Raw genomic sequence first — 55,980 nt, 5'->3', positions numbered from 1 at the left:
CGAAATCCGGCAGGCCACTCTCGGACAGCGTCGGCAGATCGGGCGCGAAGCCGACGCGCTCGCGTGCGGCGACGCCGAGCACCCTGAGCTGGCCGCCTTCGGCCAAGGGCAGCACGGCCGGCCCGCCCGTCAGCGTGAACTGGATGTTGCCGGCGACGAGATCGTTCACCGACGGCGCCGTGCCGCGATAGGGCACATGCGTCGCCTCGATGCCGGCGCGATGGCAGAAATAGGCGGTGGCGATATGAGCGGCGCTGCCCTGCCCGCCGGACGAGTAGTTCAGCTTGCCCGGGTTCGCTTTGGCGAAGGCGATGAACTCGCCAAGGGTTTTCGCCGGCAGCGTCGGATTGATCGCCAGGATATTCGGCAGCATGGCGACGAGCGCCACCGGCTGGAAATCCTTGATCGGATCATACGGCACGTTCGGGTAGAGCGATGGCGCGAAGGCCAGCGTGCCGATATGGCCCATCATCAGCGTGTGCCCGTCGGGCTCGGACTTGGCGACCTGCCCTGAGGCGGTCACGCCGCCGGCTCCGGGCCGGTTCTCGATCACGAAACCCTTGCCGGGAATGCTGCGCTCGAGCTTGTTGGCGATCAATCGCGCCAGGACGTCGGTGCTGCCGCCAGGCGTGAACGGCACCACGATCCGGATCAGCTGGCTCGGCCACTCCGGCTGGGCGCGCGCCGGCGCCAATCCTGCAAAGCCCACAAGCCCGAGCCCGGCGAGGATGGAGCGACGATCCAGCATCACCGTGCGCCCTCCTTGCGACGAGCCCCACGCAACTGGGCATCAGCGATCGCCTGGGCCAGGCCGGGATGGAGATTGGCGACGGTGAGCATCTCGGCCGCCTCGCGCATCTCGGCCGAGCGGCGCATGCCATGGGTCGCGACGCGCTCGCGCATGTCTGCGGCGAGCGCATGGAAATCGATCGACGGGAAGGTCGCATGAAGGCTGGCGAAGACCGGGTCCTTGACGTCCCAGGCCTCGCAGGCGGCAGCGCAGTCGACCATCAGCGCCTCCAGCCCCTTGATCACGATCGAGCGGCAGAGCTTCATCGCCGAGGCCCGGCCATAGACCTCGGAGACCGGCGTCAGGTTCATGCCGAGGCCGTTCAGCGCCTCGGATGCGGCCTGCGCCTTCGAGCCTCCTGAGAGGATCGCGACCTTGAGACCGGGCTTCAGCACTGGCGCCATCACCGCGGCTTCGAGATAGTCGGCACCGCTGGCAATGACGGCCTCAGCAGCCCGCTGCTTGGTCGAAGGCGCAGCCGAGTTGACGTCGACGAAAATCTGCCCCGGTTTCAGCCAGACTGCCGCCTCGCTCGCCACCGCCTCGGCGCGGTCGGCGGTAACGGCCGAGAAGACGAAAGCCGCGCCCGCGCAGGCTTCCTGCGCCGAGGAAACACGGGCGACGCCGAGTTCCTCCGCAGCGGCTTCCAGACGGCAGCCGGCCTCGCTGCCGAAGAGCAGATCATAAGCGCGGATGGCAATGCCTTCATTGGCCAGCAGCCCGCGCGAAAAGGTCTGGCCGACCTCACCGAAACCGATGAAGGCGATCGCTGCCGTGTTGGCGCCTGCCATGGCCGGCCTCTCCTCACGCGTTTCATCCCGCCATGAGGTTCGGCTCAAATCATTCTGCCATCAAATGATAAGAATGCAGCGATTGATTACTTTTCTTCATCTCGCCGTGGCGCGATGCTGCGCTTCAGCGCCTGGCTCAGCAACGCCATCAGGTCGCGCGTCACGGGGCGCATCGGTACCGATTTGCGCGTGATGATGCCGAGCGTCCGCGTCACGGCCGGCGAGCGCAGCGGCACCGCCACCAGCTCCCCGGCATCGACGACATCAAGCGAAAGCTGCGGCACCACCGCGTAGCCGATACGCGAACGCACCAGGCTGACCGCAGTGACGACGCGTTGGACCTCGTAGCGCCAGGTCAGGCTCTCGCGCCGCGCGCCGAGCGCATCGTCGATCAGGATGCGGTTGCCGGTCTCGGCGCTGATCCGCACCAGCGGCTCATCCTGCAATTGCGCCCAGGTCAGCGAGCTCGCTTGCGCCAGCGGCATCGAGCGATGGCTGACCAGCACGAAGGGCTCCTTGACGACCGGTTTCAGTTCGAGGTCCCAGCGATTGGCGGCGACGATGGTGACGCCGAACTCGGCCTCGCCCGATTGGACCTTGTCGGCGATCTCGGAAGCCGAGTTGTCGTGGATGCGGACGCCGACGCCGGGATGGCGTGCGGCGAAGGCGGCGATCACCGCCGGCATGCAATGCGCCGCGACCGTCGGCAGGCAGCCGAGCGAAACCTGTTCGTCACCCTCGCGCAGCTCGACGCGAACCTCGTTGATGGCGAAGCCCAAGTCCTCGAAGATGCGTCGCGCCCGCGGCAGCAATGTCGTGCCGGCCGCAGTCAGCGAGACCTGGCGTGTCGTACGCAGGAAGAGCGGCGTTCCCAGCGATTCCTCCAGCTTACGGATGCGGTGGCTGAGCGCCGTCTGCGACAGGTTGAGATGCGAGGCAGCCGCCCGGAAGCTGCCGCGCTCGGCGATGCTGACGAAGGCCTGCAATCCGAGAACGTCCACCCTCATCGAAGCCCCGCTCCCTTTCCCGCGATGAGATCGGCGAATCGGACCAGCTCGGCCAAAGTCGCAGCGCCCATCTTCCGCATCGCCTGCCCGCGATGCACCTTCACGGTCACCTCGCTCAGGCCAAGATCGGCGGCGATCTGCTTGTTGAGGCGCCCTTGCGCGACGAAGGCGAGCACCTCCCTCTCCCGCACCGTCAGCGTCGCGAAACGCTCTTTCAGCTCGGCGAGCGCCGCCTCGTCCCGGCGCCTCGCCTCATCCTTCCCGATCGCCACCCGCACCGCGTCGAGCAGATCCTGCTCGCGAAACGGCTTCAGCAGGAACTCGACCGCACCGGCCTTGATCGCTCGCACCGCCATCGGCACGTCGCCATGGCCGGTGAGGAAAACGATCGGAATCGGATCGTTCAGCGTGGCGAGCTCGGCCTGAAAATCCATGCCGCTCGGGCCTGGCATCCTGACGTCGAGGACGAGGCAGGAGGGCGTGTCGGGACGCCGGACCAGCGCGAACTCCCGCACCGACGCGAAGCACGAAACGGCATAGCCGACCGAACGGAACAGGCTGTCGAGCCCCTCGCGGACGGAGACATCGTCGTCGACGACGAAGACGGTCGCTTGCTGCCTATCCATGCTGACGGTCCGATATGGCGCCGGTCACCGGCAAGGTGAAGCCGAAGACCATGCCGCGCGGATGATTGACGGCGGCATAGATCGTCCCGCCATGCGCCTCGACGATCGAGCGGCTGATCGCCAGCCCCATGCCCATCCCGCCCGGCTTTGTCGAGTGGAAGGCCTCGAACACCTGCTCGACCGCGGCCGGCGACAGGCTGACACCGGTGTCGCGGACGCTCACCGTAATCGCATTGCCATCGCTGGCGGCGCCGACCAGCAGGTCGCGCGGCCCTGTCTCCAGCCCGCCCATCGCCTCGGCCGCATTGATCACCAGGTTGAGCACGACCTGCTGGAGCTGGACCTTGTCGCCGAACACCGCGGGCAGCTCGCTGGCAAAATCGGTATCGAGCGCCACGCGATGCTTACGCAGCTCGCCACGGGTCAGGGCCAGAACCTCCTCGATCAGCGCGACCATATCGAGCCTGTCGCGCGAGGGCGGAGCCTTGGCGACGAGGTTGCGCACGCGCCCGATTACCTCGCCGGCGCGGTCGGCATCCGCCACGACGCGCTGCAGCGCCCGCGAGGCTTCGCCGGGATCGGGCGGCGTCGCCGCGAGCCAGCGCAGCGCAGCATGGCCGCTGGCGACGATCCCGGCGAGCGGCTGGCTAACCTCATGCGCGATCGAGGCGGTCAATTCGCCCATGGTGGTGACACGGGACATATGCGCCAGCTCGGCCTGGGTCTGGCGGACCCGCGTCTCGGCCGCCTCGATCCGCAAGGCGAGATAGGTCGTTGCGCCGATGGCGATCAGGCTGAGCGCTCCGTTCGCCAGCCCGGCTTCCTGGATTCCGCGCGGCGTAAGCAGATAGCTCAGCACCGTCAGCACGGCGCTGGCAGCGCCGAACGAGATGACCACGGCCGGCCGGTCGAACCTGACCGAGATCAGGATCACCGCGACATAGAGGACGGCGACCGCGATCTCCAGGCTGGTGAAGGTGTCGCCTATGAAGATCGCGGCCATCGACGCGATCAGGCCGAGCCAGAGCCATGGTCTTTCGATGCGCATGCGCTCGCGATCGCGCATCATGCCCCGCCCTTCGTCGGCTCATCCGGTCGCCGGCCCCGACAAGACAGACCGGCGGCCGCTCTGTCCAGCCCGTGTATCAGCTCGGATTGTCCAGCGTGAACAGGTCGGCATCCTCGTCATAGGCGAAATACTCGCCATAGCGGGCCCAGTTCGTCACCGCCTTCAGCGTCGTCGCGGCATAGTCCTCCGACATGTGGTCCTCGAGCTCGTCTCGAAAGCGGGGAGCGGGCGCCTTGTGGCTGGAGCGCTCGTCCAGTACTCGCCGGATATGCGCAGCCAGCGGCACATAGGCCGCGAGCTGCTGGGCGAAGAGGCGCTTGCGTCCGTCGACATCGGCGTCGGCGAAACGCAACCCAGCGGCGGTCAGCCTGATGTCGCCGCCTTCGAGATCGGCGAAGCGCAGCAGTTGCAGCGTCTCCGCCACCGGGAAGAGGTCGTCGATCTCCAGATGCAGTTCGGCAGCCAGCGGCGGCAGGTCGGCCTCGCCTCTGTAGGGCCCCCCCGCGATCGTCTCGATCAGCCCCGCCATCAGATTGGTCGAGACCCGCGGCAGCGCCATGGCGATGCCGGTGCCGGGGAAGAAGCCGTCGCGCGTCGGCGTGCCGGCCTTCGCGGTCATCCGCGCATAAATGTCCTCGACCAGCGTGCGAAAGGCGGGATCGAGGCGGTTGCGCGGCTGCGGCAGCTCGACCTTCAGCTCGGCGATGACGCGGCCGGGATTGGAGCCGAAGATCAGGATGCGGTCGCACATCAGCACGGCCTCCTCGATATTATGCGTCACCATCAGGATCGCCTCGATCGGCATCCTGCCCTCGCACCAGAGGTCGAGCAGATCGGTGCGCAGCGTCTCGGCGGTTAGGACATCGAGCGCCGAGAACGGCTCGTCCATCAGCAGCACTTTGGGATGCACCACGAGGGCACGCGCCAATCCGACGCGCTGGCGCATGCCGCCCGAAAGCTCCTTGGGATAGGCGCTCTCGAAGCCGTCGAGGCCGATCAGATCAATGGCGGCGAGCGCTCGCTTGCGCCGCTCGGCCGGTGCGACGCCCTGCGCTTCCAGGCCGAGCTCGACATTCTCCAGCACGCTCAGCCAGGGGAACAGCGCAAAGCTCTGGAACACCACGGCGACGCCCGAGCTCGGCCCGGTCACGACCCGTCCCTCGAAGGTGACGGTGCCGCCGCTCGGCTGGATCAGTCCGGCGATCGCCCGCAGCAGCGTCGACTTGCCCGAGCCGGAGCGGCCGAGCAGGCCGACGATCTCGCCGGGCCTGAGCTCGACATCGACCTTGTCGAGCACGACGAGCGAGCCCGCGGCGCCCTTGTCATAGCTCTGGCAGACCTCTTTGGCACTGACGAGCGGAGCGGCCTTCTCGGCCTTGAAATCGCGGGTCGCGACGATCTCGTTCATGGCGGAATCCTCCTGCGAAAGGGGTCAGTCGAGGCGCATCCGGCGTTCCGCCATCACATAGAGCGGGCGCCAGAGCAGGCGGTTGAAGAGGGTGACGAAGAGCGACATGACCGCGATGCCGAGCACGACGCGCGGGAAGTCGCCGGCCTCGGTCGCATTGGCGATGTAAGCGCCGAGGCCATAGGCCTCGAGCTTGGTGTCACCCCAGCTCGCGACTTCGGCGACGATGCTGGCGTTCCAGGAGCCGCCGGACGCGGTCAGCGCGCCGGTGACGTAATAGGGGAAGATCCCCGGCAGCATGACGCGCCGCCACCACGTCCACGAGCGCAACTGGTAGACGCTCGCCGCCTCGCGCAGATCGGTCGGGAACGCGCTCGCCCCGGCGATGACGTTGAACAGGATGTACCATTGCGTCCCGAGCACCATCAGCGGCGAGAGCCAGATGTCGGGGCTGGCGCCTGTCGCGACGATGGCGATGACGGCGAAGGGGAACAGCACGTTCGCCGGGAATGCCGCGAGGAACTGCGCCACCGGCTGGACACGTTCGGCGACGGCCGGGCGCAAGCCGATCCAGACGCCGACCGGGATCCAGATCACGCTGGCGACGACGATCAGCAGGGTGACGCGCAGCAAGGTGACGAGGCCGCGCGCCAGCGGGTCCCAGACATCGGTCCAGGACAGGCTCTGCCCGAGATAGGCGATGGCGGTCCACGTCGCCCAGGCGCCGATGGCGAGGACCAGAGCGAGCCAGGCCCGGTCGAGGACCTTGCCGGAAGCCGCGCTGACCTCACGGCGGGCCGGCTGGGCACTGCGGAAGCGCACCAGCAGCAGCCGGCCGCCCAGCCATGCCAGCGGAGCCGTCAGGCGCTTGAGCAAGCGGGTGCGCCGGGCGAGCGCATGCACCCAGGAGCGCGGCTTCTGCTGGCCGGCGGTCTGCTCGAAGCGGAACTTGTCGGCCCATGCGACGATCGGCCGGAAGAGCAGCTGATCGTAGAGGCCGATGACGATCGCCATCGCCAGCACCGCCCAGGCCACGGCGGTGAAATTCTGCTCCTTGATGGCAAGCGCTAGCCAGGAGCCGAGGCCCGGCAGCTGCACGGTGGTGTCGCCGACGGTGATCGCCTCGGAGGCGACGACGAAGAACCAGCCGCCCGACATCGACATCATCGTGTTCCAGACCAGGCCCGGCATGGCGAAGGGCGCTTCCAGCCGCCAGAAGCGCTGCCATGACGACAAGCCGAAGCTGCGGCTGACCTCGTCGAGATCACCCGGGACCGTGCGCAGCGACTGGTAGAAGGAGAAGGCCATGTTCCAGGCCTGGCTGGTGAAGATCGCGAAGATCGAGGCGCATTCGGCGCCGAGCTGGCTGCCCGGGAACAGCCCCATGAAGAAGGTGACGGTGAAGGTCAGGAAGCCGAGCACCGGCACCGATTGCAGGATGTCGAGCACCGGGATGATCACCATCTCGGCGCGCCGGCTCTTGGCCGCCAGCGTCGCGATCGTGAAGGTGAAGACGAGCGAGGCGATGATCGCCGCGAACATCCGCATGGTCGTGCGCAGCGCGTAGTCCGGCAGCAGCGCCGGATCGAGCACGACCGGCTCGGTGGCGAGGCCGGAGAGCGGCGCGCGCATGGCCGTGGCGCCGTGCAGCGCGAGGACCGCGAGCGCGGCCAGCAGCGCGAACGCCACCAGGTCATAGAGATTGGGAAGGACGCGGCCGCGCGTCAGGGCGGCGAGCGCGCTGCGCCCGGTCTCGCGGTTTGTCAGGAACGCCATGATGGACCTCGGCGGAATGGAGGCGGCCGCCAGCGGCGGCCGGAACTTGCGGACTGGGCGGTCTGGTCAGGCGGCGCGCCTGCGCCACGAGCCCCGACTGCCATCCTCGTCGCGGCGTTCGCCGCCCTCGCCGCGCCAGCGGCATTCCAGGCGGCCATCCGTCGTGCTGATGTGCCATTCCGCAACCAAAGTCCGCCGCCTCGGTATGGCTGTGGGCATGAGCGCGCCGCCGCTCCGGCGCAGGCTCGGCCAAGTCGACGATTGTGCCGGCATGAGTGTGTAGTGACGAAATGCGACGACGTTGTTCATGGCCCACCTCCTCGATCCCGGTGGGGCCGTCCGAGGAGCGAGCGGGCGCGCATGACGACACGCGCCGCAGCGATGGCTGCGTGCGATCGGTCGGCATGGCCACGTCCCTGCGACGGAAAGCCGGTAGTTGCGAAAGCGCTTCGCGGTCAGCGCCGCGAAGACATCCGCTCTCTGCGCCTCAAGGCGGTAGCGTTCAATCGGACGATGGGATCGCGACCGATACCTTGGTATAGCCCCGCCGACACCACATCCGGCGGCTCTGGATCAATCGGCACGACCGCGCGCCTCGACCGGCCATTGCGCCACGAGGTCGACGCCACGCACGACATGCAGGATGTCGTGCAGGTTGATCGTCGGGTCGCAATGCGGGACCGTGCATTCGACGACCGTGCCGATCGGCAAGGTGGCGTGCCCTTCCGACGGCAGGATGCGGCCGAACTCGTCGCCGCACCATTCGATCCGCCCGACCGGTTCACCGCCGAGGAAGACGCGCGGCGGCGGACCGTCGAGCGCAAAACTCTTGCTGCCGCCATCGGTGATGGCGAAGCCGAGCGAGCTGTGGCCGATCACGGTGACGGCGATGCGCAGCGCCGGCTTGAACTCCGGCCCGCCGCGTCCATGCATATCGACGCTGCCATAGGCCTCGTCCATGAAGACATAGGAACCGGCCTGGATTTCGGTCAGCAACTGGTCCTCGCCGTCGAGGAGATGGCTGCCGGTACCGCCGCCCGAGACGATCTCCGGCGCGAAGCCGGCCTCGCGCAGCGCCTCGATCATCGAGGCGAGCAGGCGCCCCATCTCCTGGTTGGCGGCGCGGCGCGCGGCGAAATCGTCGATATGCTGGACGCGGCCTTGATAGGCCTGGACGCCGCGATAGCGCAGCCCAACCAAGCCCGAGACCAGCCGCGCCAGTTCGACAGCCTCGGCCGGCGTCGCGACGCCGCTGCGCTTCAACCCGACGTCGAGATCGACCAGCACGTCGAAGACCGTGCCGTGCCGCCGCGCCGCCTCGGCGTAGGCGGTCGCGAGATCGGCCCGGTCGACCACGACGCCGATGCGCCCGCCCGCTGCCGCCGCGCGCGCCAGAGCGTCGACCTTGGCGGGACTGGCGATCGGCGCGCTGAGCAGGAGGTCGCGGATGCCGCCCTCGAACAGCGCCAGCAGTTCGCCAGGCTTGGCGCAGCAATTGCCAAGCGCTCCGGCTGCCATCTGCCGGCGCGTGATCTCGGCGCATTTATGCGATTTCGCATGCGGCCTGAGGTTCAACCCGGCCTTGCGGCATGTCTGCGCCATCAGCGCGATATTGTGCTCGAACTGGTCGAGGTCGAGCACGGCGGCCGGCGTCTCCAACCGCGCCCGGCTGCCCGGCTCGCCGACGAGTTTCCGGTTGAGCGCAGCAGCGCCGAACAGAGGCATGCTCATGTCCTTGTCTCCGCAAGCGCGGCGCGTCGGCGGTCCGTCGCATCGCGATCGATACTCACGCCATCGGCGGCGAAGACCACACCATAGTCTCGTGCGGCGCCCGCCACCGTGACCTTGCCCTCGCGCAGATCATCCTCGATGCGGATCGGATCGCGCTGCAGCGCATCGCCATAGCCGCCGCCGCCGGCCCCGATCAGGCGGAAGACGTCGCCGGCGCGGGCGGAGAAGCTCTCCATCGGCATGGTCGGCAGGCCCTGCTCCGTGCCGTCGGCGCGGATCAGGATATGGGCCGAGGGCGCGCCGGGGCTGCCGCCCTCGAAGCCGAAGGGCGGGTGGTCGCGGCGATCGCCGCGCAGCACGAAGCGGATCGGCGCCAGGAAGCGGAACTCGCGGATAAATGAAAGCCCGCCGCGGAACTCCCCCGGCCCGCCCGTATCGGGCACCAGCCCGTAGCGCAGCACCTCGACCGGCATGTCGGCCTCGATCATCTCGACCGGCTGGTTGGATAGATTGGCAGCGGGATTGGAGATGCCCTCGATGCCGTCCTTGCCGGCACGCGCCCCCCAAGTGCCTACCACCATTTCGTTGAGCACGAAGGGCCGCCCCTCATGCGTGCCGCCAGCCGCGAGCAGATAGGGCCCGCCCTCGGAACCGCCCATGGCCCGTTCGGGCACGATCTGCGCCAGCGCCTGCATGATCGCATCGAAGACGCGATAGCCGACGACGCCGCGCGCTCCACAGGCCGCCGGATAGCGTGGATTGACCAGGCAGCCTTCCGGCGCCCGAACCGTGATCGGCCGCAGATACCCCTCGCAATTCGGGATGTCCTGCTGCGACAGGCAGCGTATGGCGCAGAAGGACGCCGATTCCGGCAGCGAGATCGGGCAGTTGATCGATGCCGCGACCTGGTCGGCAGTGCCGGCGAAATCGATGTCGATGGTGTCGTCGGCGACGGTGACCGTCGCGATGATCGGCAGCGGCTCCGGGTTCTCGCCGACGCCGTCGATATAGTCGGTGGCGCGATAGACACCATTGGGCAGAGCGCGGATGACGTCGCGCATCATCGCCTCGGCATGGTCGTGCAGCGCGTCGATATAGGTGTCGAGCACCTTAGCCCCATAGCGGCCGATCAGCGTCTTCAGCCCCTCTTCCGCGACATTGCACGCCGCGATCTGGGCACGGATGTCACCGAGCACCTCGACCGGCGAGCGGGTATTGGCCTCGATGATGCGGAACACCGCCTCGACCGCCTCACCGGCCTCGTAGAGCTTGAGCAGCGGCAGGCGCAGGCCTTCCTGCTGGATCTCGGTCGCGTAGATCGCGACGCTGCCGGGCACGATACCGCCGAGATCGGTGTGATGCGCCACCGTCGCGGCAAAGCCCGAGAGGCGGCCGGCAACGAAGATCGGCTTCAGGATGTAGATGTCGGGCAGGTGTTGGCCGCCTGAGCCATAGGGGTCATTGGCGATCAGCACGTCGCCCGGCTTCAGCGTGTCGCCATAGCGCTCGCGGACGAAGCCCATGATGCGCGGGAAGGAGCAGAGCTGGATCGGCAAGGTCAGCCCCTGCGCGATCACCCTGCCCTTCGCGTCGCAGAGCGCGGTCGAGTAGTCCATGATGTCGCGCACGACCGGCGAATAGGCCGAGCGCATCACGATCAGCGCCATCTCGTCGGCGGTCGAGGCGAGCGCGTTGCGGATCACTTCAAGGGTGATCGGGTCGATCTCGCGCATGCTCATGCGGCCTCCAGGGCGATGTCGATATTGCCGGCCTCGTCGAGCCGCGCGCTCTGGCCGGGGCCAACCACGCAGGTGCAGTCGTATTCCTCGATGACGAAGGGCCCGCGCCGCGCCGTGCCGTCGAGATCGGCTCGGCCGATCACGGCGATTGAGGCAGCGGACCCGCTGGCGTTGAAGGAGACGGCCCGATCGGCCCGGCGCATCGGCGCTTCGGCCGCAAATTGCTGGCGCGGCGCGATCAGCGGCAGACGCACCGTCAGGCGGGCATTGACGAGGTGGACCGCATCCTTCTGCGAGCGATGACCATAGGTGCGCTCATGCTCGCGATGGAACAGCTCGTTGAGCTCAGCGATGTCGAAGCGCCTCGCCGGAACGGTCAGTTCGTAGGCCTGGCCGACATAGCGCAGGTCGGCGGCGTAGCGGAATTCGGCCTGCGTAAGGTCATAGCCTTCGAGCGCAAGGATGCGGCGGGCATCGGCGCCGAGCTCGGCGAAGAGCCGCTCCAGCCCGGCATCGTCGAGCTCGCCGGCCCGCCGTCGCGAAGGCCGCACGAACTCCTGCTCGACATCGGAGCGCAGCAAACCGAGGGCGCTGAAGACGCCCGCGGCGCGCGGGACGATGACGCGGCGGATGCCGAGCGCGCCAGCGACCTCGGCCGCGACCACCGGCCCGTTGCCGCCGAAGGCGACCAAGGTCGCCTGGCGCGGATCGCGGCCGCGATAGGTCGAGACCGCCTTGACCGCCCGCGTCATCGTCGTCACCGCGAGCGTCAGCACACCGCGCGCCGTCTGCTGGAGGTCGAGGCCGAGCGGGCGCGCGACCTGATCGTTCAGCGCGGCGCGGCCGGCATCGGCTTGCAGAGGGAAACTGCCACCCGCTAGCGCGATGTCGTTGATGTAGCCGAGCGTCAGGAAGGCGTCGGTCAGCGTCGCCTGCCGGCCGCCCAGCCCGTAGCAGACCGGGCCCGGCCAGGCCCCCGCGCTCTGCGGCCCGACCGAGACCTGGTTCATCCGGTCAATCGCGACGATGCTGCCACCGCCGGCGCCGATCTCGGAAACGTCGATGAAGGGCATCTTGATCGGGTAGCCACCGCCCTTGACCAGCTTGCTCGACAGATTGATGCCGGCGCCGACCTCGTATTCGGTGGTTCGGGCCGGCTCGCCATGCTCGATCAGCGCCGCCTTGGCGGTGGTGCCGCCCATGTCGAAGGAGATGATGCTGGGTTCGTCGCTCCCCGATACCAATCGCGCGCAGGCGATGACGCCGGCGGCCGGACCGGATTCGACCAGCGACGCCGCCCGCTTCACCGCCGAGCCCAGCCGCATGATTCCTCCGCCGGAATGCATCATTTCGACCTGGCAGGTGACGCCGATCGAGGCCAGCCGCGCCGTCAGGGCGCTGGCGTAGTTGCGCACGACCGGGCCGATATAGGCGTTCACCACCACGGTCGAGGTGCGCTCGTATTCGCGGATCTCCGGCAGGATCTCCGAGCCGCGGCAGATATAGACGCCGTCGCCGAGCTCGGTGCGCAGGATGTCTTCAGCCTCGATCTCGTGCTGCGGATTGGCGTAGGCGTGCAAAAAGCTGATCGCGACAGCCTCGACGCCCTCCCCGCGAAAGCGCCGCGCAGCCGCGACGACATCCTCTTTCGAGAGCGGGATCCGCACCGAGCCATCCGCAGCGAGCCGCTCGCGCACCTCAAGCCGCAAATGCCTGGCCGCGAGCGGCTTCGGCTTGTCGTATTGCAGGTCGTAGAGCACCGGGATGCGCAGGCGGCGCATCTCCAGCACGTCGCGGAAACCGGCAGTGGTCAGGAGGCCGGTGCGGGCGCCCTTGTATTCGAGGATGGCGTTCGTCGCGACCGTCGTCGCATGGACGACGCCGGTGATCCGGTCAGGCGTGGTCTGGTAATCCTCGACCAGTGCCTTCAGCGCCTGCGCGATGCCGCGGCTGTAGTCGTCCGGGGTCGAGGGTACCTTGCGGGTCTCGATCAGCCCGTCGTCGCGCGCGACGACGACGTCGGTGAAGGTGCCGCCGATGTCGATGCCGATCCGGTAGCTATGCTGCGCCATGGATGTCTTCCCGGGTTTCTGGAGCGACCACGTCGGCACGGACGGGCAACGGCGTACGCCGGCCGGCGAGGCCCTTCGGCACCGCGGCGATGAGGGCTTGGGTGTAGGGGTGCTGCGGCCGCTCGAGCACGTCGAGGCAGGGCCCCTGCTCGACGATCGCGCCCCTGCGCATCACGACGATCCGGCTGCACAGCGTGCGCACCAGCGCGAGGTCGTGACTGATGAAGAGCAGCGTCAGGCCGAGCTCGCGGGTCAGGCGCGAGAGCAGATTGATCACCTGCGCCTGCAGGGAGACGTCGAGCGCCGAGACCGGTTCGTCGGCGATCAGAACCTCCGGCTTCATCGCCAGCGCCCGCGCCAGGCCGATGCGCTGGCGTTGGCCGCCGGAGAGCTCATGCGGCAGGCGCGGCCCGATCTCGGGGCCGAGGCCGACCAGCGTCAGCAAATCGGCGATCTCGCTCTCGCGCTGCGTCTTCCGCACGCCGCGCAGCGCCAGCGTCTCACTGATGCAGCGATCGACGCTCTTGCGCGGATTCAGCGCGCTGCTCGAATCCTGGAAGACCATCTGTATGCGCCGGCGCCACGGCCCGGCATGGTCGCGCATCAAGTCCGCCATCGACTGGCCGTCGAGCAGAACCTCGCCCGAGGTCGGCCGCGCCAGTCCGACGGCGAGACCGGCCAGCGTCGACTTGCCTGAGCCGCTCTCGCCGACGATGCCGACGACGTCACCACGCATCACGTCGAGGCTGACATCGTCGAGCGCCACGAGCCGGCTGTCGCGCCCGAGCAAGCGGTCGAGCAAGCCGCCCTGCGGGAAGGATTTCGAGACGCCGCGCAGCGACAGGATCGGGCCGGTCATCGCGGCCTCCAGCAGGCGGTGCGATGTCCAGCCTCATCGATGAGCAACGGCATCTGGCTGGCGCAGCGTTCGGCGGCGTCCGGGCAGCGCGGCGAGAACGGACAGCCCGCCGGCAGCCGGCCGAGCCGCGGCGGCGCGCCCTCGATCGCGGTGAGCGGACCAACCGGGCCGGAAAGGCTTGGCACGCAGGCCTTGAGAAGGCTGGTATAGGGATGGCGCGGCGCAAGCTCGATCGCCTCGACCGGCCCGTCCTCGACGACTTTGCCGCCATACATAACGACGACGCGGTCGACGATCTCGGCGACGAGCTGGAGATTGTGCGAAATGAAGACGACGGCGAGGCCGAGCTCGCGGCGCAGTTCCGCGATCAGGTCGACGATCTGAGCCTGCACGGTGACGTCGAGCGCCGTGGTCGGCTCGTCCGCGATCAAGAGGCGTGGCCGGCAGGCGATCGCCATCGCGATCAGTGCGCGCTGGCGCATGCCGCCGGAGAATTCGTGCGGATAGGAGGAAAGGCGCTGGCCGGCATCGCGAATGCCGACGCGCTCGAGCGACTCCGCCGCGATACACCTGGCTTCCGTGGCCGAGACGTCGCGATGCGCCCGCACTACGTCCGTGATCTGCCGGCCGATAGTCAGCGCCGGATTGAGCGAGCTCTGCGGATCCTGGAAGACCATGGCGATGTCGCGCCCGCGCAGCACCTGCATGCGCCTTTCGTCAGCCGCGAGCAGGTCCTCGCCGTCGAAGATCACCCGCCCGCCGGTGACGCGCGCCGGCGCGCCGAGCAGGCGCATCACCGCCAGCATGCTGAGGCTCTTGCCCGAGCCGGATTCGCCGACGATGCCGACGGCCTCGCCCGGCGCGACGCAGAAGTCGACGCCGCGCACCGCCTCGACCATGCCGCCATCGGCCGAGCGGAAGCCAACGCGCAGGCCCTCGACGCTGAGCAAAGCCGGGCTCATGCGACCAGCGTCCTGGCTTCGCTGCGCGGATCGAACAATTCGCGCACCGCATCGCCGAGCAGGTTGAAGCCGATCACCGTCAGCGAGATGGCAAGGCCGGGGAAGACCGGCAGCCACCATTCGCCGGAATAGATCGCGCTGCGGGCGTCCGAAAGCATCGTGCCCCAGCTCGGCTGCGGCGGCTGCACACCGAGCCCGACGAAGCTGATCGAGGCCTCGATGACGATGCCGATCGCGACCAGCAGCGTGCCCTGCACGATGATCGGCGACAGGCAGTTCGGCAGCACGTCGCCAATGACGATCTGCCAGTGGGAGGCACCCTGCAGGAAGCGGGCGCGGACATAGTCGGCCCCGGCGATACGCTTGGCCACCGCATAGGTGACACGGGCGAAGACCGGCGAGAACAGGCAGCCGACGAGGACGACGATCTTGACCTCGTTCGGCAGCAGCAGCGGCCCGACCGGCAACGGCCCGACGCCGAGGATGCCGACGATGGCGATGGCCCAGACCAGCAGCGGGATCGAGGCGACGCCGTCGACGATGCGCATCACGACCTGCTCGCCGAGCCCGCCTTTGTAGGCGGCGAAGATCCCGGCCGAGACGCCGATCGCTGCGCCTATCAGCACCGCGCCGATCCCGACCGAGAGCGAAGCGCGCGCGCCGAACAGGATGCGACTGAGGACATCGCGCCCGCCCTGGTCGGTGCCGAGCCAGTGCTTCATGTCCGGCGCGACGAGCCTGTCCTCGATATTGAGCGCGAGCGGATCATAGGGCGCGATCAGCGGCGCGAAGATCGCGGCGAGCACGATCAGCCCGACGATGCCGGCCCCGAGCCAGCCGCTCCAGTCGAGACCGCGGAGAGCTTTGCGCAGATCGCTCATGCTGCCGCCCTCTGGCGCGGGTCGAGCACGCGATTGATCAGGTCGGCGCCGAGATTGGCGAAGACGAAGATCGCGGTGAACAGGAAGACGATGCCCTGCAGCAGCAGGAAGTCGCGTTGCGAGATCGCGTTCAGCAAAGCGCGCGACAGGCCGGGGATGTTGAAGACCTGCTCGATGATCAGCGCCCAGCCGAACATGTAGCCGAAGGAGAGCGCGGCGAGGTTGACGACCGGCGGTAGCGCGTTGACCAGCGCGTAAAACACGACCTGGCGCGAGGAGAGCCCCATGGCCCGGGCGGTGCGGACATAATCGCCGCGCAAGGTCTCCTGCAGGCTCGCCTGCGTCATCCGCGCCAGCACGGCGATGTAGTAGACCGCCAGCGAGAGCGAAGGCATCAGGATGCTCTGCAAATGCAGCGAAAGACCGGCCGACAGCGGAAAGTAGCCGCCCGGCGGCAGCAGGCGCAGATCGACGGCAAGGAAGCGGATCAGCACGATGCCGAGCCAGAAGGCCGGAATCGACAGGCCGAGCACCGAGGCGAAGCGGCTCACCCGGTCGAAGACGCCGCCCGGCTTGAGCGCCGCGAGCACGCCGATGCCGATGCCGAAGACGAGCGCGATCAGGAAGGCGAAGAGTACGATCGCCAGCGTCACCGGCAGCGCATTGACGATCTCGCTGGCGACGTCGCGGCCGGTGACGAAGGACTTGCCGAAATCCCCCCGCATGACGTCGCCAAGCCAGGCGGCGTATTGCGAGAGGAAGGGCCGGTCGAGGCCATGCGCCTGCTCGAACTGCGCGATCTGCTCGGCCGTAGCATCGGCGCCGAGCACGATCCGGGCCGGGGAGCCCGGTCCGGAGCGCGTCAGCGCGAACAGCGCGAGGCCGACGAAAAGCAGCGTGCCGATCGAGGAGACGATGCGGCCTGCGACGAGGCTGAGCATGGCGGGCTCGCTCTAATCCGTGGTCGCGTTAGACCTTGACCTCGCCGGGCGCGATGGTCAGGCCCTGGTTGACCTTCACATCCTGCAGCGCCTGCCGCCAGAGATTGGAGGCGTGGACATAGCCGAGCACGCCGATCGGCGCGTCGCGGGCAGCGAGCGTCTGCAGCTTGCCGTAGAGCTCCTTGAGCTTGGCTTCCTCCGTCTCCGCGAACGCCGCCGCCAGCGTCTGGTTGAACTCGGGATTGTTGTAGCCCGTGCTCTTCGACAGCACCTGCTCCGGCGTCAGGCAGACCTGCATGATGTAGCTCGGCTCGCCCGGCGACATGAAGACCTGCAGCGCCGCCTGGTGCTCGCCGCGGATCGCCTGCTGGATCAGCACCGAGAACTCGTAGACCTTGAGATTGACCTTGATGCCGATCTTGGCGAGCTGCGCTTGCACGAAGATCGCCGCATCCTTGGTGTCGAGCAGATAGGGCTCGGCCTGGATGCTGAGGTCGAATTCGGCGCCACCAGCGTATTTCGACTTGGCGAGCAGGGCTTTCGCCTTGTCGAGGTCGAAGCCGAGTTCCTTGTCGGCCTCGGCGTTGAACCACCAGCCGCGCGCTGGCGCCGGCACCGACGACGGATCGAGCAGCCCGTAATAGACCTTCTCGCCGATCGTCTTGCGGTCGATCGCGGCGGAGACGGCCTTGCGGAAGTTCACATCGTCGAAGGGCGCTTTCAGGTTGTTGGTGTACATCAGCAGCGCGCCGCCCAAGGTCGGGCGCGAGGCTCCGGTGATGCCCGGCATCGTCTTCAGCCGGTTGAACTCGCGCGGCGGCGGCGCGCTGATCAGGTCGACCTGGCCTGTGAGGAGATAGGCGACACGGGTTGCATCCTCCGGGATCATCTTGACGACGAGCCGATCCCAATGCGGCAGGCCCTTGCGCCAGTAGGTCGGGTTCTTCTTGAAGCTGATATAGTCGTTCGGCTTCCACTCCTCGAAGACGCCGAAGCCGGTACCAACCCCGGCAGGTTTCGACTTGAAATAGTCGTCACCATGCTCCTTGCGCGAGCCCGCGGGGTAGATGCCCATGTACTTGGTCAGGAAATACAGCCAGGGGCCATAGGGCTCCGACAGCTCGAACTGCACCTTCAGCTGATCCAGCACCGTCACCTTGGTGATCCGGGTGAAGAGCGAGCGGCGCGCCGCCTTGTTGGCGGGGTCGAGCAGATAGTCGAAGGAGTATTTCACGTCCTCCGCGGTCATCTTCTTGCCGTTGTGGAAGGTGACGTCGTCGCGCAGCTCGAAAGTGTAGGTCTTCTTGTCGGCTGAGATCACCGGCAGGGCCTTGGCGAGCTGCGGCTTCAGCACGCCGTCGACATCGTATTCGACCAGGTTCTCGAACACGGTCTGGCCGAGCACCATGGCGTCGTGATTGAGCTGGTTTATCGGATCGATGGTGATCGGATTGCTCGGCAGGACGATGGTCAGCGTCTTGCCATTGTTCGGTTGGGCCTGAAGCAGGCTCGCGGGCAAGAGGCCGCCAAGAGCGCCGCCTGCTGCAGCTGCGAGAAACGCACGGCGATTTGTCGGCACGGTCAGCATCGGAGTCCCCCTGTTTTATTGGCAATGCCTTGGCGACGCCGGAGACCGGCGCCGCGCCGAACGGGGGAAAGCTAGAGCGCCGAAGCGACGAATAAAAATAAGAAGTGCTTGCCGCTTGATTGCCTACGGCTATCGTCTTGCATCATGCGCTATACCTTCGGTCAGGCTGAAGCGTTCTATTGGGTCGCCCGGCTCGGCGGTTTCCGCGCCGCCGCGCTGCATCTCAACCTGTCGCAGCCGACCATCAGCCTGCGCATCAAGGAGCTCGAGCGCATCCTCGGCGGCGAGCTCTTCGACCGCTCGCTCTATCGCCCGGTACCAACGACGCTGGGCAATGCGATCTATGCCGATGTCGAGCGCATGCTGGCCCATGCCGAGCAGGTGCAGCGCCACAGCAAGGACGGCTTGCGCGGCAGGAGCCTTTTGCGCATCGGCGCCGCCGATTCCTTCGCCGCCGCCATCCTGCCGGAGCTGCTCGCCCAATTGGCGCGCCGCCATGCCGAATTGCAGGTCGACGTCACCGTCGACTTCAGCACCAAACTTGAACAACTCTTGCTCGACCGCTCGATCGACATCGCCTTCCTGTCGCAGCCGCGCGCCCATGACGGGGTCACCATCGTCCCGCTCTGGCTGATCGATCTCGTCTGGGTGGTGGGCGAAGGCCTGCCCTTTGCCGGCAATGTCGCGACGCCGGAGAAGCTGGTCGACCTGCCGATCTTCACCAACAGCTCGCCGTCCGGCCTGTTCACCACGATCCAGATGTGGTTCGGCGCGCATGGGCTGAAGCCGCGGCGCCTCAACACCTGCAATCCGCTGACCGTGATCGCGCGCCTCGCCAGCGCCGGCACCGGCGCGGCGATGATCCCGCGCGAGATGATCCATCTCTCCGGCGAGAAGCTGGCGCTGCGTGTGCTGGAGGCCGATCCGCCGATCCCGTCGCACAATCTTTGCGCGATGTGGTGGAACAACGAATCCGCCGATGAGTGCGGCTATCTCGCCAACCTCGCGCGCGAAATCGCAACGGGTTGACGCAGCGCCATGCCCCTTATCCAGGCGAAATGCCGGAATTACGGCCGAAACAGGGCATAGCCGCCGGGCCGGGCATGCATTACGCTCCCCTTCGGGCCACCTCATAATAGGCCAGCTAAAACAGGGGAATATGATGGACGAGCGTACGCTGAGCGGCTTGATCGAGAACGTGAAGGATGGCGCGATCTCCCGCCGCTCTTTCATTCGCAGACTGGCTGCCGTCGGCATCACCGCGCCGATCGCTTCGCAGATCCTGGCCTGGAACGACGTCGCGATGGCGCAGGCCTCGCTGCAGTACAAGCCGACCAAGGCCGGTGGCGGCGGGCCGCTGAAGATCTTGCTCTGGCAGGCGCCGACGCTGCTCAACCCGCATTTCGCCAGCGGCACCAAGGATCAGATCGCCGGGCGCATCTTCTTCGAGCCGCTCGCCGGCTGGGACAAGGAAGGCAACCTCACCCCGCAGCTTGCCGCCGAGGTCCCGACCAAGGCGAATGGCGGGCTTTCGGCCGACGGCAAGGAGGTGATCTGGAAGCTGAAGCAGGGCGTCAAATGGCATGACGGCAAGCCGTTCACCGCCGACGACGTCGTCTTCACCTGGGAATATGCCGCCGATCCGGCGACCGCCGCCTACACCTCCGGCGCCTACACAAACATCAAGGTCGAGAAGGTCGACGACCACACTGTCAAGGTCATCTTCAAGGAAGCGACGCCGTTCTGGGCCGACCCCTTCGTCGGCGTCACAGGCCAGATCATCCCGAAGCACCATTTCGGCGAGTACAAGGGCGCCAAGTCGCGCGAGGCGCCCGGCAATCTGAAGCCGGTCGGCACCGGTCCCTACAAGTTCGTCGACTTCAAGCCGGGCGACATCCTCACCGGCACGCGCAACGAGGACTACCACGTCAAGAACCAGCCGCATTTCGACACGATCGAGGTCAAGGGCGGTGGCGACGCCGTTTCGGCGGCCCGTGCCGTGCTGCAGACCGGCGAATTCGACTATGCCTGGAACCTGCAGGTCGAGGACGAGGTCCTCAAGAAGATGGAGACCGGCGGCCGCGGCAAGGTCAGCGCCGTGCCATCGGGCGACATCGAGTTCATCATCCTCAACACGACCGATCCCTGGACCGAGGTCGATGGCGAGCGCTCCAGCGTCAAGACCAAGCATCCGACCCTGTCGGATCCGAAGGTGCGCCAGGCGATCAACCTGCTGATCGACCGCGACTCCGTCCAGAAGTTCATTTACGGCCGCGGCGGCACCGCGACCGCGAGCTTCGTCAACGAGCCCAAGCAATTCCGCTCGCAGAAGCTGAAATACGAATTCAACATCGACAAGGCCAACAAGATCCTCGACGAGGCCGGCTGGAAGAAGGGCTCCGACGGCATCCGCGAGAAGGACGGCAAGAAGCTCAAATACGTCTTCCAGACCTCGATCAACGCCCCGCGCCAGAAGACACAGGCGATCATCAAGCAGGCCTGCCAGAAGGCCGGTATCGACCTCGAACTGAAGTCGGTGACGGCGTCGGTGTTCTTCTCCTCGGACGTCGGCAACCCCGACACCTACACCAAGCTCTATGTCGACATGGAGATGTACACGACCACGCAGCCCCAGCCCGATCCGGAGCGCTTCCTCAACCAGTTCACCTCCTGGGAGATCGCCACCAAGGAGAACAAATGGCTGGGCCGGAACGTCTCGCGCTATTCGGACAAGGCGGCCGACGAGGCCTACAAGGCTGCCCAGAAGGAGCTCGACCCAGCCAAGCGCGCCGCGCTGCTGATCAAGGTCGACGAGATCTTCTGCGAAGCCAACGTCATCCTGCCGCTGCTCTCGCGCACCCGCGTCGCCGCTTCGGTGACCAATCTGATGCACGACCACAGCGGCTGGGACGTCGACACCTGGAACCTGGCGGCCTGGTATCGCGCCTGAGGCCGGCCGGTCGCTCGCGGACGGTTGATCCCGTCCGCGAGCGGCTCCTGCCGCTTCCGCGCGAGCAGTCCCGGTCCGGTGGTGTCTCGTCGCTATCGGACCCGGGCAGCTCGCTTTAGCGACACCCGCTTCACGGGAATCCTTGATGGCGACCTATCTTCTGCGGCGATTGCTCATCGCCATACCAAGCCTGCTCGGCATCAGCCTGATCCTGTTCACGGTCCTGGCGCTGGCGCCGGGCGACCCGTTCTCGGAGATGGCGACCAACCCCAACGTCCCGCCCGAGGTGCGCGAAGCCATTCGCGCCAGCTTCGGCCTCAACGACCCGATCATGGTACGCTATCTGCGCTGGCTCTCGGCCATGGCGCAGGGCGACTGGGGCTTCTCCTTCGCCAGCCGCATCAATGTCGACACCCTGATCCTGCAGCGCGTGCCGACCACGCTCTTCGTCGTCGGCACCTCGCAGATCCTGGCGCTGTGCATCGCGCTGCCGGTCGGCATCTACGCCGCGACGCGGCCCTATTCGGTCTTCGACCAGATCGCCAACACCCTCGCCTTCGTCGGCTTCTCGCTGCCGACCTTCTTCACCGGCCTGCTCCTGATCCTGCTGTTCTCGATCAAGCTCGACTGGTTCCCCTTCGTCTACCGCTCCGACATCGCAGCGAGCGGCTGGCGTTGGTACTGGGAGATGTTCCGCCAGGCGATCATGCCGATCACCGTGCTCGGCCTGTTCCAGGCGGCATCGTATACGCGCTATGTCCGCTCGGCCGTGCTCGACGTGATCCGGCTCGACTACGTCACCACGGCACGCGCCAAGGGCCTCAGCGAGAAGCGGGTCACCCTCCGGCACATCACCCGCAACGCGCTGATCCCGGTGGTGACGCTCGTCGCCCTGCAGATGCCGGCGGTCTTCGGCGGCGCCATCGTCACCGAGCAGATCTTCCGGATCCCCGGCATCGGCTCGCTGCTGATCGACGCGATCCTCGCCAACGACACCCCCGTGATCATGGCCGTGACCTTTGTCTTCGCCTGCCTGGTCGTCCTGTTCAACCTCATTGCGGACCTGCTCTATGGCTGGCTCGACCCTCGCATCTCCTTCGGCTGACCCGGCCGTGGCTGCCGCCCGCGCGGCCGTCTCGGTCTCGCCCGGCCGTGAAACCTGGCGGCGCTTCCGCCGCCACAAGCTCGCCATGGCGAGCGTGGTCATCCTCGGCCTGCTGATCCTCGGGGTCGTCGTCGGCCCCTGGTTCTGGCCCGTCCCGATCAACGACATCGACTTCTCGGCGCAGCTCCAGGGCCCATCCTGGGCTCACCCGTTCGGGACCGACGATCTCGGCCAGGATATCCTGGCGCGGATGATGTATGGCGGGCGCATCTCGCTCGCCGTCGGCCTCGCCGCCATGGTGGTCGCGACCACCGTCGGCGTCGTGATCGGCGCCCTCGCCGGCATGTCGCGCAAGATCGCCGACCCCGTGCTGATGTGGGTGACCGACCTGTTCCTGTCGCTGCCGCAGCTGCCGCTGCTGCTCCTGGTGATCTATCTGTTCCGCGAGCAGCTCAAGGCGGTGTTCGGCGTCGAAGGCGGCGTCTTCATCCTGATCGTCGTCGTCATCGGCGGCCTGCGCTGGATGCCGGTCGCCCGGCTGGTGCGGGCGCAGTTCCTGTCGCTGCGCGAGAAGGAGTTCGTCGAGGCTGCCAAGGCCCAGGGCGCGACCAAGATGCGCCAGATGACACGCCATATCCTGCCCAACGCGCTCGGGCCGGTGATCGTCGCCTCGACCATCGAGGTCTCCTCGGCGATTATCGCGGAATCGACGCTCTCCTTCCTCGGCCTTGGCTTCCCGCCGGATATCCCGACCTGGGGGCGCCTGCTCTTCGACGCCAAGGACCATCTCGACACCGCCCCGCACTGGGCCCTGTTCCCGGGCGCGGCGATCTTCCTGACCGTGCTGTCGATCAACTTCATCGGCGACGGCCTGCGCGACGCGCTCGACCCGCGCCGCGTGATCTGAGCACATGATGCGATGCCGCCAGGCCGGCACCCGGCCTGGCGGCATCGCTGCGGCGATCTTATATCGCTCGCCGGCCAACCGACGGTGGATAGCCGTCAGGCCTTTGACCGCGCGGTGAACAGCCATCAACATTGACAGGCTCCATCGCTTGCGGCGCACCGGCCCCTGTAGAATCGTCCGCCGGCCGAATCGCGCCAGAATCGGGGCACCGACAGGGGAAGCAGAGCTGATGGATCCGCTATCCAGCGACCGGCTCGTCATCGTCGAGGACGACCCTGTCACCCGTGCGGTGATCGCCGGCTATTTCACCGATCAGGGCTTCCAGGTCGAGGAGGCCGAGACCATCGCCCAGGCCAGGCAGGCGGTGCGGCGTTTCAGGCCGGACCTGATCTTCATCGACGTCGTCCTGCCCGACGGCGACGGCCTGGAGCTAGCACGAGAACTCCAGTCGTCCTCGGATGCGGGCATCATCTTTGTGACCCGGCGCGACGCCGATGTCGATCGCATCGTCGCGCTCGAGCTTGCCGGCGACCACTATGTCAGCAAGCCGGTCGACCTGCGCGACCTGCTCGCCAGGGCGCGTTCGCTGCTGCGCCGCCGCCGGACCGAGCGCGACACGGCGCGCCGCAACACCGTGGCGATCTTCGGCCCGTTCACGATCGACCTGCTGCGCCGCGAGCTCGCAATGAACAATGGCGAGCCCATGCGCCTGACCCGTGGCGAGTTCGACCTGCTTGCCGCGCTGATCGAGAGCAACGGCCATCCCCTCAGCCGCGACTATCTGATCGAGGTGATCAGCAACCGCTTCACCGATGTCGACGCCCGCAGCGTCGATGCGCTGGTCGCGCGCTTGCGCAAGAAGCTGGGGGACACCGCCAAATCGGGGATCATCGCGACCGTCAGCGGCAAGGGCTACAAGATCGGCGTCCCCGTCGAGCGCATCTAACCGGCTCCGGACAGAGCTAGCCCTCGAGCGCTCCGATCATCTCCACTCGCGTCGCATGCCGGCCGCCTTCGAACTCCGCCGCGAGGAACGCATCGACGATATCGAGCGCCAGCCCCTCGCCCACCACGCGCGCACCGATCGACAGCATGTTGGCGTCGTTGTGCTGGCGGATCATGCGGGCCGAGAACGAGTCGGCACAGACACCGCAACGGATGCCCTTGACCTTGTTCGCCGCCATCATGATGCCCTGGCCGGTGCCGCACAGGATGATGCCGAACCGGCAGTTGCCAGAGGCGACGAGCCGCGCCGCCGCTTCACCATGCTTCGGGTAAGGCGTGCTCTCCGCCATCGCCGGCCCGATATCGACCACGACCCAGCCCTGCGCCGCGACGTGAGCGGCGATGGCCTGCCGGAGCTGGATGGCGGCATGGTCGCTGGAGAGGACGACGCGGTTGCTGGCTGTCATGGCGAGATCGTTCCTTTTCCCAAGGCCGGGCAACGGCTCGGCCGGGTTGGATCAGGCGCGCCTTGTCCGGTCAATGTGTCCGATCCTCGCGATGCGGCCTGATCGAAAAGCGCCTCGAGCTGTTCGATCTCAAACAGCAGCGGCAGCAGGAGCCTCCTCCAGCTCGGCCAAGGCGTCCAGGGCCTCCTCGCGGGCCTGCCCGAGCGCCTCGACCGCGGCCATGAGCGCTTCACGGTCGGCCCTTGCCGCATCGCGTTCGAGGACGGCCGCGAGAGCAAGGACCTGCCCGAGGCCGACCGCTCCGGCAGAGCTCCCCAATTGATGCGCGAGCCGTCGCAGCTCGGCTCGGTCGGGGCTTGGCAGAGCAGCTTGCATCTGGGTCAGGATCGTCCCCGACACCGTCGCGAACAGCGCCACGAGCTGCCTTGTGCGCTCATGGCCGATCAGGCCGCGCTGCGTTCGGAAGAAGGCTGCATCGACGGGTTGCTCGGCCGAAAGCGCCACGACCTGGCTTTTGCCGCCACGAGCGCTGCCGCGCCCGATCACCTGCAACAGGGCGGCGGAGGTGATCGGCTTCGACAGGATCGTGGTCAACCCCGCCGCACGCATCCGCCGCATCGTCTCCGGCGAGACATCGGCCGTCAGCGCGACGATCCGAGGCTGCGCGATGCCGGTGATCTCGCGGATCGCCAGGGCGGTCTCGATGCCATCGATCCCGCTCATGTGCATGTCGAGCAGCACGAGATCGAAGGGCCGCCGGCGCAGCGTCTTCAGCGCGGCTTCGCCGGAGGCCGCGGCCTGCACCTTGTGGCCGGCCTTGCCGACCATGAGTCGCGCGACCTCTCGCGTGACGGGATCGTCGTCGACCACGAGGATCGTCTGCAACTGCCCCGCCGCGACCTCGCCCGGGCGGGCCGCGGCCCTGGCCGCCGCCACCGGCAACCTGACCGAGAAGGTGCTGCCCTGCCCCTTGGCGCTGACGACGGAGATCGAGCCGCCCATCAGCTCCGCCAGCTTGCTGCAGATCGCCAGGCCGAGCCCGACGCCGCCATTGCGCCGTCCCGTTTCCGGATCGACCTGCACGAAATCCCGGAAGATCTGACGTTGCATCGCCGAATCGATGCCGATGCCGGTGTCGCGAACGGCCAATGTCAGATCCAGCCCCTTCCCCGGCGAGGCGCGCTGCAGCTCGGCCGCCAGCACCACCTCTCCCGCTTCAGTGAAGCTGATCGCATTGCGCAGCAGGTTGACCAGGATGCGGTGGATCTTGCCGGCATCGCCGTGCAGGCGCAGTTCGTCGGGCGGTGGGCGCAGCGTCAGCGCCAGCCCCTTCTGCTCGGCCAGCGGCCGCATCAGCGCCACCGCGCCGGCGAGGAGAGCACAGAGGTCGAAATCGCGCCGGTCGAGGCTTTCGGTCCCGGCCTCCAGCCGCGACAGGTCGAGCGTCGCATTGGCAAGATCGACTAGCGCCTCGCCCGAGGTCGCGGCCATGGCGACGAGGCGGCGGTCGCGCTGGCTCATGCGACGGCGGTCGATCAGCTCGAGGACGCCGAGCACACCGGCGAGCGGCGTACGGATATCGTGCCCGACCACCGCCAGGAACCGGGACTTGGCCCGCGTCGCCTCCTCCGCCGCCTTCTGCCCGGCGGAGGCGAGTTGCAGCGCCTGCTCCAGCGCCGCGGTGCGCTCGACGACCTTGTCCTCCAGCACGGCCCGGCTTTCCGCCAGGCGCTCGGCCATCACGTTGAATTGGTCGCCCAGTTCCTGGAGCTCGTCACCCGTGCGGATCGCAATCCGCGCATCGAGCTCGCCGCGGCCGATCCGTGCCGCTCCCTCGCCGAGGGCCTTGATCGGCGCGACCAGCTTGCGACTGAGCATGAGGCCGGCCAGCACCGCCACCAGCAGGGCCAGCAGCAGCACCGTGAGCGAACGCAGGATCGAGGCATGGATCGGCGCGAAGGCCTCGCTCTCCGGCAGGTCGATCACGACGTTCCAGTCGAGATCCGGGACCGCAGCCATGACCGAGAGAACGCGCCGCCCCTCGATATCCGTCACCGACAGCCCCGCCCTGGCCGCTCCAGCGGCTTCATGCGCGTTCACGAGCGTGGCGAGATTGGTGTTGCGCAGCACGAAGCGCAGGTCGGGGTGGGCGATCAGGCGTCCGGAGCGGGTGACGATATAGGCGCGGCCGGCCTCGCCGACCTTGAGGCGCGAGACCAGCTCGCGGATGAAGACGAGGTTGACGGTTGCCCGCGCGACCCAGTGCGGCGGCGAGGCCGCTCGCCTGAGCAGCACCATATGCGGTTCCGAGCCGCGCCGGAATTCGACCTCGCCGTGGAAGCTGCCCTGCGCCAGGGCAGCCTGGAAGCCGGGATCGGTCGACCAATCGGTGCCGCCATCCGCCCGATCGCGCGCATAGCGCGACAACAGGAGCTGCTCGCGCCCCGCCGGGTCGATCTGGCGCAGCTCCAGCACGGCGGGGACCTGCCGCATCAGCCGCAGACCGTCGAGCCGGCGCTCCTCCGGCGAGTTGCTGCTGGCGCCGCTCTGGGAGGCCCAGTCGAGATGCCCCATGATGTCGGCGACGAAGGCGCCGATCCTTTGGGCCGCCGCCCTGGCCTGCTCCTGCTGGACCCGGACCAGCAGCGCCCTCTGGTCGGAGAAGGCGAAGAAGGTCGAGATCGCCGTGTTGACCCCGAGCGCAAGGCAGATCGCCAGGCCGACGAAGAGCGCGTATTTGCGGGTGAGCTCACCGCGCCGGCGTTGGGAGCCGCCCAGCCCCGTCGTGCCATCTTGCGTCACGACAGGATCCGTTGCGCGCGGATCCGCAGCGAGGCCGGCAGGCTCAGCCCCAGGGCCGCGGCGGCCTTTTCGTTGATGACCAGCTCGAAGCTGCGCGAGAACTGCACCGGCAGTTCGGCGACGTCGGCCCCGCGCAGGATGAGGTCGATATAGGAGGCGAGCATCTCGGCCGTCTCCTCGCGCGCCCCGGCATAGGACATCAACCCGCCCTGCAAGGTGAAGGTGTCGAACGGGTAGACGGCGGGGAGGGCCAGGCGCGCGGCAGCGGCGGTGCAGAGCCCGGCATGTCGGTAGGTGAAGCTGTCCGGCAGGAAGACCAGGCCGCCGCCCGCTCCCTTGCCGGCGAATCCGGCGATCTCTCGGTCGATCGCGGCAGGTTCGGTCACCTGGATCGTCTCGAAGGCTGGCCCGTCGCCAGTCGCCGCTGCCCGCAGGCGCGCAAGATAGGTCGCGCCGGCGGCCGGCGTCGTATGGGGATTGAAAACCACGCCGATGCGCCGCGTCGCCGGCGCGATCTCGGCCAGGAGCTCGACCCATTTCTCCGACATGGCGGGATCGTTGTTGCTGAAGCCCGTGGCGTTTCCGTCGGGGCGTTCGAGCGAGCGCACGAAGCCGCTCCCGACCGGATCGGAAGCCGTCCCGAACAGCACCGGAATCCGCCGGGTCTTCGCCAGCACGGCCGCAGTTTCGGCGCTGGAGCCGACGACGATGATGTCGGGGCCGTCGGCGACCACCTCGGCGGCGCCCCGGGCAAGGTCCTCCTCGCTCGTTCCCCAGACTCTCCAGCTGACCCGCAGATTCTTGCCCTCGACCCAGCCCCGCTCGGCCAGCAGCCGATAGAGCTCGGCCACGCGCGCGCTCACGATGGGATGGTCGAGCGGCAGTCCGATCAGCATCGAGATCCGCTTGGCCGGTTCCGCCGAGCCCGCCGCTCGGCCCGATAGCGCAAGACCGCAGGATGCCAGGGCAGCCAGGAGGGAGCGGCGGTGCATACGGCGAACCAGATGGAGGAAAGGAGCCCAGCCGCTCCCTAGTGGACAATTTGCACGCTCCACCCGTTCGCGTCGAGAGCAAGAACGGGTCCATTCCCCGCATTTTCAGGGCATGAGACACCGCGAAAGGCGCTCGCGAACACTCTCGAGCCGGCGAATCTGCCGCACTTTCACTCCGGGATCGCAACTGCTAGACGGGGCGCGATCGCGCGTGCACGGCGCAAACAGGTTCACGAATTATGCTTCTTCGCGTTGGCACCCGCCGCAGCCCCCTTGCCATGACGCAAACCAACTTTGTAATTGGTTCAATTCAGGCATTGCATCCGCACATCGAATTCGAGATTTGCCCGATTTCCACGGTCGCCGATCGCGACCGGGTCTCCGAGTTCCACCAGTTCGGCATGATCGGCGTCTTCACGACCGAGCATGAGGAGCAACTGCTCCGAAAGGACGTCGATTTCGTCGTCCATTCGCTCAAGGACCTGCCGACCATTCTTCGCGACGGGCTGACGCTTGCCTCCGTGCCCAAGCGCGAGGACCCCCGCGATGTGCTGTGCGGCTCGGCGCTCGAAGACTTGCCGGAAGGCGCCCGGGTGGGCACCGGCTCGCTGCGCCGGCGCGCGCAGATCCTGAGCCTGCGCCCCGACGTCACCGTCGTGCCCATCCGCGGCAATATCGGCCCGCGCCTCGCCAAGATCGAAGGTGACGACGCGCTCGACGCCGTCATCTTGGCCCATGCCGGGCTGGAGCGGCTCGGTCTCGGCGACAGGTCGTCGGCATTTCTCGACCCCGTCGCATTCCCCTATGCCGTCGGCCAGGGGGCGCTGGGCATCGAGGCGCGCAGCGAGGACAGCGAGCTGGTCGAGATCCTGCGCTCGATCGAATGCCGCAAGACCAGGGCCGAGGTCGATGCCGAGCGCGAGATGATGCATGCGCTCGGGGCCGGCTGCAGCCTGCCCGTCGGCGCCGTCTGCAACTGGCAGGACGAGCGGCTGAGCCTGCAGGCCCAGATCACCTCGCTCGACGGCCATGAGCGGGTCGTCGCGACGCAGGACGAGCCGGGCGAGCAGGCGAAGGAGCTGGGGCTTGCCGTCGCCGAGACGCTGAAGATCCGCGGCGGCGAGAAGATCCTGCAGTCGAGCTACCGGGAATTCTGCAGCCACTTCAAGATGCTGCAGTCCTGAGACGGCTGCAGCATCTGCTGCGATCCAGGCCGCCTCACGCGGCCGTCGACTGCGCCATCGTCTCCATGGCGGCTGCGATCGCCGCCTCGGTCGCCTCGATATCGGCGAGGCTATGGGCGGATGACAGATAGCAGAGGCCGCGCGGCAGGGTCATCACCCCCTGCCTGAGCAGGGCGCCGGTGAAGACCAGCGTCTTGTCCTTGTCGACCTTCGCCGTGTCGCGCAGTGTCTCGACCGGCCCCTTGGCGGCGAAGATCTGCAGCGCCGCCCCAGCCTGGCGCGCCCGGACCGGAACGCCGCGACGCACGGCCTGATCGTTCAGGAAGCCGCACAGCCGCGCCGCGAACCCGTCCATGCGCGGATAGATTTCCCCGCGCTCGGCTTGCAGCACCTTGAGGCAGGCGATCGCGGCTGCCACCGAGAGCGGGTTGCCGTTGAAGGTGCCGCGATGCATCAGCCGCCCGCTCGAGAGGACCTCCATCGCCGCGCGGCTGCCCGAGACCGCGCTGATCGGCAGGCCGGCGCCGAGCGCCTTGCCGAGCACGCTGATATCGGGCGTCACGCCATAGCGTTCCTGCGCGCCGCCAAGGGCGAGGCGGAAGCCGGTGATCACCTCGTCGAAGATCAAGAGCGCACCGCACCGTTGTGTCGCCGTCCGCAGCCGCTCCAGGAAACCGGGGGGCGGCTCGAAGCAGCCACCATTGATCGCAGCCGGCTCGACGATGACGGCAGCGAAGCTTGAATCGAGCACCGCCTCTACCTGCTCGGCATCGCCCCAGTCCAGCAGCGTCACGCTCTGCGCCGCCTGCGGGTCCTGGCCGAGCGCCGAGGCGCCGTCCTGGCCGATCGCGTTGCCGACATGGATGCCGTCGGCCCAGCCATGATAATTGGCCCGAAACTTGATGATCTTGACGCGCCCCGTCGCGGCACGCGCGACCCGCAGGGCGAGCTGGATCGCCTCGGTGCCGGTGCTGACGAAGCTGGTCTGCTCGGCCGACGGCACGCAGGCCGCGATCAGCTCGGCCAGCTCCGCCTCGCCGCGATGAACGCTCGCGGTCCGCAGGCCGCGGCCGAGCTCGTCCTGGATGGCAGCGATCACTGACGGGGGCGTGTGGCCGAGGATCAGCGGGCCGTAGCCGAGGGCGTAGTCGATAAAGCGGTTACCGTCGACGTCGACGACATGAGCGCCGTCGCCACGCTCGACCGTGATCGCCACCGGATTCTGCGTCGCGCGCGGGGTCGATGAGACGCCATAGGCGAGATGGGACAGCGCGGTCTTGCGATGCGCATAGGAGCCGGCGAAGCGCTGGCGGTCTGCGGCGTCGAGGCTGTCACTCATCACTGTCTCACATAGGCATCGGTGGGCATCAAGACAGCCAAATAGGTATCAATGATATAAACATAATACAACATACTTCCGCGAGCAGCGGGCCTGATTGGTATTCCAGACCATACATGCTAGCGATTCCCCACGACGATTCCGGAAAGGCAATCCATGGCGAGACCGCAGACGGGTACGGCGGCTGAGCGGCCTTCGTCGGAACGGGATGTGATCCCGCTCTATCACCGCGTCTACGTCATGCTGCTCCAGAAGATCATGGACGGCTCTTATCCGCAGGGCTCCCCGATCCCGAGCGAGGACGACCTCGCCGAGACCTTCAGCGTGTCGCGGGTCACGATCCGCAAGGCGATGGAGAGGCTGGAGCGCGAGGGCCGTGTCCTGCGCCAGCGCGGCCGCGGCACCTTTCCGCTGACGCCGGCCAACGAGGCGGGCGAGCCCGCGAGCCAGCTGCTCAACAACCAAATCTCGCTTGCCCGCAAGACGAAGATCGCCCTGCTGGCCTATGACTTCGTCCGTCCCTCGCCTTTGCTCGCCCAGACCTTCGACATCGCCGACGGTACGGAGCTCTTGCGGATCGAGCGCGTCCGCGGCGACGAGCGCTCGCCTATCTCGCACACGCTCTGCTATCTCCCCGCCGACCTCGCCCCGCTGGTGCCGCGTACCGCGATCTCGTCGCTGCCGGTCTCGGCCACGCTCGCCGCTGCGGGCGTCAAGCTCGCCCGCTTCGAGGAGAAGATCACGGCCGTGCTCGCCGATTCCGATGTGGCACCGCATCTCGACGTCGCGATCGGCACGCCGCTGGTGGCGATGACCCGCCATGTCCGCGACGAGGACGGGCGCCTGATCGAATTGCTGCAGGCGCTCTACCGGCCCGACCGCTACGAATACCGCGTGCAGTACTCGATCGACGGCCAGAATCTCGGCACGCCCTGGAAGGCGATGATCACCGACAGCGGCGCCTCCTGAGAGCGCGCTGGTCTTACACAGAAGCACCGCGGTCATTCCGGGGCGACGCGAAGCGGCGAGCCCGGAACCCAGAACCGATGCCGGTCGTTATCCTGGCACTGCTATCGATGCATCTTTCCGGAGACGGCATCGGTGCTGGGTTCCGGGCTCAGGCCTGTCGGCCTGCCCCGGAAAGACGGCGTGCGTCCTTCTGACTGAAGAGGCTGTGTGCCGCTCAATCAGCGCCGGATGAACGGGTTCGGGATATCCGTCGCCGTCGAGATCCAGACGCTCTTGGTCTCCATGTACTCCCGAATGCCGGCGATACCGCCCTCGCGGCCGACACCGCTCATCTTGAAGCCGCCGAAAGGCGAGGTCGTGCTGGTCGAACGGTAATTGTTGACCCAGACCGTGCCGGCGCGGACCCGGTTCGCCATCGTCAGCGCCCGGCGCATCGACTGCGTCCAGATGCCGGCGGCGAGGCCGAACTGCGTGTCGTTGGCGATGCGGACTGCCTCGTCCTCGTCCTTGAAGCGGATCACCGACAGGACCGGGCCGAACACCTCCTCCTGGGCGATGCGCATGCCGTTCTTCACGTCGACGAAGATGGTCGGCTTGAAGAAGAGCCCTTTCGGATAGCCCGGCACGGAGGCCGGCTCGCCACCGGCGACGAGGCGTGCGCCCTCGGACTTGGCGATCTCGACATAGGACTTGATCTTCTCGAGTTGCGGCCTGGTCGAGATCGGCGCGACCTGCGTCGCCTGATCTGAGGGGTGGCCGAACCTGACATCGGCGATGAATGCCTTGAGCTGCTCGACGAAGGCATCGTGGATTGTGTCCTGTACCAGCAGGCGCGAGCCCGCTACGCAGGTCTGGCCCGAGGCCGCGAAGATGCCGGCGACGGCGCCCTTCACCGCCTGGTCGATTTCGGCATCGTCGAAGACGATGTTCGGCGACTTGCCGCCAAGCTCCAGCGTCACGCGCTTCATGTGGCGGGCGGCCTTCTCGTTGATCATCCGCCCCGCTTCAGGCCCGCCGGTGAAGGCGATGCGCTCGACCAGCGGGTGGCTGATCAGCGCGTCGCCGACCTCGGCGCCGAAGCCGGTGATGACGTTGACGACGCCCTTGGGAAAGCCGGCCGCCTCGACCAGCTTGACGAATTCGAGCAGCGAGGCCGAGGTGAACTCCGACGGCTTCAGCACGACGGTGCAGCCGGCCGCCAGCGCCGGGGCCAGCTTCAGGCTGGTCAGCGGCAGCGGCGAGTTCCAGGGCATGATGCAGGCGACGACGCCGATCGGCTCCGGCTTGGTGTAGTTGAACACGCCCGGCTTGTCGGTCGGGATCACCGTGCCTTCGATCTTATCGGCCAGCCCGCCATAGTAGTAATAATAGTTCGCCATATAGCGCATCTGCATCGAGAGCTCGGCGAAGAGCTTGCCGTTGTCGCGCATCTCGACCCGCGCCAGCCAGTCGGCGTTCTCGGTGATGAGGTCGCCGAGCTTGCGCATCAACGCGCCGCGGCCCGAGGCCGACAGCGCCGGCCACGGCCCTTGCGAGAAAGCGCGATGCGCCGCCGTGACGGCCCGCTCGACATCGGCGCTGTCGCCGCGCGCCACCCAGGCCCAGTCCTCGCCGGTCACCGGATCAGAGGTCTCCAGCCAGGCATTGCTCGCCGGATCGACGAAGGCGCCATCGATATACTGCTGATAGCGATAGCGCTGGTCCGCATCCTGCTTGGTCGGGCGGATCGCGGACGAGATCGGATCGAGCGAGAGCGTAGCTGCGGTCATCGGAGGTCCCTGGAGAGCACGGCGTCGGGTTGCCGTTGACAGATATGTATCATCATCATATCAAAAATACCAATACGCTTGTCACGCCGGTGGCAGACGGCTTGACGCAGCAGCCTGACTGCCGTCGATGGCCGTCGAAACCCGGGCTTGATATCCATAAGAACGAGGGGATGAGCATGAAGACGACGAGATTTGCCTGCGCGGGGCTGTTCGCGCTCGGACTGGCCGCAGCAGCGGCTCCCGCTTTGGCGCGCGACCTGATGGTCGTCGGCTTCGGCGGCGGCTTCCAGGACAATGCCCGCAAGCACCTGTTCCAGGGCTATGCCGCCGAGAAGGGCATCAAGGTCGCCGACGACGTCTACAACGGCGAGATGGCCAAGATCTATTCGATGGTGAAGTCGAACGACGTCACCTACGACGTGATCATGGTCGAGGCGCCCGAGCTCGCCCGCGGCTGCGACGACGGCGTCTTCGAGAAGCTCGACTGGACCGTCATCGACCAGAAGAAGTTCATCCCCGGGGGCACCACCGCCTGCGGCGCCGGCGCTGTCGGCTGGGGCGTCAGCCTGTTCTACGATCAGGCCCGTAACCCTACCGGCCCGGCCAACTATGCCGAGCTTTGGGACGTCCAGAAGTTCCCCGGCAAGCGCTCGCTGCGCTCCGGCGCCAAGATGACCCTGGAGATCGCCCTGCTCGCCGACGGGGTGCCGGCCGCCGATGTCTACAAGGTGCTGGCGACGCCGGACGGGCAGAAGCGCGCCTTCGCCAAGCTTGACCAGATCAAGCCGCATGTCGTCTGGTGGAAGTCGGGCACGCAGCCGCTGCAGCTCGTCGGCTCGGGCGAAGCCGCCTATGCCGTCGGTTATGTCGGGCGCACGATCCGCGCCAATGAGGGCGGCGCCAAGTACCCGGTGCAGTGGAACACGCTGCTGTTCTCGTTCGACTACTGGACGGTGGTGCGCAACTCGCCGAACAAGGCCGAGGGCATGAAGCTGATCAGCTACATGACCGACGAGAAGCCGCTGACCAATCTGGCGCAGGACTGGGCGGTGTCGCCGGCCAACACCGCCGTCGCCAACAACCCCGAGGTCATCAAGAAGAACCCCGGCATGGTCGCCAACCACGCCAAGGAAGGGCTCTTCATCAACACCGAGTTCTGGGTCGAGCACGGTGAGGATCTCGAGGCCCGCTTCAACGCCTGGCTGGCGAAGTAAGCCGGCGCGCGGGCACGGGGACTCGGCATGTCACGACGGAACCTGCTGGCGGCGGCGCTGATCGCGCCCCTCCTGCTCCTGGTCACGCTGAGCTTCCTCGTCCCGCTCGGGGCGACGCTCTATCGGGCGGTCGATGATTCCGAGTTCTCGACCACCCTGCCCCGCACCACCGCCTTGCTGCGCGCCTGGGACGGCAAGGACCTGCCGCCCGACGAAGCCTTCGCGGCCATCGTCGAGGAGCTGCGCGCCGCGCAACAGAACCAGGAGGCCGGGGCCGTCCTCAGCCGCCTGAACTTCGAGGAGACCGGCCTGCGCAGCCTGTTGCTGCAAGCTGCGCGCGCTTCTGCTCGGCTGGCTCCGCCAGTGAAAGACAGCCTGATCGCGCTCAATCCGCGCTGGGGCGAGCCTGAGCTCTGGCGCATGTTCAAGCGCGCCACCGGCCCCTGGACCTCGCTCTATCTGCTGCGCTCGCTCGACATGCGCCCGACCGACAAGGGCATCGTCCATGCCGGCTCGGAGGACGCGGTCTTCCTGCCGCTGTTCTGGCGCACCTTCGAGATCAGCCTGATCGTCACGGTGATCTGCGCGTTGCTGGCCTATCCCGTCGCCTACACCCTCTCGATCCTGCCGCAGGGCTGGGCCAATGCCGGGATGATGCTGGTGCTGATCCCGTTCTGGACCTCGATCCTGGTGCGGACAACGGCCTGGTTCATCATCCTGCAGCGGGAAGGGCCGATCAACGCGCTGCTGCTCGCCTTCGACATCGTCAACCAGCCGCTGACGATGATCTTCACGCGCTTTGCCGTCTATCTCGCCATGGTCCATGTGCTGCTGCCCTTCGCCATCCTGCCGCTCTATGGCGTGATGAAGGGGATCAAGCCGGACTATATGCGCGCCGCCGCCTCGCTCGGCGCGCCGGGCTGGCGCCGCTTCCTGCGCATCTATCTGCCACTGACCATGCCCGGCGTCGCCGCGGGATCGCTGATGGTGTTCATGCTCTCGGTCGGCTTCTACATCACGCCCGCTCTCGTCGGCGGCTCCGGCGACCAGATGGTCAGCTATTTCATCGCCTTCTTCACCAACACCTCGGTGAACTGGGGCATGGCCGCTGCGCTGGCGACGCTGCTGATGGCGATGACCGCGCTGCTCGTCATCGTCGCGCGGCTGATCGTGCCCGGCTTCCGCTCCGGCAATGTGAAGGTCTGAGCGATGGCAGGCACCGCTCCCTCCGCTCCTGCGCGCAAGCTCTCGGCCGGGCGCCTCGCGCTCGCGCTCGCCACGGCCCTGATCCTGCTCTTCCTGGTGGCGCCGATCGTCGTCGTCTTCCCGCTCTCGCTCTCCTCGGGTGAATTGCTGGTGCTGCCGACGCCGGGCTACTCGCTGCGCTGGTACGAGGACTTCTTCACCTCCAGCCGCTGGCTCAGCGCCACCTGGAACAGCTTCGTCGTCGGCATCGCCACCATGATCCTGGCGACGCTGCTCGGCACCCTCGCCGCCTTCGGCATCTTCCTCGGCCGCTTCCGCGGCAAGGCGCTGCTGCTCGCCATCCTGTCGCTGCCGATGGTGACGCCGGTCATCGTCACCGCGATCGCCATGTACTTCTCGCTGTCGCTCGTCGGTCTCGGCTCGACCCTGACCGGCCTGATCCTCGCCCATACCGTGTTGTCGGTGCCCTTCGTGCTGCTGACGGTGCTGGCCTCGCTGCAGACCTTCGACCAGAACCTGCTGCGCGCCGCCGCCAGCCTCGGTGCCAATCCGGCGATCGCCTTCCGCCGCGTCGTGCTGCCGCTGATCGCGCCGGGCGTGGCGACGGGCGCGCTCTTCGCCTTCGCCACCTCCTTCGACGAGCTGATCGTGGCGCTGTTCATCGCCAGCCCCGGCCAGTTCACCTTGCCGCGCCAGATGTATGCCGGCCTACGCGAGTTCCTGAGCCCGACTATCGCCGCCGCCGCCGTGCTGCTGATCCTGTTCTCGGTGCTGCTGCTGGCCCTGAACGAATTCATCCGGAAGCGCGCCCAGGCCCGCGGGGCCTCTCCCTCCGGACCGACCGCATGAGCCCGAGCATGAGCGACCCCATCATCGTCTTCGACAAGGTCACCAAGAGCTATGACGGCACGACGCAAGTCGTGAAGTCGCTCGACTTCGCGGTCGAGCGAGGCGAGTTCGTCACGCTGCTCGGCCCCTCCGGTTCGGGCAAGACCACGACGCTGATGATGCTGGCCGGCTTCGAGGATCCCTCCGGCGGCACCATCACCTTCGACGGCCGCCCACTCAACAACGTCCCGGCCCATCGGCGCGGCATCGGCGTGGTCTTCCAGAACTATGCGCTGTTCCCGCATATGAGCGTCGCCGCCAACCTCTCCTTTCCGATGGAGATGCAGAGCATCGGCCGCGCCGAGCGCGAGGAAAGGGTTCGCGGCGCGCTCGACATGGTCAAGCTCGGCCATCTCGCCGACCGGCGCCCGACCCAGCTCTCCGGCGGCCAACAGCAGCGCGTCGCGCTCGCGCGCGCGCTGGTCTTCCGGCCCAAGCTCGTGCTGATGGACGAGCCGCTCGGCGCGCTCGACAAGCAATTGCGCGAGCACATGCAGCTCGAGATCAAGCACATCCACGAGCAGCTCGGCGTCACCGTGGTCTACGTCACCCATGACCAGGGCGAGGCGCTGACCATGTCGAACCGCGTCGCCGTCTTCCATCATGGCCGCATCCAGCAACTGGCGCCGCCGACCGAGATCTACGAGAAGCCGGCCAATGCCTTCGTCGCCTCCTTCATCGGCGAGAACAACAAGCTCGACGGCACCATTGCCGCCCGCGACGGCGCCCAATGCCGCCTGCGCCTCTCCGATGGCAGCGAGGTCCACGCCATGGCGGGCACCGACCTGCCGGTCGGCGCACCCGCCGTGCTGGCGCTGCGGCCCGAGAAGGTCCTGATCGGCCCGGCCGCCGCCGGCGAGAACCGCTTCGACGCCGTGATCGAGGAACTCGTCTATTACGGCGACCATACCCGCCTGCGCCTGCGCCTCGGCGGCTCCGACAGCTTCACCGCCCGCCTGACCTTCCGCGACGGCCTGCCCGCTCTGCAGCGCGGCGAGCGCATCCCGGTCGGCTGGGCGACGGCGAACTGTCTCGTGCTCGGCCCCGAAGAGACCTGACGGCCGACTCTGGCCGCTCTTGCTAAAACATATTAAGTAGCATACTTAATACAAATAGATGCGCGGCGCTCGGCGCCGCTGCGGAGGATGTCCATGACCACCAGCCTGACAACGCAAGTGATCGTAGCCGGCGCCGGGCCGGTCGGCCTCGTCGCGGCCCTGATCCTTGCCAGAGCGGGCGTCGATGTCGTCGTGCTCGAAAAGCGCGCCGCCCTCACTGCCGCCTCGAAGGCCTCGACCTTCCATCCGGCGACGCTGGAGATCCTCGATGAGCTCGGCGTGCTCCAGCCGATGCTGGCCGAGGGCGAGATCGTCAAGCGCATCCAGTACCGCACGCCGGAAGGCCCCTTCGCCGAGTTCGTCCTCGCCGATCTTGCCGAGCGCACCCCCTTCCCCTTCCGGCTGCATCTGGAGCAAGCGCGCCTGACGCCGTTGCTGCTGGCGCAGATCGAGGCGCTCCCCAATGCGCGCGTGCTGTTCGGCACCGGCTTCGAAGCGATTGCGCAGGACGAGAATAGCGTCTCCGTCACCGCCGATCGCGACGGGCAGAAGCTGACCATCGCCGCGGACTATTTGCTCGGCACCGACGGCGCCCGCAGCGCCGTGCGCGAGGCACTCGGCATCCCCTTCGACGGCATGGTCTATCCGCACAAGGTCCTGCGCGTGATGACCTCGGACGACCTCGACACCGTGCTTCCGGGGATCGCGTCGATCACCTATCTGCACAACGGTCAAAAATCCCTGAGCTTCCTCAAGATGCCGGATTGCTGGCGCATCATCATCCGCGTGCCGGGCGACGTGCCGGACGAGACCGCGCTCCAGGACGGCTGGTTCGCCGACCGCATCCGCGAGGTCATGCCGAGCTGGATCACGCCGCCGACGGTGCTCGGTCGCGACGTCTACGGCGCCAGCCGCCGCGTCGCCTCGCACTACCATGTCGGCCGTGCCTTCCTTGCCGGCGACGGCGCTCATGTCACCAACACCCGCGGCGGCATGAACATGAATTGCGGCATCCACGATGCGAAAGCGCTGGCTGAGGCGATGATCCGCGCCTTGCGCGAGCACCGGCCGGAACTGGTCGTCGCAGCCGCCGCCGAGCGCAAGCGCGTCGCCGAAGAGATGCTGATCCCGCGCACCGACCGCAACGTCGCCGGCGGCGAGGACTGGCTGCAGAAGGTGCGCGACCTCGCCGCCTCGCGCAGCAGCGCCATCGACTATCTCGCCGCCGCCGCGATGCTCGACATGCTCGAGCGCCCTGCCCGCGCCGCCTGAGGGACACCATGGATCTTTCTCAACTCGCCACGCAGCCGGCGCTCGGTGTGCTCGTCCCGCCGGCCAATCCCACCGTCGAGCCGGAGATGAACCGGCTGATCTCCTCGGGCGCGCGGGTCTACGCCACACGTCTGCCGGTAATGCCGGACACGACGCTGGAGCAGCGCAACCGCGCCTATATCGCCTCCTACGAGCCGGCACTGAAGACCTTCGGCAGTCTGAAACTCACTGCAGCGACCGTCGCACTGACCGGGCCGAGCTACCGGCTCGGCGCCAGCGCCGACGACGCCCTGGCCGCATGTCTCTCTGAGGCGGCGGGCTCTCCGGTGGAGACCGCGAGCGGCGCAATCCGCCATGCGCTGAAGGCGATCGGCGCCAAGCGCATCTGCCTGTTCTCGCCCTACCCGGCCTGGCTGACCGAGGAAGCTGCCGGCTACTGGACCGGCGCCGGCTTCACCGTCGCGCAGGTGGTCAAGGTCTCCGAGACTTTCCGCGCCTATGAACTGACCACGGAAGAGGTCGAGGAGGCCCTGCGCCAGGTAGAGACCGCCGGCATCGACGCCATCGTCATGAGCGGCACCGGCATGATCACCCTGCCGGCCATGCTGGCCCGCCCCGAGGGTTCGGCCCCGCCGCTGCTCTCGTCCAATCTCTGCTGCGCCTGGTGGATGATGAAGCAGGCCGGCGTGAAGCCCGGTGCGCTGTTCAATCGCGCGTGCTCCAAACTGAGCGCGACGCTCGGCTAAGCGAGGCCCGGCTCAGCCGCCGGGCCGGTGGGCGACGCATTTGATCTCGACCAAGAGGCCGGGATGGGCAAGCTCGGAGACGCCGATCCGCGTCCAGGCATAGCCCTCGCGGGGAACGAGGCGGTTCTTGACCTCGCGGAACACGTCCATATGGCGCGTCATCCCGACATGGTAGGTGGTGACGTCGACCATGTCGGCGAAGCTGCAGCCGGCCGCCTCCAGCACGATCCGGACATTCTCCCAGGCGGCAGCGAACTGCTCCGCCGGATCGTCGATCACCTGGAGATCGGCCGTGCGGCCGACCTGGCCGACGACATAGACGATCTCGCCGACGCGCACGGCCGGCGCATAGCCGGCCCGCTCGACGATGGCACGCATCGATTCCGGGACGATGATCTCGCGATCGGCCATAAGGGTCCTCTCAGGCGTCATGCTCGGGCCTGTCCCGAGCATCTCATGCCGAATGGGGCTCTGGAGCACACTCGTCCAGAGATTCCCGGCTCTCCGCTGCGCTTCGGCCGAGAATGACGTCTGGCGAAAGCCTCAGCCCTGCACGCCAGTCGGCAGGTCGTCGCGGACGGAAAGGCCGCCGAGATAATCCTTCACCTCGGCGGACGGGATCACGTCGGCATATTTGCAGTTGAGGTCGAACAGGTTGATCGCATGGCTCGCCTGGAAGCGGTCGAAGGCCGTCTCCTCCGGGATCACCACCTTGAAATTATAGGAATAGGCGTCGACCGCCGTCGCCCGCAGGCAGCCCGAGGTGGTGCAGCCGGTCAGGATCAGCGTATCGACGTCGAAGAAGTTGAGATGGCTCATGAAGATGGTGCCGAAGAAGCAGGACGGCTTGCGCTTGCCGATGCGGATGTCCTGCGGTCGCGGCGCCAGCGGCGCGACGGTCTGCGTCGCATGCGTGCCCTCGGTCGAGGTCTTCTCGGTGCCGCGATGGTTCTTGCCGACCTGAACGCCGGAATCGATCATGTCCGGCCGGCGGGCGCTCTCGGTGTAGAAGACCGGGATGTTCTTCTCACGGGCCAGCTCCAGCAGCGGCACGATGTGCTCGACCGCAGCCCAGGCCTCGGGGCCGCAATGGGTGCGGTACTGCTTGAGGCCTTCCAGGATGTCCTCCGGCTTGTCGCCGCAGAAATTGTACTGGACGTCGATGATGAACAGGGCCGGACGCTTGCCGAAGCCGCCGCGCTTGCCATAGCCGGCCTGCGCATAGACCTGCTTGTCGCGCTCGGTCAGGAAATCGTCCCAGATTCGCTTGGTCATCGTCTTCAGCTTTCGGTCTCAGGAGCGGTGCAGATAGCGGCCGGCCGGCGTCGCGCGGGCCTGGGGATCGACGGTGCCATCGCTGGCGATGGTGCGGCCGCGCAGGATGGTGCGAACGGGCGCACCCTTGAAGCGCATGCCCTCATAGGGCGAGTAATCGGAGTGCGATTCCTGCGTCGCCGGATCGACCAGGACCTCCCTGTCGGGATCGACGACGACGAGGTCGGCATCCATGCCGACGGCGATGTGGCCCTTGTTCGGGATCGAATAGAGCCTGGCGACATTGGCGCTGGTGGCGGCGGCGATCTGCTCGATCGGCAGCCCGCGCTTGTGCACGCCCTCATGGATCAGGATCGGCAGCAGCGTGCCAAGACCGGGGAAGCCGGCGCTGGCCTTCCAGATGTCCGGCCCCTTGGTCTCGCGCTTGCGCGGCACATGGTCGGAGCCGATGGTCGAGATCGTGCCGTCGCGCACGCCCTCCCACAGTGCCTCGACATCTGCCTCAGACCGCAGCGGCGGATTGACCTTGCCGAGGAAGCCGATCGGCGACTGGCTGGTCAGTGCGAGGTAATGGCTGCAGGTCTCGACATGGATCGGCGCGCGGCCCGGCCGCTTCGCCCGGCGCACGATCTCCAGGCTCTCGGCGCTCGACATGTGGACGATATTGACCGGGCACTGCGCCTTCTCGCCGAAATAGATCACGCGGAAGACGTTCTCGGCCTCGAGGAAGCCCGGGCTCTGCTCGTCCCAGACCGGCAGGTCGTTGCGGCCGGCTTCCTTCAGCGGCTCGCGGAAGACCGGAATGACCTCGACATTCTCGCAATGCACGCCGACGACACCGCCCTTGATGCGCGCGCCCTGCAGCAGCGCCCGGTAGAGCAGGCCGTCATCGATCTCGGTGAAGCCCTTCGCTGCGCCCGAGGCGCCCTTGTACATCAGGTAGACCTTGATCGAGGTCACGCCGAAGCGCTCGGCGCATTCCGGCAGCGTCTCGATATGCAGCTTGCTGGTCACGCCGAAATGGAAGCCGAAATCGATCAGCGACTGGCTCTCGCCACGCTCCTTCCACGGCCCGGTCGACTGGCGCAAATCGTTGGAGCGGTGGAAGGTCATCATGCCGGTGACGCCGCCAATGGCAGCCGAGCGCGACTCCGTCTCGAAATCGGTCTCGTTCGAGCCGAAGCCGATATGGGTGTGCGGGTCGATCAGCCCGGGCATCACCCATTTGCCGCGGCAATCGACGACCTCTTTGGCGCTCGCCTGCTCGCCCGGTGCCAGCAGCGCCGCAATGCGCCCGTCCTTGACCGCGACCGAGCCGGTGCGGACCCCAACGCCCGGGAAGACGATCTCGCCTCCCGCCAGCAAGAGATCGAAACTCATGGATGCTCCGTCGTGACCAGGACCGGCGCGGCGCGCCGGGTGAAGAAGGCGAGGACCTCGGCCATGATGCCGCCGGCCCGCAGGCAGGCACGCTCGCTCTGGGTCGAGACATCGGCGGTGACCGAGAAGCGGATCGGCCCTTTGGCACCGGTGGCGATGACCGAGGCCGAGCCGGTGCCATCGATCGCGGCCGACAGCCCCTCGACGTCGAAGCTCTCGCTGCCATCGAGGCCGAGCTGGCGCCAACCCTGGCCGTCGGCGAAGCGCAGCGGCACCACGCCCATGCCGATCAGGTTGGAGCGGTGGATGCGCTCATAGCTCTCGGCGATGACGGCGCGCACACCGAGCAGGGCCGAGCCCTTCGCCGCCCAGTCGCGGCTGGAGCCCATGCCGTAATCCTTGCCGCCGAGCACGATCAGCGGCACGCCACGCTCTGCATAGGCGCTTGCCGCCTCGTGGACGGAGACCACCTCGCCCTCCGGCTGGAACTTGGTCCAGCCACCCTCGCGGCCGGGCACCATCTGGTTCTTGATGCGCAGATTGGCGAAGGTCGCGCGCGCCATCACCTCGTGATTGCAGCGCCGGCCGACATAGGTGTTGAACGCCTTCGGCTCGATGCCGAGCCCGATCAGATAGCGTCCGGCCGGGCTGTCGACCGGGATCTCGCCGCTCGGCGAGATGTGGTCGGTGGTCAGCGAGTCGCCATAGGCGCCGAGGACGCGCGCCCCGTGCAGGGCCTCCGGCACACCTTCGCGCGCCCGCTCGCGGGCGAGATCGAGGAAGGGCGGCTCGACCAGATAGCTCGATTGCGGGTTCCAGCCGAAGCGCAGCCCGGTCGGCGCGAAAAGCTCGTTCCAGAGCAGGTCGGAGGGTGTATCGCCATAGACCTCGCGGAACAGGCGTGCATCGCCGGCACGGGCGGCAAGCGTGGCGATCTCTTCCTCACCCGGCCAGAGATCGGCGAGGCGGACCGGCCTCTGCGCATCCGCCCCGTTGAGCGGCTCGCTTTCGAGATCGATGTCGATCCGCCCGGCCAGCGCGAAGGCGACGACCAGCGGCGGCGACATGATGTAGTTGGCCCGCACCTGGCGATGGATGCGGCCCTCGAAATTGCGATTACCCGAGAGCGCGGCGGCGGCGACCAGCCCACCAGCATCGATCGCCTGCGCCATCACCGGCAGCAGCGGGCCCGACTTGCCACCGCAGGTGGTGCAGCCATAGCCGACGACGCCGAAGCCGAGCTGCTCCAGCGGCGCCAGCAGGCCGAGCTCGTCGAGATAGCGCGTCACCACGCGCGAGCCCGGCGCCAGCGAGGTCTTGACCCAGTCTGGGACCGTGAGCCCGGCCGCGACCGCATTGCGCGCCAGCAGCCCCGCGGCGATCATCACGGCGGGGTTCGAGGTGTTGGTGCAGGCGGTGATGGCTGCGATCGCCAGCGCGCCGTGCCGGAGCTCGGCTGAACCTGCTGGCGTCGAGACCGGAACGGCCGCGGCGGGATCGGCGGCGAAACCGCCCTCCGCCAGCGGCTGCGGTAGCCGGCTCGTGAAATCCGTCGCGACGGCGGCAAGGTCGAGCCGATCCTGCGGGCGGCGCGGCCCGGCGACGCTGCGGCCGACCTTGGCGAGATCTATTTCGATGACACGGGAATAGTCCGGATCGGGCAGGCCGGGCTCGCGGAACATGGTATTGGCCCGCGCATAGGCTTCGACGAAGGCGGCCTGCTCCGGCGAGCGCGTGCGGGCGAGATAGGCGATGGTCTGCGCGTCGATCGGGAAGAAGCCGGCGGTCGCGCCGTATTCCGGCGCCATATTGGCGAGCGTCGCCCGGGACGGCACCGACAAAGTCGCCGCGCCCGGTCCGAAATATTCGATCACCGTCGCAACGACGCGTTCGCGCCGCAGCCGCTCGGTGACGGTGAGGACGAGATCGGTCGTGGTCGCGCCAGCAGGCAGCGCCCCGATCAGCTTGACGCCGACGAATTCAGGCACCGGAAAGACATAGGGCTGGCCTAGCATCGCCGCCTGCGCCTCGATGCCGCCGACGCCCCAACCGAGCACGCCGATGCCGTTGATCATCGGCGTGTGGGAATCGCCCCCGATGACGAAGTCCGGGCAGGCGATCTCGCCGAGCGGCGTCGCGACGCGCGTGACGACGTAGGCGATGTGCTCCAGATTGACCTGATGGATGATGCCGGTGCCGGGCGGATAGACGCGGACGGAGCGAAAAGCCTGCTGCGCCCATTTCAGGAAGCTGTAGCGCTCGCCATTGCGCTCGAACTCGCGCGCCATGTTGCGCGCCATCGCATCGGGCGTGGCGGAGACGTCGACCTGCAGGGAGTGGTCGACGATGACGTCGACGGGAATGCGCGGCTCGACGCTGGCCGGATCGCAGCCGGCCTCGGCGACGGCATCGCGCAACGAAGCCAGATCGAGCAGCACCGGTAGGCCGCTCGAATCCGGCAGGATGACGCGGCCGACGGTCAGCGGCACGCCGACGCCCTGGTTGTCGCGCCAATGCAGCATCGCCGCGACCGCGTCCGAGCCGATATTGGGATCGCAGAGTCGGCCGCGTTCGAGATTCTCGACGAAGACGCGGCAGGCATAGGGCAGCGTGGCGAGAGCAACGCCGGCACGCTCCGCCGCGCTGGCGACCGAGACATAAGTCCCGGCCCCGGCATCGATCTTCAGGCTACCATCAGGCGTCATGACGCCGGCCATTCCGCGGCTCGCATCGTTCAACACCCCGGGAAAATGCGAGTGGGGTCGATTAATGTCAACACTTTCAGAAAAGTATTTTTCTACAGACATTTTGCTTCCCGGCCAGCCGATAGCCAAATCAGTATAGCTATAAGCGCACCGTGGGCCTCACGAGGCTCTATCTGCCGGCACTCGGTGTGCACCCCTCAAAACTGTTGACACATTTTCAGCCCGCCCCTAACGTCGGGGCATGGACCTGCAGGAAGCGGAAACCGGCGAACGGCGCCCCGAGACGCTCGGCGAAGAGATCTTCGGCCGCATCCTCGACTTGATCTACAGCACCGAACTCGCCCCCGGTATGGTCGTCAACGAATCCGTACTGGCGACGCGCTTCGGCGTCAGCCGCGGCCCTGTCCGCGAAGCCATCCGGCGCCTCCAGGGCATCCAGCTCGTCTCGCGCGAGCCGTTCCTGCGCGCCCGCGTCGTCTCGCTGTCCGCCCAGGCGATCCTCGAGCTCTTCCAGATGCGCGAGGCGCTCGAAGGCTATGCCTGCCGGCTCGCCGCGCAGCGGATGAGCGAGGCCGAGATCGACGTGCTGATCGCCGATCTCGAAGCCGCCCATTCCGGGCAGCAGCCTCCGGAAACAGCACGCTTCGATTTCCACGAGCGAGTCGTCCGCGCCAGCGGCAACAACCGCATTATCGACAGCCTCTGCGGCGACCTCTACCACCTGCTGCGCATCTATCGCCGCATCTCCGGCGCCGTGCCGGAGCGCAAGGAACTCGCCTTCACCGAGCACTGGCAGATCCTGCGCGCCATCAAGATGCGCGACGGCGCCCTCGCCGAATCCCTGATGCGCTCGCATGTCGAGCGCGCCGGCCGCCATGTGCTGGCCCAGGTTCCTGAAACCCCGTCCATTGCTGCCGCCGAGGCGGAGAAACGAGCATCATGATCGCCAGACGCGAGATTTCGGCTCCGGCCGCCTTCCGGGCCCTGCTCAACTCCGGCGAGTTCCTGGTCTCGCCCGGCGTCTATGACGGCTACAGCGCCCGCCTGGTCGAGGCCGCCGGCTTCAAGAGCGCCTGCACCAGCGGCGCCGCCATCGCCAACTCGATCCTCGGCGTCGAGGATCTCGGCATGATGGGGCTGAACGAGAACGTCAATCACTGCCGCCAGCTCGCCCGCTCGATCGCGATCCCGCTGACCTGCGACGCCGACAACGGCTACGGCAACCCGATGAACGTGCACTACACCGTGCAGATGTTCGAGGAGGCGGGTGTCGCCGGCGTCAACCTGGAAGACCAGGTCAGCCCGAAGCGCTGCGGCCACATGCCGGGCAAGGAAGTCGTCTCCAAGGAGGAGATGGTCAAGAAGATCGAGGCCGCCTGCCTCGCCCGCCGCGACGACGACTTCGTCATCATCGCCCGCACCGACGCCCTCGCCGTCGAGGGCATCGACGCGACGCTGGAGCGCATCCGCGCCTATGTCGCCGCCGGCGCCGACGCGATCTTCCCCGACGCCGTCAAGACCGAGGACCAGATCGCCCGCGTCGTCGAGGCGGCCGGCGGCAAGCCGGTCTCGATCAATATGGGCTTCGGCATCCGCCCGCGCCCGACCACGCCGCTGATCCCGCTGCCGCGCCTGAAGGAACTCGGCGTGCGCCGCATCAGCTTGCCGCGCATGCTGCCGGCGGCCGCGATCAAGGCGATGCAGGAGGCGCTCTCGGTGATGCGCGGCGTGATGGAGACCGGCATTCCGGCCGATCGCTCCGACCTCCTGGTCGGCATCGACGAGATCTGGAACCTGATGGGCTTCCCGGCCATGCAGGCGCTGGAGAAGCAGCTCCTCACCACCGACCATTACGAGACCAAGTACAAGGCGACGGCGAAGGCCCACTGAGGCGGAGCGGGCCATGGCCTCCGCTGAGCCCGATCTCGAAGTCGATGTCCTGGTGATCGGTGCTGGCGGCTGCGGCCTCGTCGCGGCGCTCACCGCGCATGAGGCCGGGGCCGAGGTCGCGGTCGTCGAGAAGCTGCCGCGCCTCGCCGGCAACACCATGCTGTCGAGCGGCTCGATCCCCGCCGCCGGCACCCGCTTCCAGGCCGCAGCGGGGATCGCCGACGATCCCGTCCGCTTTGCTGCCGATCTCCGCCGCACCGCAGGACCGCACGAGGCCGAGGCGTTGGTCGACCGCCTCGCCGAAATCTCGGCCCCGATGGTCGAATGGCTCGCCGATGCACTCGGCCTGCCGATCGAACTGATCGGCGCCTACCGGCATGTCGGCCACAGCGTCAACCGGCTGCACGCCGTGCCCTCGCGCCGCGGCGCCGACTTGATGCAGGGGCTCTGGCAGGCGGCCGAGGCGCGCGGCATCCCGGTGGCGCTGGCAAGTCCCGCCACCATGCTTATGGTGGAGGATGGCATCGTCACGGGGGCACGGGTACGCACGCAGGGCAGCGAGGAGACCCTGATCGCGGCCAAGGCCGTGATCCTTGCCTGCAACGGCTTCGGCCATGACCGGGAGCTCATCGCCCGCCACGCCCCCGACATCGCCGGCGCCGAGTATTTCGGCGCGCTCGGCAGCGATGGCGAGGCGGTGCGCTGGGGCGAGGCGCTCGGCGCGCGCCTTGCCAATATGGGCGCCTACCAGGCCCATTCCGCCATCGCCCAGCCGCATGGCGAGCTCGTTACCTGGACGGTCATCGAGAAGGGCGGCGTCATCGTCGACGAGACCGGCCGGCGCTTCGCCGACGAGACCCTCGGCTATTCCGCCTTCGCCGCGCCGGCCCTGGCGCGTGGCGGCCGCCTGTTCGCGATCTATGACAGCCGCATCCGCGAAGGGACCGCCGCCGGCCAGCCGGATTTCGGCGTGCTCGTCGCCCATGGCGGCGCGCCCGATTTTGCCGATTCCGGCGCGCTCTCGAACGCCTGCCGGCTTCCGGCGGAGGTGCTCGGCGAAACGCTGGCGCTCGCTGCCGGCGCGGCCACTGGCGATCGGCCAGATACCCTTGGTCGCAAGGCCTGGGGCATGGCGCCACTGCAGGCGCCGCTCGTCGCGACCCGCATCGCCCCGGCACTGTTCCACACCCAGGGCGGCCTGCTGGTCGACGAGGAGGCGCGGGTGCTGCGCGCGGATGGCGGCATCGTGCCGGGCCTCTATGCCGGCGGTGGCGCCGCGGCCGGCGTCAGCGGACGGGCGGGCGGTGCCGGCTATGCTTCCGGCAACGGCCTGCTCGCGGCGCTCGGCCTCGGCTTCATCGCTGGACGAGCGGCCGCTCACCAAGCGAAAACGACATAGGACGCGGCGCAGCCGATGGACCTCAGGGCGCTGCGCTATTTCCGGACCGTCGCCGAATGCGGCAGCTTCAGCCGCGCCTCGGAAATGCTGCGCATCTCGCAGCCCGCCGTCAGCCGTACCATCCGCGAGCTGGAGGCCGAGCTCGGCAAGGAACTGCTTGAACGTGGCCGCGACGGCGCCCGGCTGACCGAGGCCGGCCGCATCCTGTTCGAGCATTCGGCCCAGCTCCTGCGCCAGGTCGAGCAGGCCGCCAGCGATGTCCGCCGCGGCTCGGCCGCCCTGACCGGCCGCCTCACCATCGGCATGCCGCCGGGCGTCGGCCATCTCTTGGCCCCGCCTCTGCTCGCCCGCTTCAGCGCCGCGCATGAGCAGGTCGAGGTCAAGATCGTCGGCGGCTTCTCGAGCCAGCTTCACGACCTGCTGGCCCGCCGCCAGCTCGACCTCGCCTTCGCCCATGATCCCCTCCCTCAGCGCGGCCTCAAGGTCACGCCGCTGCTGCGTGAGGAGGTCTTCGTCGTCGGGCTGCCCGGCAGCCTCGGCGATGGCAGCGGCGGCTTGCCCTCGGCCGAGATCGTCAAGCTACCGCTGATCCTGCCAAGCCGGCCGAACGCCTCGCGCCGGCTGCTCGACGCCTGGGCCGCGCGCGAAGGGCTTTGGATAGACGCGCGCTACGAGGTCGACGACCACGTCATCACCAGCGGGCTCGTCAGGCGCGGCCTCGGCGTCAGCCTGATGACCCGCGCTACCCTGGCCGCCGGCATGCTCGCCGGCGAGATCGACATCCGCCCGATCGCGCCGCGCGCCTATTGGCCGCTCGCGCTGGTCGAGCTCGATCTGCCCTCGCCCTCGACCATCGCGGCGGAGTTCGCCCGCATCGCGCTCGGGATCGTGCGCGAGATGACCGAGCGGGGAGCCTGGCCCGGCGCGATAGGGCCGGAGTGAAAAGCTTTCAGCCCGGCGCCACCAGCGAGGCTCCACCGCAGACATAAAGCGTCTGGCCGGTGATCGCTCCCGCCTCCGGCGCCAGCAGACACTGCACGAGATAGGCGACCTCGTCAGGTGCGATCAGCCGGCCGATCGGCAGCGAGACGGACGGCGCCTCGCCGCGACTGGGATCGCGCAGCATCGGCGTGTCGGTCGCAGCCGGCGCCACGACATTGACGGTGACGCCGCGCGGCGCCAGCTCCAGCGCCAGGCTGCGGGCAAAGCCGTGCAGCGCCGCCTTGGTCGCGGCATAGGCGCCCCGTCCGGGCCGCCCGAGCGCACCACGGCTCGACAGCAGCACGATACGCCCGTGGGCATCGGGCAAGGCCGGCGCGAGCTCGCGCAGGACGGCGATGGCAGCGCCGACATGCAGCCGCCAGAGCGTCTCGACATCCTCGTCGCGGATCTCCGCGATGCGCCCCGTCCGCATCACGCCCGCGCAGTGCACGAAGGCATCCGGCCGCTCTGTCAGGATCTCCGGCAGGGCACTCGCCAGCGCCGCAGCATCGAGCAGGTCGAGCGTGATCGTGCGCAGGCCGGCAGCTTCGACCTCCGTCGGCGCCGGCTGGCGGTCGAGCCCGGTCACGCGCCAGCCTGCCGCGAGCAGGCGCTGCGCCAGGGCAAGGCCAATCCCGGACGAGCTGCCGGTGATCAGGGCATGACGCGACGCTGCCGCCTCAGCCATGCGCCGGCTCCGGCTGCATCGCCCCGGCATCAATCACGAGCCGCTCGCGCAGCAGCGGCACGACCTTGTCCGCGAAACTGGCGAGCCCCTCCGCCATCGGGTGGAAGCGCAGCATCAGGCAATCGATGCCGATGCGCTGATAGGTTTCGATCCGCTGCGCCAACAGCTCCGGCGTGCCGACGAGGCCGGCGCCGAGCCCGCGTGCCGCCACCGCGGCGATCCGGCTGCGCTTGCCATAGTCCAGCATCTCCTCGGCCTGGGCATGGGCATCGTCCAACGTATCGACACAGATCACATGCGCGCTCAGCCCGATCCCGAGCTCGCGGCCGTGGCCGGCGGCGAGCGCCTTCATTTCGGCGATCTCCTGCGCCATCACCGCGATGTTGTCGTCGTAGAGCCGGTAGTCCGGCACGTAATCGGCGAACCAGACATCGCAGCTTTCCGCCACCAGCGCCTTGCCCTCGGGCGAGCGGCTGGCGGCATAGATCGGCGGCGGCGAGCGGCGCGCCTTCAAGGGCAGGCCCGCCTTGTCGACCGTGTAATAGCGGCCGCTGAACGAGAACGCATCTTGCGTCCACAGGCCGCGCAGCACCCGGACGAACTCGCCGAGGCGCGCGGCGCGATCGGCGCTGCTCTCCAGCCAGCCGCCATTGCCGAACAGGTTGAGCTCGTCCGGCCACCAGCCATTGACCAGGTTGATGGCGAAGCGCCCGCCGCTGATCCGGTCGAGCGAGGCGCCCATCTTGGCCACCGCCTGCGGCGTGACGATGCCGGGATGGGCGGCGACCATCAGCTCCATGCGCCGCGTGCGCTGCGACAGTGCCGAGGCCATGACCCAGGCTTCGAGATCCGGCCCGAGCCAGCGCTCGGCGATCAGCGAGATCGAGAAGCCGGCCTCCTCGGCCTGCTGCAGGATGCGCGCGGCGAACTCGAAGGAGGTATCGGCCAACCCGCCGGCGCCGGCCGTGCCGAGTTCGGCGATCGCGCGCTCCATCTCGGGTTCGGCCCGGATGGTGTGGGGCAAAGGAGCCCAGATTCCCAGTCTCATGACCTGCTCTCAGTTGGCAAGAAGGTCGTGGCACGCTGCACGCAGGCCAGTCCGACCAGCGCCGCCGCCTGCTTTTGGGCGAAGGTGAGGACCTGCTCGCCGACGCGGGCGAGATCGGCAGCGACCAACGGGTCGTGGCAGGTTCCGCCTGCGAACAGACCGGGCGTGGTGCGGATCGTCGCGCCATAGGGCGTCGGCCAGCCGCGCAGGGCATGCGCGATCGTCCGCAGCGTCGCCAGAGTCTGGCCAGCAGCCTGCGAGCCGGCGGCGCAGGCGATCAGCCCGATAGGCAGGCCGTCGAGATAGGGCCGCGCCTCCCCCGAGAGCTCTTCGGCATAGTCGAGCGCGTTCTTGATCAGGCCGGAGACACTGCCGTGATAGGCCGGGCTCGCGATGATCAGCCCGTCGCAATGCATCAGCGCCGAGACCAGCGCGGCAGCTCCGGCATCGCAGTTCGCGATCCCCGGCTGATAGAGCGGCAGCAGCAGGTCGCGCCCGCCGAAGATGCGGATCTCCGCTTCGTCCCCGATCGCCGCGCAGGCCTGGCGCAAGGCGAGTTCGGTCGAGGATTGCTCACGGGGCGTGCCACCGATGCCGACGATCAGCGGCTTGACGACGGGTGTTCCGATGGGAGGGGACGTGGCCAGCATGGTCTCCGCTCGAACAGGACTGATCGGCATCACGAAACCGAGTCAGCAAGCTCGCGTCCAAGGCCATTTCGTCATCGCGCCATAAGCGGATTGCATGCAGCCTCCATCAATACTGTTGACACTAATCGCTACCAGCCCGCTCAACCTCCAACTCGCAGCGCCCGTGGATCGCACCGGCCTCAGCGCGGAATGGACGCGCGACAACGTCGGGTTGCGGCTTCTCTTGCCCGCAGCGACTTGACCGACCGCCTTTTGGGGCACATGCCGAAATATGCGCCAGCCGGCGCAGCAAGAAGTGTTGACATTTTCTTGCATACAGCAAAGGCTCAAGCATCGCGCCTGGCCCGGGCACCTTGCCCGCCATGCGCCGATCAGGGCGGAACGAGGGAAGAAGACCGATGAGCGGGATGGACGAAGCGGGGATCGGGAGGCGCGCTCTCCTCGGCGGGCTGGCCGCGACGGCCGGGCTCGGCCTGGCCAGCCGGGCGGCTTGGGCCTTTCCGACGCAGCCGATCACCTTCGTCGTGCCCTATGCCCCCGGCTCGACCGACCAGTTCGCCCGCGCCTTCGGCAGCGAGATGGAGAAGATCCTCGGCAAGAACGTGCTGGTCGAGACCCGGCCCGGCGCCGGCGGCACGATCGGCGCGAACTACGTCGCCAAATCGGCCAAGCCCGACGGCCACACCTTGCTGTTCTCGACCTCGGCGCCGCTCTCGGTCGCTCCGCACCAGAACCAGCTGCCCTATGCGGTCTCGGACCTGCGGCCGGTCGCCCGCGTCGGTCTCGGCCCCAACGTCATGGGAGCGCGCATCGGCGCGCCCTTCAACGACGTAAAGAGCCTCGTCGCCTATGCCAAGGCCAATCCGGAGAAGGTCACCTTCGGCAGCGCCGGCACCGGCGGCGGCACGCATCTCTCCGGGGAGGCCTTCGCGCTCGCCGCCGACATCAAGCTGACCCATGTGCCCTTCCCCGGCGCGACGCCGGCGGTGGCGGCGACGGTCGGCGGCACCATCGACCTTGCGCTCGGCTTCGCCCAGTCGATCGTGCCGCAGGCCAAGGGCGGGCGCATGGTCGCGATCGCCCAGTTCGGCAAGACGCGCGCCAAGATCCTGCCGGATGTGCCGACCTTCGCCGAATCCGGCGTCGACCTCGCCCTCTCGCCGCTGGTCGGCATCTGGGCGCCGAAGGCGACGCCGGACGCGGTGGTGCAGCAGCTTGCCGCCGCGATCGAGAAGGCCGCCACCGGTCCGGCCGTCGTCGCCTTCGCGCAGAGCACGATGACCGAGGTCGAGTTCGCCGGCCCCGACATCTTCGGCCGCGAGATCGCCGAGGAAAGCGCAATGATGAAGCCGCTTCTCATCAAGCTCGGCCTAGCCAAGTGACCGGGAAAGCCAGCAGCCTGGCCGAGACCCTGCGACCGCGCCTCGGCTCGGTCGCAGGCGTCCTCTGCGGCCTGGTCGGGACCTTCGCCTCGCTGCAGCTGCCGCTCGGCACGAGCCGGCTGCTCGGCCCCGGCGCGGTGCCGCTGCTGCTCTCGCTGGCAATGACCGGGCTGAGCCTCGCTCTGTTCGTCAAGCCGGGGTCGGATGAGGCCGAGGACGATGAGGAGGATGGCGGCCTGCACGGCGCGGCCATGGTCGCGCTCGTCGCGCTGATGATCGGCGCCTTCGCCCTGCTGCTGACCTGGCTCGGCTTCATCGTCGCCGGCACCGCGCTGATGTACGGCCTCTACGCCATTGGCGAGGAGAAACTGGTCTCGGCAAGGGCCCTCGTCCGGGCCGTGCTGACCGCCCTCGCCGCCTATCTGCTCTTCGTCGTCGCGCTCTCGGTCAACGTGCCGGCCGGCACGCTCTGGGGTTACTGATGGAAGGCTTGCTCGGAGGGTTCATCGTCGCCCTGAAGCCGATGAACCTGGTCTTCTGCTTCGCCGGCGCGCTGATCGGCACGCTGATCGGCGTCCTGCCCGGGCTCGGCCCCACGGCGGCGATCGCGATGCTGCTGCCGCTGACCATCGGGCTCGACCCGGTCTCGGCGATCATCATGATCGCCGGTATCTATTACGGCGCCAGCTATGGCGGCTCGACCACGGCGATCCTGGTCAAGATCCCCGGCGAGGCCCAGAGCGTCGTCACCTGCCTCGACGGCTACAAGATGGCGCAGCAGGGCCGAGCCGGCAGCGCCATCGCCATCGCCGCGATCGGCTCCTTCGTCGCCGGCACGGTCGGCGCGGTCGCCATCGGCCTGATCAGCATGCCGCTGGTCGAGTTCGCCATCCGCTTCGGACCGGCCGAGAACCTGTCGCTGCTGCTGCTCGGCTTCATCGTCATCCTGGTCCTGGCCAAGGGCAACGTCGTCAAGTCGCTGATCATGATCGTCGCCGGCCTGCTGCTCGCCATGGTCGGGCAGGACGTCATCACCGGCCAGCCGCGCTTCACCCTCGGCATCCCCGAACTCACCGACGGCTTCGGCGTCGTCGTGGTCGCCATGGGCATCTTCGGCCTTGGCGAAGTCTTCGAGAACGTCGAGAAATTCCGCACCCGCTCGATGCAGGCGGTGCCCGTCGGCAGCCTGATGCCGACCAAGGAGGACTGGAAGCGCTCGGCCATGCCGATCGCCCGCGGCTCGGTGCTCGGCTTCCTGATCGGCCTTCTGCCCGGCGGCGGGGCGACGCTCGCCTCCTTCATCTCCTATGGCGTCGAGAAGAAGTTCACCAAGCATCCCGAGGAGTTCGGCAACGGCGCCGTCGAGGGCGTCGCCGGGCCGGAAGCGGCCAATAATGCCGGTGCGGCCGGCTCCTTCATCCCGCTGCTGGCGCTCGGCCTGCCCGGTAATCCCGTCACCGCCCTGCTGCTCGGGGCGCTGATCGTCCACAACGTCACGCCCGGCCCGCTGATGATCCAGGAGCGGCCAGAGATCTTCTGGGGCGTGATCGCCTCGATGTATGTCGGCAACGTCATGCTGGTGGCGCTCAACCTGCCGCTGATCGGCATCTGGGTGCAGCTCTTGAAAGTGCCCTATCGCGCGCTCTACGCCGCGCTGATCCTGTTCATGATCATCGGCGCCTATTCGCTCAACAACAATCCGGTCGAGGTGCTGCTCCTGCTGCTGTTCGGCGTGCTCGGCTACGGCCTGCGCAAGCTGCGCTTCGACACGGCGCCGCTGATCCTCGCCTTCGTGCTCGGCGGGCCGATCGAGTTCAACCTGCGCCAGACCATGATGCTGGCGCGCGATCCGCTCGACTATCTGATGGGCCGGCCGATCGCCCTGACCATCCTGGCCTTCGGCCTGCTGCTGATCGTGCTGCCGATGTTCTCGAAGGTCCGCCAGAAGCTGATGGTGGCGAGGGCGGTCAATGAGCTCTGAGGCGGTCCTCTCGCCCGCCCTCGCAGCCGAGCGCCATGACGGCCCGAAGGCCCTCGCACTCCGCTACCTCGCGGCGATGGAACGGCGCGATCTCGACGCCGCCAGCGGCTTCGTCACCGCGGATGCCGAGTTCGTCTTCCCCGGCGGCGCGAGGCGGAGCGATCTTGCCGCGATCGTCACGGGCTCGTCCGGCCGCTATCGCAGCATCGCCAAGCACATCGAGCGCTGCGATCTCTGCGAGCGCGCGGACGGCTCGGCCATCGTCTATGTCCTCGGCAGCCTCTACGGCCAATGGCCTGACGGCACCGCCTTCTCCGGCATCCGCTTCGTCGACCGCTTCGAGATCACCGGCGGATTGATCCGGCGCCAGGAAGTCTGGAACGACAGCGGCGAGGCGCGCCTGGCCGCGCAAGTCCGAAACGCCGGTTGAACAGCGACGACGGGGCGCGAGGACACGCGCTGGCTGCGCTCCTCCTGGGCGAAATATCCCTGGGGGGAGACGCCCCTTCGCCTTCCGCAAAGGAAGAGACAGGAGAAGAGGGCGCGAA

Annotated in this window: 49 protein-coding genes (1 of these 49 cut by a window edge); 21 read left to right on the top strand and 28 right to left on the bottom strand. The window is 67.8% G+C overall.

From position 1 onward, the window contains the following. From AC3WLC_RS05535 to AC3WLC_RS05460, 16 genes are all read right to left on the bottom strand, one after another. A protein-coding gene (locus tag AC3WLC_RS05535; RefSeq protein WP_493682924.1) for a Bug family tripartite tricarboxylate transporter substrate binding protein crosses the window boundary here: on the bottom strand, positions 1-748 show its 5' portion. It extends 236 nt beyond the left edge of the window; the window shows 748 of its 984 coding nt (coding positions 1-748); its start codon is at positions 746-748; the stop codon falls past the left edge of the window. Continuing rightward, entirely contained in the window at positions 748-1,581 is an 834-nt protein-coding gene (locus AC3WLC_RS05530) for an NAD(P)-dependent oxidoreductase (protein WP_493682923.1), read from the bottom strand. The genes AC3WLC_RS05535 and AC3WLC_RS05530 overlap by 1 nt, the downstream gene beginning before the upstream one ends. 86 nt (positions 1,582-1,667) lie before the next feature. Continuing rightward, positions 1,668-2,588: a LysR family transcriptional regulator gene (locus AC3WLC_RS05525; protein ID WP_493682922.1), complete on the bottom strand. Its 921-nt coding sequence runs from the start codon at positions 2,586-2,588 to the stop codon at positions 1,668-1,670. Further along, entirely contained in the window at positions 2,585-3,214 is a 630-nt protein-coding gene (locus tag AC3WLC_RS05520; RefSeq protein WP_493682921.1) for a response regulator transcription factor, read from the bottom strand. Before AC3WLC_RS05520 ends, AC3WLC_RS05525 begins: the two co-directional genes overlap by 4 nt. Continuing rightward, positions 3,207-4,283: a sensor histidine kinase gene (locus tag AC3WLC_RS05515; RefSeq protein ID WP_493682920.1), complete on the bottom strand. Its 1,077-nt coding sequence runs from the start codon at positions 4,281-4,283 to the stop codon at positions 3,207-3,209. Before AC3WLC_RS05515 ends, AC3WLC_RS05520 begins: the two co-directional genes overlap by 8 nt. A 76-nt stretch (positions 4,284-4,359) precedes the next feature. Then, the gene (locus tag AC3WLC_RS05510) at positions 4,360-5,691 is read right to left on the bottom strand and encodes an ABC transporter ATP-binding protein (protein WP_493682919.1); all 1,332 of its coding nucleotides are present in this window, start codon (positions 5,689-5,691) and stop codon (positions 4,360-4,362) included. A gap of 24 nt (positions 5,692-5,715) precedes the next feature. Beyond that, positions 5,716-7,467, bottom strand: coding sequence for an ABC transporter permease (locus AC3WLC_RS05505; protein ID WP_493682918.1), 1,752 nt, complete (start codon positions 7,465-7,467; stop codon positions 5,716-5,718). Between the two features lie 66 nt (positions 7,468-7,533). Continuing rightward, complete coding sequence (locus tag AC3WLC_RS05500) at positions 7,534-7,776, bottom strand: hypothetical protein (protein WP_493682917.1); 243 nt, start codon at positions 7,774-7,776, stop codon at positions 7,534-7,536. Positions 7,777-8,040: 264 nt separating this feature from the next. Next, a complete protein-coding gene (locus AC3WLC_RS05495) occupies positions 8,041-9,198 on the bottom strand; it encodes a DSD1 family PLP-dependent enzyme (RefSeq protein WP_493682916.1) in 1,158 nt (385 codons plus the stop codon). Then, positions 9,195-10,937, bottom strand: a complete 1,743-nt coding sequence (locus AC3WLC_RS05490; protein ID WP_493682915.1) for a hydantoinase B/oxoprolinase family protein — start codon at positions 10,935-10,937, stop codon at positions 9,195-9,197. Before AC3WLC_RS05490 ends, AC3WLC_RS05495 begins: the two co-directional genes overlap by 4 nt. Further along, positions 10,934-13,009 carry a hydantoinase/oxoprolinase family protein gene (locus AC3WLC_RS05485; RefSeq protein WP_493682914.1) on the bottom strand — a complete coding sequence of 692 codons (2,076 nt, stop codon included), beginning with the start codon at positions 13,007-13,009 and terminating at the stop codon, positions 10,934-10,936. The genes AC3WLC_RS05490 and AC3WLC_RS05485 overlap by 4 nt, the downstream gene beginning before the upstream one ends. Beyond that, positions 12,996-13,868, bottom strand: a complete 873-nt coding sequence (locus tag AC3WLC_RS05480) for an ATP-binding cassette domain-containing protein (protein ID WP_493682913.1) — start codon at positions 13,866-13,868, stop codon at positions 12,996-12,998. The genes AC3WLC_RS05485 and AC3WLC_RS05480 overlap by 14 nt, the downstream gene beginning before the upstream one ends. Further along, positions 13,865-14,830: an ABC transporter ATP-binding protein gene (locus AC3WLC_RS05475; protein ID WP_493682912.1), complete on the bottom strand. Its 966-nt coding sequence runs from the start codon at positions 14,828-14,830 to the stop codon at positions 13,865-13,867. Before AC3WLC_RS05475 ends, AC3WLC_RS05480 begins: the two co-directional genes overlap by 4 nt. Then, on the bottom strand, positions 14,827-15,711 hold the full coding sequence (locus AC3WLC_RS05470; RefSeq protein ID WP_493682911.1) for an ABC transporter permease: 885 nt from the start codon (positions 15,709-15,711) through the stop codon (positions 14,827-14,829). Before AC3WLC_RS05470 ends, AC3WLC_RS05475 begins: the two co-directional genes overlap by 4 nt. Beyond that, positions 15,708-16,652, bottom strand: coding sequence for an ABC transporter permease (locus tag AC3WLC_RS05465; protein ID WP_493682910.1), 945 nt, complete (start codon positions 16,650-16,652; stop codon positions 15,708-15,710). The genes AC3WLC_RS05470 and AC3WLC_RS05465 overlap by 4 nt, the downstream gene beginning before the upstream one ends. Before the next feature lie 28 nt (positions 16,653-16,680). Next, complete coding sequence (locus AC3WLC_RS05460; protein ID WP_493682909.1) at positions 16,681-18,171, bottom strand: ABC transporter substrate-binding protein; 1,491 nt, start codon at positions 18,169-18,171, stop codon at positions 16,681-16,683. A gap of 213 nt (positions 18,172-18,384) precedes the next feature. On the opposite strand from AC3WLC_RS05460, the gene AC3WLC_RS05455 reads away from it, so the two are divergent. From AC3WLC_RS05455 to AC3WLC_RS05435, 5 genes are all read left to right on the top strand, one after another. Then, entirely contained in the window at positions 18,385-19,269 is an 885-nt protein-coding gene (locus tag AC3WLC_RS05455) for a LysR family transcriptional regulator (RefSeq protein WP_493682908.1), read from the top strand. A gap of 133 nt (positions 19,270-19,402) precedes the next feature. Further along, the gene (locus tag AC3WLC_RS05450) at positions 19,403-21,190 is read left to right on the top strand and encodes a peptide ABC transporter substrate-binding protein (RefSeq protein WP_493682907.1); all 1,788 of its coding nucleotides are present in this window, start codon (positions 19,403-19,405) and stop codon (positions 21,188-21,190) included. 145 nt (positions 21,191-21,335) lie between these two features. Continuing rightward, positions 21,336-22,295: an ABC transporter permease gene (locus AC3WLC_RS05445; protein ID WP_493682906.1), complete on the top strand. Its 960-nt coding sequence runs from the start codon at positions 21,336-21,338 to the stop codon at positions 22,293-22,295. Beyond that, complete coding sequence (locus AC3WLC_RS05440; RefSeq protein ID WP_493682905.1) at positions 22,261-23,202, top strand: ABC transporter permease; 942 nt, start codon at positions 22,261-22,263, stop codon at positions 23,200-23,202. Before AC3WLC_RS05445 ends, AC3WLC_RS05440 begins: the two co-directional genes overlap by 35 nt. Before the next feature lie 229 nt (positions 23,203-23,431). Continuing rightward, positions 23,432-24,148: a response regulator gene (locus tag AC3WLC_RS05435; RefSeq protein ID WP_493682904.1), complete on the top strand. Its 717-nt coding sequence runs from the start codon at positions 23,432-23,434 to the stop codon at positions 24,146-24,148. A gap of 16 nt (positions 24,149-24,164) precedes the next feature. Here AC3WLC_RS05435 and rpiB read toward each other — a convergent pair whose 3' ends face one another. From rpiB to AC3WLC_RS05420, 3 genes are all read right to left on the bottom strand, one after another. Further along, positions 24,165-24,614 carry a ribose 5-phosphate isomerase B gene (gene rpiB, locus AC3WLC_RS05430; protein ID WP_493682903.1) on the bottom strand — a complete coding sequence of 150 codons (450 nt, stop codon included), beginning with the start codon at positions 24,612-24,614 and terminating at the stop codon, positions 24,165-24,167. A 129-nt stretch (positions 24,615-24,743) separates the two neighbouring features. Then, positions 24,744-27,416 carry an ATP-binding protein gene (locus tag AC3WLC_RS05425; RefSeq protein ID WP_493682902.1) on the bottom strand — a complete coding sequence of 891 codons (2,673 nt, stop codon included), beginning with the start codon at positions 27,414-27,416 and terminating at the stop codon, positions 24,744-24,746. After that, positions 27,413-28,312, bottom strand: a complete 900-nt coding sequence (locus tag AC3WLC_RS05420) for an ABC transporter substrate-binding protein (protein WP_493682901.1) — start codon at positions 28,310-28,312, stop codon at positions 27,413-27,415. Before AC3WLC_RS05420 ends, AC3WLC_RS05425 begins: the two co-directional genes overlap by 4 nt. A 335-nt stretch (positions 28,313-28,647) precedes the next feature. Here AC3WLC_RS05420 and hemC point away from each other — a divergent pair, with 335 nt between their 5' ends. Next, positions 28,648-29,592: a hydroxymethylbilane synthase gene (gene hemC / locus AC3WLC_RS05415; protein WP_493682900.1), complete on the top strand. Its 945-nt coding sequence runs from the start codon at positions 28,648-28,650 to the stop codon at positions 29,590-29,592. Between the two features lie 34 nt (positions 29,593-29,626). Here the strand turns inward: hemC and AC3WLC_RS05410 are convergent, their stop codons facing one another. Next, positions 29,627-30,931, bottom strand: coding sequence for an aspartate aminotransferase family protein (locus AC3WLC_RS05410; RefSeq protein WP_493682899.1), 1,305 nt, complete (start codon positions 30,929-30,931; stop codon positions 29,627-29,629). A 156-nt stretch (positions 30,932-31,087) separates the two neighbouring features. On the opposite strand from AC3WLC_RS05410, the gene AC3WLC_RS05405 reads away from it, so the two are divergent. Further along, complete coding sequence (locus AC3WLC_RS05405) at positions 31,088-31,900, top strand: GntR family transcriptional regulator (RefSeq protein WP_493682898.1); 813 nt, start codon at positions 31,088-31,090, stop codon at positions 31,898-31,900. Positions 31,901-32,118: 218 nt separating this feature from the next. On the opposite strand, the gene AC3WLC_RS05400 is transcribed toward AC3WLC_RS05405, so the two are convergent. Continuing rightward, positions 32,119-33,669 (bottom strand): aldehyde dehydrogenase, encoded by a 1,551-nt coding sequence (locus AC3WLC_RS05400; protein WP_493682897.1) that lies wholly within the window; start codon positions 33,667-33,669, stop codon positions 32,119-32,121. Positions 33,670-33,845: 176 nt separating this feature from the next. On the opposite strand from AC3WLC_RS05400, the gene AC3WLC_RS05395 reads away from it, so the two are divergent. From AC3WLC_RS05395 to AC3WLC_RS05370, 6 genes are all read left to right on the top strand, one after another. Further along, on the top strand, positions 33,846-34,883 hold the full coding sequence (locus tag AC3WLC_RS05395) for an ABC transporter substrate-binding protein (RefSeq protein WP_493682896.1): 1,038 nt from the start codon (positions 33,846-33,848) through the stop codon (positions 34,881-34,883). A gap of 27 nt (positions 34,884-34,910) precedes the next feature. Then, positions 34,911-36,089, top strand: a complete 1,179-nt coding sequence (locus tag AC3WLC_RS05390; RefSeq protein ID WP_493682895.1) for an ABC transporter permease — start codon at positions 34,911-34,913, stop codon at positions 36,087-36,089. 3 nt (positions 36,090-36,092) lie between these two features. Next, the gene (locus tag AC3WLC_RS05385; RefSeq protein ID WP_493682894.1) at positions 36,093-36,938 is read left to right on the top strand and encodes an ABC transporter permease; all 846 of its coding nucleotides are present in this window, start codon (positions 36,093-36,095) and stop codon (positions 36,936-36,938) included. A gap of 8 nt (positions 36,939-36,946) precedes the next feature. Beyond that, entirely contained in the window at positions 36,947-38,035 is a 1,089-nt protein-coding gene (locus AC3WLC_RS05380; RefSeq protein ID WP_493682893.1) for an ABC transporter ATP-binding protein, read from the top strand. A 93-nt stretch (positions 38,036-38,128) separates the two neighbouring features. Then, entirely contained in the window at positions 38,129-39,307 is a 1,179-nt protein-coding gene (locus tag AC3WLC_RS05375) for an FAD-dependent oxidoreductase (RefSeq protein WP_493682892.1), read from the top strand. Between the two features lie 8 nt (positions 39,308-39,315). Continuing rightward, positions 39,316-40,053 carry a maleate cis-trans isomerase family protein gene (locus tag AC3WLC_RS05370; protein ID WP_493682891.1) on the top strand — a complete coding sequence of 246 codons (738 nt, stop codon included), beginning with the start codon at positions 39,316-39,318 and terminating at the stop codon, positions 40,051-40,053. Between the two features lie 12 nt (positions 40,054-40,065). Here AC3WLC_RS05370 and AC3WLC_RS05365 read toward each other — a convergent pair whose 3' ends face one another. From AC3WLC_RS05365 to acnA, 4 genes are all read right to left on the bottom strand, one after another. Beyond that, positions 40,066-40,485 (bottom strand): RidA family protein, encoded by a 420-nt coding sequence (locus tag AC3WLC_RS05365; RefSeq protein ID WP_493682890.1) that lies wholly within the window; start codon positions 40,483-40,485, stop codon positions 40,066-40,068. Positions 40,486-40,596: 111 nt separating this feature from the next. Continuing rightward, positions 40,597-41,328, bottom strand: a complete 732-nt coding sequence (locus AC3WLC_RS05360; RefSeq protein ID WP_493682889.1) for an isochorismatase family protein — start codon at positions 41,326-41,328, stop codon at positions 40,597-40,599. Between the two features lie 18 nt (positions 41,329-41,346). Next, positions 41,347-42,708, bottom strand: coding sequence for a dihydroorotase (locus AC3WLC_RS05355; RefSeq protein WP_493682888.1), 1,362 nt, complete (start codon positions 42,706-42,708; stop codon positions 41,347-41,349). After that, complete coding sequence (gene acnA / locus AC3WLC_RS05350; RefSeq protein ID WP_493682887.1) at positions 42,705-45,413, bottom strand: aconitate hydratase AcnA; 2,709 nt, start codon at positions 45,411-45,413, stop codon at positions 42,705-42,707. Before acnA ends, AC3WLC_RS05355 begins: the two co-directional genes overlap by 4 nt. Before the next feature lie 241 nt (positions 45,414-45,654). Between acnA and AC3WLC_RS05345 the strand changes: the two genes are divergently transcribed. Genes AC3WLC_RS05345 through AC3WLC_RS05330 form a run of 4 tightly spaced genes read left to right on the top strand, consistent with a single transcriptional unit; the run spans position 45,655 to position 49,644 of the window. Continuing rightward, positions 45,655-46,356 carry a GntR family transcriptional regulator gene (locus AC3WLC_RS05345; protein WP_493682886.1) on the top strand — a complete coding sequence of 234 codons (702 nt, stop codon included), beginning with the start codon at positions 45,655-45,657 and terminating at the stop codon, positions 46,354-46,356. Continuing rightward, positions 46,353-47,303: an isocitrate lyase/PEP mutase family protein gene (locus AC3WLC_RS05340; protein ID WP_493682885.1), complete on the top strand. Its 951-nt coding sequence runs from the start codon at positions 46,353-46,355 to the stop codon at positions 47,301-47,303. Before AC3WLC_RS05345 ends, AC3WLC_RS05340 begins: the two co-directional genes overlap by 4 nt. A gap of 13 nt (positions 47,304-47,316) precedes the next feature. Further along, positions 47,317-48,702: an FAD-dependent oxidoreductase gene (locus tag AC3WLC_RS05335; RefSeq protein WP_493682884.1), complete on the top strand. Its 1,386-nt coding sequence runs from the start codon at positions 47,317-47,319 to the stop codon at positions 48,700-48,702. A 15-nt stretch (positions 48,703-48,717) separates the two neighbouring features. After that, complete coding sequence (locus AC3WLC_RS05330) at positions 48,718-49,644, top strand: LysR family transcriptional regulator (RefSeq protein ID WP_493682883.1); 927 nt, start codon at positions 48,718-48,720, stop codon at positions 49,642-49,644. Between the two features lie 7 nt (positions 49,645-49,651). Here the strand turns inward: AC3WLC_RS05330 and AC3WLC_RS05325 are convergent, their stop codons facing one another. The 3 genes from AC3WLC_RS05325 to AC3WLC_RS05315 are packed head-to-tail and all read right to left on the bottom strand — an operon-like array spanning position 49,652 to position 52,069. Continuing rightward, complete coding sequence (locus AC3WLC_RS05325; protein WP_493682882.1) at positions 49,652-50,371, bottom strand: SDR family NAD(P)-dependent oxidoreductase; 720 nt, start codon at positions 50,369-50,371, stop codon at positions 49,652-49,654. Further along, positions 50,364-51,419, bottom strand: coding sequence for an LLM class flavin-dependent oxidoreductase (locus AC3WLC_RS05320; protein WP_493682881.1), 1,056 nt, complete (start codon positions 51,417-51,419; stop codon positions 50,364-50,366). The genes AC3WLC_RS05325 and AC3WLC_RS05320 overlap by 8 nt, the downstream gene beginning before the upstream one ends. After that, the gene (locus AC3WLC_RS05315; protein ID WP_493682880.1) at positions 51,416-52,069 is read right to left on the bottom strand and encodes an NADPH-dependent FMN reductase; all 654 of its coding nucleotides are present in this window, start codon (positions 52,067-52,069) and stop codon (positions 51,416-51,418) included. The genes AC3WLC_RS05320 and AC3WLC_RS05315 overlap by 4 nt, the downstream gene beginning before the upstream one ends. 398 nt (positions 52,070-52,467) lie before the next feature. On the opposite strand from AC3WLC_RS05315, the gene AC3WLC_RS05310 reads away from it, so the two are divergent. Genes AC3WLC_RS05310 through AC3WLC_RS05295 form a run of 4 tightly spaced genes read left to right on the top strand, consistent with a single transcriptional unit; the run spans position 52,468 to position 55,862 of the window. Further along, complete coding sequence (locus AC3WLC_RS05310; protein ID WP_493682879.1) at positions 52,468-53,451, top strand: Bug family tripartite tricarboxylate transporter substrate binding protein; 984 nt, start codon at positions 52,468-52,470, stop codon at positions 53,449-53,451. After that, on the top strand, positions 53,448-53,933 hold the full coding sequence (locus tag AC3WLC_RS05305; RefSeq protein WP_493682878.1) for a tripartite tricarboxylate transporter TctB family protein: 486 nt from the start codon (positions 53,448-53,450) through the stop codon (positions 53,931-53,933). The genes AC3WLC_RS05310 and AC3WLC_RS05305 overlap by 4 nt, the downstream gene beginning before the upstream one ends. Continuing rightward, entirely contained in the window at positions 53,933-55,432 is a 1,500-nt protein-coding gene (locus AC3WLC_RS05300) for a tripartite tricarboxylate transporter permease (protein WP_493682877.1), read from the top strand. Before AC3WLC_RS05305 ends, AC3WLC_RS05300 begins: the two co-directional genes overlap by 1 nt. After that, on the top strand, positions 55,422-55,862 hold the full coding sequence (locus AC3WLC_RS05295) for a nuclear transport factor 2 family protein (protein ID WP_493682876.1): 441 nt from the start codon (positions 55,422-55,424) through the stop codon (positions 55,860-55,862). Before AC3WLC_RS05300 ends, AC3WLC_RS05295 begins: the two co-directional genes overlap by 11 nt. The last annotated feature ends 118 nt before the right edge of the window (positions 55,863-55,980 follow it).

The organism is Allobosea sp. GW821-FHT03A12, assembly GCF_058986765.1.
The sequence above is the reverse complement of the archived record's forward strand: the minus strand, read 5'-3'. Positions and strand labels throughout refer to the sequence as shown.

Excerpts from the sequence above, each read along its gene's own strand:
- AC3WLC_RS05335 (WP_493682884.1), top strand. The coding sequence starts at position 47,317 with ATGGCCTCCGCTGAGCCCGATCTCGAAGTCGATGTCCTGGTGATCGGT.
- AC3WLC_RS05500 (WP_493682917.1), bottom strand. The coding sequence starts at position 7,776 with ATGAACAACGTCGTCGCATTTCGTCACTACACACTCATGCCGGCACAA.
- AC3WLC_RS05465 (WP_493682910.1), bottom strand. The coding sequence starts at position 16,652 with ATGCTCAGCCTCGTCGCAGGCCGCATCGTCTCCTCGATCGGCACGCTG.
- AC3WLC_RS05320 (WP_493682881.1), bottom strand. The coding sequence starts at position 51,419 with ATGAGACTGGGAATCTGGGCTCCTTTGCCCCACACCATCCGGGCCGAA.
- AC3WLC_RS05370 (WP_493682891.1), top strand. The coding sequence starts at position 39,316 with ATGGATCTTTCTCAACTCGCCACGCAGCCGGCGCTCGGTGTGCTCGTC.
- rpiB (WP_493682903.1), bottom strand. The coding sequence starts at position 24,614 with ATGACAGCCAGCAACCGCGTCGTCCTCTCCAGCGACCATGCCGCCATC.
- AC3WLC_RS05390 (WP_493682895.1), top strand. The coding sequence starts at position 34,911 with ATGTCACGACGGAACCTGCTGGCGGCGGCGCTGATCGCGCCCCTCCTG.
- AC3WLC_RS05310 (WP_493682879.1), top strand. The coding sequence starts at position 52,468 with ATGAGCGGGATGGACGAAGCGGGGATCGGGAGGCGCGCTCTCCTCGGC.
- AC3WLC_RS05505 (WP_493682918.1), bottom strand. The coding sequence starts at position 7,467 with ATGGCGTTCCTGACAAACCGCGAGACCGGGCGCAGCGCGCTCGCCGCC.
- AC3WLC_RS05355 (WP_493682888.1), bottom strand. The coding sequence starts at position 42,708 with ATGAGTTTCGATCTCTTGCTGGCGGGAGGCGAGATCGTCTTCCCGGGC.
- AC3WLC_RS05455 (WP_493682908.1), top strand. The coding sequence starts at position 18,385 with ATGCGCTATACCTTCGGTCAGGCTGAAGCGTTCTATTGGGTCGCCCGG.
- AC3WLC_RS05495 (WP_493682916.1), bottom strand. The coding sequence starts at position 9,198 with ATGAGCATGCCTCTGTTCGGCGCTGCTGCGCTCAACCGGAAACTCGTC.
- AC3WLC_RS05525 (WP_493682922.1), bottom strand. The coding sequence starts at position 2,588 with ATGAGGGTGGACGTTCTCGGATTGCAGGCCTTCGTCAGCATCGCCGAG.
- AC3WLC_RS05410 (WP_493682899.1), bottom strand. The coding sequence starts at position 30,931 with ATGAGTGACAGCCTCGACGCCGCAGACCGCCAGCGCTTCGCCGGCTCC.
- AC3WLC_RS05485 (WP_493682914.1), bottom strand. The coding sequence starts at position 13,009 with ATGGCGCAGCATAGCTACCGGATCGGCATCGACATCGGCGGCACCTTC.
- AC3WLC_RS05520 (WP_493682921.1), bottom strand. The coding sequence starts at position 3,214 with ATGGATAGGCAGCAAGCGACCGTCTTCGTCGTCGACGACGATGTCTCC.
- AC3WLC_RS05360 (WP_493682889.1), bottom strand. The coding sequence starts at position 41,328 with ATGACCAAGCGAATCTGGGACGATTTCCTGACCGAGCGCGACAAGCAG.
- AC3WLC_RS05365 (WP_493682890.1), bottom strand. The coding sequence starts at position 40,485 with ATGACGCCTGAGAGGACCCTTATGGCCGATCGCGAGATCATCGTCCCG.
- acnA (WP_493682887.1), bottom strand. The coding sequence starts at position 45,413 with ATGACGCCTGATGGTAGCCTGAAGATCGATGCCGGGGCCGGGACTTAT.
- AC3WLC_RS05380 (WP_493682893.1), top strand. The coding sequence starts at position 36,947 with ATGAGCGACCCCATCATCGTCTTCGACAAGGTCACCAAGAGCTATGAC.
- AC3WLC_RS05450 (WP_493682907.1), top strand. The coding sequence starts at position 19,403 with ATGGACGAGCGTACGCTGAGCGGCTTGATCGAGAACGTGAAGGATGGC.
- AC3WLC_RS05345 (WP_493682886.1), top strand. The coding sequence starts at position 45,655 with ATGGACCTGCAGGAAGCGGAAACCGGCGAACGGCGCCCCGAGACGCTC.
- AC3WLC_RS05515 (WP_493682920.1), bottom strand. The coding sequence starts at position 4,283 with ATGATGCGCGATCGCGAGCGCATGCGCATCGAAAGACCATGGCTCTGG.
- AC3WLC_RS05295 (WP_493682876.1), top strand. The coding sequence starts at position 55,422 with ATGAGCTCTGAGGCGGTCCTCTCGCCCGCCCTCGCAGCCGAGCGCCAT.
- AC3WLC_RS05440 (WP_493682905.1), top strand. The coding sequence starts at position 22,261 with ATGGCTGGCTCGACCCTCGCATCTCCTTCGGCTGACCCGGCCGTGGCT.
- AC3WLC_RS05490 (WP_493682915.1), bottom strand. The coding sequence starts at position 10,937 with ATGAGCATGCGCGAGATCGACCCGATCACCCTTGAAGTGATCCGCAAC.
- AC3WLC_RS05315 (WP_493682880.1), bottom strand. The coding sequence starts at position 52,069 with ATGCTGGCCACGTCCCCTCCCATCGGAACACCCGTCGTCAAGCCGCTG.
- AC3WLC_RS05475 (WP_493682912.1), bottom strand. The coding sequence starts at position 14,830 with ATGAGCCCGGCTTTGCTCAGCGTCGAGGGCCTGCGCGTTGGCTTCCGC.
- AC3WLC_RS05300 (WP_493682877.1), top strand. The coding sequence starts at position 53,933 with ATGGAAGGCTTGCTCGGAGGGTTCATCGTCGCCCTGAAGCCGATGAAC.
- AC3WLC_RS05530 (WP_493682923.1), bottom strand. The coding sequence starts at position 1,581 with ATGGCAGGCGCCAACACGGCAGCGATCGCCTTCATCGGTTTCGGTGAG.
- AC3WLC_RS05445 (WP_493682906.1), top strand. The coding sequence starts at position 21,336 with ATGGCGACCTATCTTCTGCGGCGATTGCTCATCGCCATACCAAGCCTG.
- AC3WLC_RS05400 (WP_493682897.1), bottom strand. The coding sequence starts at position 33,669 with ATGACCGCAGCTACGCTCTCGCTCGATCCGATCTCGTCCGCGATCCGC.
- AC3WLC_RS05325 (WP_493682882.1), bottom strand. The coding sequence starts at position 50,371 with ATGGCTGAGGCGGCAGCGTCGCGTCATGCCCTGATCACCGGCAGCTCG.
- AC3WLC_RS05330 (WP_493682883.1), top strand. The coding sequence starts at position 48,718 with ATGGACCTCAGGGCGCTGCGCTATTTCCGGACCGTCGCCGAATGCGGC.
- AC3WLC_RS05395 (WP_493682896.1), top strand. The coding sequence starts at position 33,846 with ATGAAGACGACGAGATTTGCCTGCGCGGGGCTGTTCGCGCTCGGACTG.
- hemC (WP_493682900.1), top strand. The coding sequence starts at position 28,648 with ATGCTTCTTCGCGTTGGCACCCGCCGCAGCCCCCTTGCCATGACGCAA.
- AC3WLC_RS05470 (WP_493682911.1), bottom strand. The coding sequence starts at position 15,711 with ATGAGCGATCTGCGCAAAGCTCTCCGCGGTCTCGACTGGAGCGGCTGG.
- AC3WLC_RS05435 (WP_493682904.1), top strand. The coding sequence starts at position 23,432 with ATGGATCCGCTATCCAGCGACCGGCTCGTCATCGTCGAGGACGACCCT.
- AC3WLC_RS05405 (WP_493682898.1), top strand. The coding sequence starts at position 31,088 with ATGGCGAGACCGCAGACGGGTACGGCGGCTGAGCGGCCTTCGTCGGAA.
- AC3WLC_RS05375 (WP_493682892.1), top strand. The coding sequence starts at position 38,129 with ATGACCACCAGCCTGACAACGCAAGTGATCGTAGCCGGCGCCGGGCCG.
- AC3WLC_RS05385 (WP_493682894.1), top strand. The coding sequence starts at position 36,093 with ATGGCAGGCACCGCTCCCTCCGCTCCTGCGCGCAAGCTCTCGGCCGGG.
- AC3WLC_RS05510 (WP_493682919.1), bottom strand. The coding sequence starts at position 5,691 with ATGAACGAGATCGTCGCGACCCGCGATTTCAAGGCCGAGAAGGCCGCT.
- AC3WLC_RS05340 (WP_493682885.1), top strand. The coding sequence starts at position 46,353 with ATGATCGCCAGACGCGAGATTTCGGCTCCGGCCGCCTTCCGGGCCCTG.
- AC3WLC_RS05480 (WP_493682913.1), bottom strand. The coding sequence starts at position 13,868 with ATGACCGGCCCGATCCTGTCGCTGCGCGGCGTCTCGAAATCCTTCCCG.
- AC3WLC_RS05420 (WP_493682901.1), bottom strand. The coding sequence starts at position 28,312 with ATGCTGATCGGACTGCCGCTCGACCATCCCATCGTGAGCGCGCGCGTG.